Raw genomic sequence first — 57311 nt, forward strand, 5'->3', positions numbered from 1 at the left:
GCTTGTTCCGCGGCTTCTTTGGCAATCTTCTGCCAGCGTTCCGTTCGCTTCGCTTCCTTCTTGGCATCATACTGCACAATCGTACGTTCCGATAAAAAAGGAAGAAACCGGGCTGCCCCGATCTCGGTCCCTTTTTGAATAATCGTTTCCATTTTATCGCCTTTAGGCAGGCTCTGCGCAACCCACACCTGAACCGCCGCTTCGGCGTTCATGGGAAGCTCCTCCACGATTTCCGCGGTGACCAGCCCTTTATCCAGCTGTGAAATGCGTACGAGCACTTCGCGGTCTACGCCATTGCTGCAAATGACTTCGTCCCCGATGTCGGCCCGCATCACTCGCATCAAATGATGCGCGTCGTCTCCCTCAATAGTGACGGTCTGACTGCTTAAGTGAAACTGCTCTGGCGGGAGAAAATAACGCTGCATAGTCAAAGCCTCTCTATCTTCGTTCATTTCATTTTGTGGCGAATCTTTAGTGAATCTTCCACTCACCATCATACCTTTTTTGCACCAGAAAAGCTACAAAGGGATGAAGTTGGCAGTTACATGCCAAGGATGAACGCGATCGGCCTGGAAAATAGCTGGATGATGTTGTTCCCTAATCCTAAGTAAGGATCTAATGTAACCTGTCGGAGCGGTCTGACGAATACAACAAGCAGGAAAATAACCGATGCCCACTGCTCGAACTTTTGCAATGACTCCGTGTATCTCAAATCCACTAGATCTTGAATGATACGGTACCCATCGAGCGGCGGAATCGGAATGAGGTTAAACAAGAACAAAGTAAGATTCGTGTTCACCATTAATTTTAAAAAGATTAGAATCGCACTGGCGCTTCCCTTTGACATGCCTTCGAGCCAGCCGTATTTCTGAAAGAGCACAAATACAAATAAACTAATAAATGCAAGAATCAAGTTGCTTATCGGTCCTGCTGCGGTAACGATAATCCCCATTAACCGGGGACTTTTGAAATTCCCGCGGTTTACAGGTACAGGCTTTGCCCAACCAAAACCGGCAATGAGCAGCATGATGGTCCCGAACAGATCCAAATGAACCATTGGATTCAAGGAAACCCTGCCAAACTGATAAGCCGTTGAGTCTCCTAATTTATACGCGCTATACGCGTGAGCAAATTCATGAATGGTAAACGAAAGCACAAGGACCAGAATGACAAAAGGCAATGTACTCCAGTCATAAAACAATAATCCTCCCATGGATGGACACCTACAGCTTTCTAGCTACGATCACGACCCAATTCGAATCATAGTTTTTCTCTACAATTGTGAATTTGGCGGCAACCAGCGCTTTTTCTACAAGCTCTTCCTTAGCGGTAATAATACCGGACGTAATGTAATAGCCACCTTGCTGCAGCACCTCATAGACATCATCAACAAAGGTTACAATAACCTCCGCCAAAATGTTAGCGACAACTAGCTGAACAGGAATTGTGACACCTAACTTGTCAGCACTTTCTGTTTCGCTTTCTTTCAGAACGCCGAGCAAATCACTTAATTTGACAGTAATTTTATCCTCTAATCCATTCTGTTTCGTGTTATCCTCTGCACTAGTAACCGCTACAGGATCCAAATCAACAGCCAGCACATGTTTGGCTCCGAGTTTAGCAGCAGCAACGGACAAAATGCCTGATCCCGTTCCTACATCAATGACATCATCCCCCGCTTTAAGCACTTTCTCCAGTGTCTTCAAGCACAATGACGTTGTCGCATGTGTTCCCGTCCCGAACGCCATGCCAGGATCCAATTCCAAAATCAACTCATCCGGCGAAGGTGTGTACTCTTCCCATGTCGGCTTAATCGTTAGACGGTCCGTAATCCGGATCGGTTTGAAATACTGTTTCCAGGCGTGCGCCCAATCTTCATCATCCACTTCTCTTAATTCATAAGTCGGATTGCCTGTATCGATATCAAAATCGCTCAGTTGTTCAACGGAAGCCTTCAGATTAGCCATAATAGGTTCCATGTCTGTTCCATGATAGAAATAGCCTTTGATCACGGCTCTTCCTTCGGGGATATCATTAAACGGCGTTTCGTACAATTGGCCGAACGATGTATCCCGCTCTTTGTTTAATGTCCCCGATTCTTCAATGGAGACGCCCCCAGCGCCTAATTCATGAACAAAGTTCGTAATCATTTCTATTGCTTCTTCTGTCGTATGTACGGTTAATTCCTGCCAAAGCATCGGTATTGCTCCTCCTGTCGGTTATCACCTTCGCGAAAATAGCCCTTCAGGGCTATTTTCACAAGGATCATTGTACTACACTTCGCTTCTTGGGTAAAATGGCCATCTATGTAAGCGCTATATTTTTTTAAAATTCTTAACAACTTCCTAATACATTCATGGTACATTTATAGAGTGGACAGCAGCTGTCATTATAACCTTATACTATCCTAGAATGGAGTCTTCCTATGGTCAGAACACTTTTTATCTTCCTTGTTATTGTTATACTGGAATTCTCATCGCCTATTGCTGCTACCACCCTACTGGCTGACAATTACAGCCAAATTACCGCGCATCGCGGAAGCTCGAAACATACGCCCGAAAATACGTTGAGCGCGTTCAACCAAGCGATTGCCGATAAAGCCGGATACGCCGAGCTTGACGTGCAAGAAACAGCTGACGGAGTCGTTATGGTTATGCATGATGACAACGTTCAACGCACAACGGGAATTAACAAAAACATGTGGGAAGTCACTTCGTCTGAGCTCCAAGCAGTCAGCGCAGGCAGTTGGTTTAGTCCTGAATTTAAAAATGACCACGTCCCTACTCTTGATGAAGTCATAGAACTGGCGAGTAACCAAATAAAGCTGAATATCGAGTTAAAAAATAATGGGCACGTAAAGCAGTTGGCTGAGAAGACCGTTGCTATTATCGGGGCACATAAATTTGAAAAACAATGCACGGTAACCTCCTTTGATGAAGGACTTCTGCGCACGGTTAAAAAACTAAACCCGCGCATCAAAACCGGGCTTATTATAAGCAAAATTTCGGATTCAGGCACTTTGTGGGATAGTAAGGATTATGACGTCATTTCAGCCGCGTACCCTTTAGTTAATGAACAATTCTTGAAGGAAGCCGCGCTGCACAATAAAGAAGTTTATGTGTGGACCGTCAATGATAAAGGACTTATGAAGCGTATGCTCAAGCTCGGTGTCACAAGCATCATTACAGATGCTCCGGATCAGCTACTTCAATTAATAAATGGCAGGTCATAACCCCTATTATTATAAAAAAAGCATCTAATACTCGCGTCATTCGCGGGTATTAGATGCTTTTTGCAACTTATAGGGAACCGCCGGCGTCTTCAATGACACGGCAAGCTTGATCATAGACGGAATCGTCAATGACTGCAGCCAGTATAATATCTAGGCCTACTGAACTGACGTCCCCGTCTACGCTTAACATACTATCCGCCATCGCAGATTCAAAGCCGCGGCCAATATCATTGTTAAACCGATCCACCTGAACATCAGCAGCCCTAAGTGCTTTAAGCTTGGCTGCTGCGCCTTCAGCTTGCTCAGGAGCATGAAAGTAAGCAAGAATTGCTTTCTCTGCCATGTTAACTCTCTTCCTGTCTGTGATCTGCGGCTTCTGCTCGCTCTGCAGCTTCGAAGTCATCTCTATCTGCAACCTCAGCCGCAAATTCTACATCCTCGTTTTTGGAAACCGGTAATTGATTAGCCTTGTCTTGGCTTTGTTTCGGACTCATCTTAGAACCTCCTAAAAGCTATCGTAGTAAAATCCAGTTTTTAGTTTGCCAAAGTGAGCCCTTTTTATACGGAAAAATGCGCTATTCCTTTATTTTTTCAAAAGATGCATCGTAAAGACGAAACATCGTCTTATAGCCCGATTCATCCAATTTCACTCCTACATCGAGCTTCCCTTTAATGAGCAGCGGTCCGGATGTATATCGGAGCTTAACATCGTCAGGCACGAATACAATCATAATTTTATTCCAATAGGTTTCATCTCCATTATCAAATGGACATTCGGCTCCCGGTTTGGGAATGAGCAAGAACCAGTGCTTGTCAAAGGAAAGCACTTCACCCATAAAGCCTTTTATTTGAACGGTTTTGCCGCTCATATCCCAGAAGCGATCTGATGGCTTATCCTGCTTGTCATCGTCAAAAAACTGATCCCAGTTTATTTCGTTCGACAATGAAGCCGGTGGCTTCGTAGGCTTACTCGGCTCCTCTCCCTTAGTTGGTGGCTGGACGCTTGGCGTCGGAGCAGGAACTGGAGCTGTTTCAGCTTTGGTTGTACCTGCTGTTTCTGCAGTGGGAGCTGCGCTTGGCACAGCTTTAGGGGGCTCAGAGCCCTTAGCAGAAGAAGGTGCGATTGGCTGCGTTTCTTTTATTGAGGCTGCCACTGGCGCTTCGGCAACCGGATTCGGCGACGAGGACGGGACTGCGATTTCCGGCGCTGGCGTACCGGATGGTTTTGCGTTCACAGGTTCTTCAGAGGGCGCTGCAGATGCTGCATTTATTTTCGCCGTCTGTTCCGAACTGCCGAAAGTCTGGCCTGCAGTGTCCGTTTTCTTTTGACCACAGCCTGTGACGAGCAATACGACAACGAAGATCAGCATGTATACCTTTTTTCTCATCATCATTTTCACCTCAAACTTCATGACTTAAATAATTGCAAAGGGTCTACACGATAAGCTTGCAGAGCCGGACCTGCCGAAGCTATAACGCCAATGCCTAACGTTCCCGCAATAAGCAGCCATTCTCCCTGCATGAATTGCCACGATTGCAGTTGCAGACCTGTATATTCGAACACAACTTCACGGCCCAAATAACCGATCAAATGACCTGCGAGAATTCCGCATGCAAGACCAATCACTGTCAGCAATAGACCTTCTCCGATCAAGGAAGACCATATAAACCCTTTTGATTTTCCAATTAGACGCAGTAATGCGACATCTTTTTTTCTCTCATTCACTGCCGCAACAAGAGAGAGCAAGATGGAGCCAGCTGCAAGAAAAATGCAGATCACAGTTACGATGCTCAGCGCCTCGGACCCTTTATCTACAACATTTACGACATCAGCCACCGCTTTACTTGTATATATCGCCTGAACATTGCTCATTTGCCCGTATTTCGACTTAATGGATTGAGCTCCGATCAGCGTCTTAGGCTTAATTAAAATAGAAGTAACTTCCCTGTGCTCGGCATCCTGGCCCTCATGAACGGCCCAGGCATAGTCTAGCGTGGTAAATACAGCTCTATCGTCTGATGTGAAGAGCGGCGGTAAAATACCTACTACCGTATATGTAAAGCTGTGATGATGCTCCTCTTCATCCGCCTCGCCTTCCGGCTCAGCTTCATTTTGCCCTTTAACCAAACCATGTGCGCCTTGAAACTTATCCCCAACATGCAGCCCTAGTGTACTTGCGATGTGAGAACCAACAATGGTCTCCCCAAGCTTTCCATACATGTTCCCTACAGCCATCTGTTTCTCGTTTCCATAGCGGGTTGCAAAATAGCCGGGTTCAATCCCTACAATCGGAAAACCGTTATAGTTATCTCCTGTCGTCATCGCGTAAGCGCGGTCAACGCCCTCATCTTTATGCAATTCGTCCAGCAAAGCAAACGGTACATTCCCTGTTGGAGCCCCGACATGATAATACGTGTTTAAAGCAAGCTGCGAAGCACTGCCCTTGGCACCGATCGTTACTTCGAAGGGACCATAGCCCTTCTCAGCTCCCCGCTCCAACCCTTCACTGCAAAGCAGTAAAATAACAATCAGAGCCGCCGTGACCGTTACCGATAAAATGGTAAGCAGAGAAAGTGTTTTCCGATGAAGCATATTTCTCCAGATTAACCCGATTAATCTCATACGGCATTTCTCCTCGACACCTCATTAATCTCCCCGATTTGAACTCGCTTCGGGTACATTTCCGCCAAATGCAAATCATGCGTAACCGTAACTAGCGTGAGCTTCTCTGACTCGCAAATGTGCAGCAGCAAAGACATCACCTCGCCTGCCGTCTCCCAATCCAAGCTGCCTGTAGGCTCATCGGCCAGCACAAGCTGCGGCTTGGTCAGGAGGGCACGAATGATCGCAGCTCGCTGCTGCTGCCCTCTTGATAGCTCATATGGCATATGATGCTGGCGATCCTTCAATCCGACTCTTTCAAACCAGTCGTCCAACTGCTCTTTTGTCTGCTTCTTTGACCAGGTATGCGGAGCGATAAGCTCCACGTTCTGTCTAGCGGTCAATGATGAAATCAAATGAAAATCTTGAAAAATGTAACCGACATGCTCCGCCCGAAAGCGGTCTCGCTTGCTTTGCGAGAAATCGTGGAGAGGTAGACCGTTCACCCATATTTCGCCTTCGTCTGGAATCATCACACCGCTCAACAGATGCAGCAGTGTGCTTTTGCCGCTTCCGCTAGGGCCGAGCAGAGCGATTCTTTCACTTTGCTGGATCTTCCACACCGGAACGCTTAAAATCGACAGATGCTGTCCATGCATCGTGAAGGATTTTGATATATTATTCATTTCAATCATAGCAATCCTCCAAATTCATAGGTCCATGATAAGAAAAGAGGACAAGGGAAGCGTGATCCCCTGTCCTTTCCTTACCATCAGCCTCTAGTTTTTCACGATACGCTCGTTGCTTGAATCCCATGTCATCGTTTTGCCAGTCAGCTTATTGAAAGCTTCTAGCGGCAGGTATAGCTTGCCATTGTCGACATTGCCAACCAGTGTGCTAGGAGCGCCGTTTTCCGTGATAGCGCCTGTTTCAACAAGGACCGATAATTTCTGGCTGTCTTTGGACAGCGTAACTGTTTTTGTCGCTTCGTCCCAAACAACTTGAATGTCTAATGCTTCAGCAAGTGATTTCGCTGTAAACAACGTCTTATTGTCACGAGTCACTTTGAAGAGCGGGTACAAGTATTTGTCTTGCAATTCTTTCGTCACGGCAGCCAGGTCAGCGCCAATGACTTTTGCCCCGTTTTTAGCAATATCGGTATTATCAACATCGCCTTTAACCAAGGAAGCAATCGGACCGTAAGCCCATACGCCAACATCTACACCCGTATGACCATGTCCCGTCCAGCCAACAGCCAATCGTTTGGAAACGACAGCGTTGTAACCGCCAGCGCGGCCGTAAGAGGAGCCGTCACCTTTCAAAATCAACGCAACTTCTTCGTCCGACAAATCCGTGAAGCCAATGTTGTCGGCAACGATTTTGCGAACGTCCTCAGCGGTTTGCGCTGTTTTCAAAATCGCATCCAAGTACTCATACGAGTGCTTTTGTTTGTTAAACAGATCAACATTCAACTCGTACACATTGTTGATCCCCAAGGATAAACCGCCAGTTTCATGGTCAGCAGTCACAACAACGGAAGTATTGCCATCTTTTTTGGCGAAATCGACTAATGTTTTAAACGTGGCATCCAACTCTAGCATTTCTTGAATGTTGGAAGGCAGATCATTCGCATGGCCTGCGTGATCGATACGTCCTTGCTCAACCATCAGCACGAAACCATCTTTATTTTGTGACAAAATATCCAGCGCTTTTTGAGCCATTTGCGGCAAGCTAGGTGTGCTCGCATCGCGATCCAGTACGTATGGGATTTCGTTCATTGCGAAAAGTCCAAGCGCATGGTCAGCAGTAGCTGGAATTGCATCTAAGCCAGCTTTATCAAACGCTGTTTTGAAGCCTTTTGCTTCATAATCGCCAATGATATTTTTGTCAGTACGTTTCCCTTTTTCATCTTTTGTTACAAAATTTGTTTTACCGCCGCCGAAAAATACGTTAACGCCGCTATTTAGGTACTGGGATGCAATAGCGTTCTGATTGCTGCGTTGACGAACGTGGGACGCCCAAACTGCCGGTGTAGCACCAACAATGCTGTCTGTTGTGACAAGCCCGGTTGATTTGCCCTGCTTCATTGCAGCTTCAATGATTGAACCGTATGGTTTGGCGACGTCGCCGTTGGAAACGCTGATCGCGTTATTATACGTTTTATTACCTGTGGAGAAGGCTGTTGCTGCAGCCGCTGAGTCAGTGACGGCACCGGATTCCGATGTGTAAGGACCAGCTTGTGAGTATGTAGTTGCTTTACCGACATAATACCCGCCATCAAGCTCTAAGCGGTCTTTATTTAAAAACTTTTTGGAGTAGTACCTTGCTGCAGTAACTTCAGCCGGACCCATTCCATCGCCGATGAGTACAATCAAATTCTTCGATTGCGCTGGCGCCGCTGGTACGGATGTCGGAGTCGTTTCAGCTGCGGAAGCAACGCCTGCTACGTTTAAGGCCAGTAAGGAAAGCGTTAGACCGGAACCCATGATTTGTTTCAAGCTTTTTTTCAAGTTGTATTCCCTCCAAATATTAAGTATCTCACGTTATCTAGCATAACGTTCATAGATTAAGAGGGAGTTATCCGTAAGTATTCGCTATGTAAAAAAATCCATATACTGTTTGCTGAATGTAAACTAGCTAATAAAGCCTGTAGTTCCTTAAGCCCCACTCGACCAGGCATGGAAACAAAAAAAACACTCCACTTGGTCATCTTCAACAGATCAATGATCTGTGAAAATTCCAAGGGAGTGTTCCTATAGGGAAAACTCGAATTTTAGTCGCCTAAAAAGGCTCTTTTCATACGCTCGAAAATCGACTGATTCTGCTCGTGCGTATGTTCACCGCTTTGTTTACCGAACTGGCGCAGCAAATCCTTCTGATCTTCGCTCAAATTCGTAGGCGTAACCACGATCACTTTCACGTGCTGGTCACCTTGACCAAAGCCGCGCAAATGTGGTACTCCTTTACCTTTTAAGCGGAAATAAGTGTCAGTTTGTGTTCCTGCCGGAATTTTGAGCTTAACCTTCTCTGTCAACGTTGGGATTTCAATCTCATCACCCAGCGCTGCCTGCATGAATGTTAATGGCACTTCGCAGTAGACGTCGTTGCCTTCACGCTCGAAGAATTCATGAGATTTCACGCGAATAACAACGTAGAGATCCCCTGACGGGCCTCCGCGCGTTCCGCTCTCGCCCTCGCCGGATACGCGAAGTTGTGCGCCATCATCCACACCCGCTGGAATCTTAATGTGGATTGTGCGTTGTTTTTTCACTTTACCTGCGCCATGGCATGTTCCGCATTTTTCTTTGATGATTTTACCTGAGCCGTTACATTGTGTACATACGCGGCGATTCACAATACGGCCAAACGCCGTGTTCTGTACAACTTCCTGCTGACCGCTGCCGTGACAGCCGCCGCAAGTTTCCGGCTTCGTTCCCGGCTTTGCGCCAGAGCCGTTACACGTATCGCAATTTTCAGTTCGCGGAATATGAATATCGGTTTCTTTACCGAAAATCGCTTCCTTAAACTCGATCGTCATCGTGTATTGCAAATCGTTTCCGCGCTGCGGCGCATTCGGATTACGACGGTTCCCACCGCCGCCACCGCCAAAGAACATATCAAAAATATCGCCAAAGCCGCCGCTGAAGTCTTGGCCGCCCATCCCTTGGTTCGGATCAACGTGACCAAAACGGTCATATTGAGCTTTCTTCTGATCATCGCTTAACACATCATAAGCATCTTTTGCTTCTTTGAATTTATCTTCCGCATCAGCAGCTTTGTTCACGTCAGGGTGATACTGACGCGCCATTTTACGGTAAGCCTTCTTGATGTCTTCTTGCGAAGCATCTTTGCCGACCCCAAGCACCTCGTAATAATCACGTTTACTCATTGTTCCACTCCCATGTTCAAGACTACAAACGGAAAGTCAAAGCCACGGGGAACCCCCTTGGCTTTGACTCATTCGTTTCTACACATCCAGCATTACTATAGGATATGTTTATTTTTTTGGTTCGTCAACAACTTCGTAGTCCGCGTCAACAACATTTTCTCTGCCTTTAGGAGCTTCGCCAGCGCCGGCATCAGCCGCGCCATCAGTTCCTTGGGCAGCAGAAGCTTGCTCGTACAGCTTCACAGAAAGCTGTTGGATCACTTCTGTAAGCTCTGCAGTGGCTGCTTTGATTGTTTCGAGATCGTTGCCAGCTAGAGCAGCTGTTACTTTCTCTTTGGCAGCATTTGCTTTATCGATCTCGCCTTGGTCTACTTTGTCACCAAGATCTTTGATCGTTTTGTCAACGGAGTATACAAGTTGGTCCGCTTCGTTGCGAGCTTCTACAAGCTCTTTACGAGCGCGGTCTTCCTCAGCATGCGCTTCCGCGTCTTTCACCATTTGTTCAACTTCCGCATCGCTCAAACCGCTGGAAGAAGTGATTGTAATTTTTTGGCTTTTGCCAGTTCCTTTATCCAATGCGGATACGTTCACGATACCGTTGGCATCGATATCGAAGCTAACTTCGATTTGCGGTACGCCGCGTGGAGCCGGAGGAATATCACCAAGCATGAAACGGCCCAGTGTTTTGTTGCCGCTAGCCATGGAGCGCTCACCTTGAAGCACGTGAATCTCAACGCTAGTTTGATTATCTGCATAAGTGGAGTACACTTGTGATTTCGTTGTAGGGATCGTCGTATTACGGTCGATCATTTTCGTGAACACGCCGCCTGCTGTTTCGATACCAAGGGAAAGTGGCGTTACGTCAAGAAGAACAACGTCTTTTACTTCACCCGTCAAAACACCAGCTTGAACAGCTGCTCCTAGAGCAACAACTTCGTCCGGGTTAACGCCTTTGTGAGGCTCTTTACCTGTCAATTTTTTGATCGCTTCTACAACCGCAGGAATACGTGTGGATCCGCCGACAAGAACAACTTTGTCGATTTGGCTAGTGGAAAGCCCGGAATCTTGTAAAGCTTGACGAGTTGGTCCAAGCGTTCTTTCTACTAGGTGAGCGGAAAGCTCTTCGAATTTCGCGCGAGTCAAGTTAAGCTCCAAATGCTGTGGCACGCCGTCAGCTACCGTAATGAACGGAAGGGAAACCGTTGTTGTCAAAACACCGGAAAGTTCTTTTTTCGCTTTTTCAGCAGCATCTTTCAAACGTTGTACAGCTGCTTTATCTTTGCTTAGATCGATGCCTTGCTCTTTTTTGAATTCGGATACGAGGTAATCAATGATCACTTGGTCAAAGTCATCCCCACCGAGCTTGTTGTCACCGCTAGTCGCTTTAACTTCGAAGAAGCCATCGCCTAGTTCAAGGATGGATACGTCAAACGTACCGCCCCCAAGGTCATAAACAAGAATCGTTTGATCTTCTGTTTTCTCCAAACCGTAAGCAAGTGCTGCGGCTGTTGGCTCATTGACGATACGAAGTACTTCAAGACCAGCAATTTTACCAGCATCCTTTGTTGCTTGACGTTGGCTGTCGTTGAAATAAGCAGGAACTGTGATAACCGCTTGCGTTACCGTTTGGCCCAGGTAAGCTTCTGCGTCAGCTTTCAGCTTTTGAAGAATGATAGCCGAAATTTCTTGTGGTGTGTAGTCTTTGCCATCGATGTGTTCTTTGTGGTTAGTACCAATATGACGCTTGATGGAGCTGATTGTTTTGTCCGGGTTTGTGATCGCTTGACGCTTTGCTGTTTCACCAACAACGCGCTCGCCATCTTTCTTGAAACCAACAACAGACGGGGTTGTACGGTTACCTTCCGGGTTAGGAATAACGACGGCTTCTCCGCCCTCCATAACTGCTACGCAAGAATTTGTAGTACCTAAGTCAATACCAATAACTTTACTCATGTTAAAGCTTCCTCCTTTTGTCCCTAGGGAACATGTGAATAGATTGGATATTTTTAAAATAATAAGATCTACACGCTAACTTTCACCATGGCTGGTCGAATGACTTTGTCTTTAAGAATGTAGCCTTTTTGAAGCTCCTCAACCACAATGCCTTCTTCGTGCTCGTCAGATTCAACTTGCATCACAGCTTGGTGGAATTCAGGGTTGAACGGCTGCCCCACAGCTTCGATCCGCTTAAGACCTTCGGCCGTCAGCAGTTGATCTATCCCGCGGTATGTCATATCCAAGCCTTTTGCCAATGCGTCGAAATCCTTCGTCTCTTTGCTTGATGACAGCGCGCGATCGAAGTTGTCTACAATCGGTAAAAGCTGCTCAATCAATTTAAGTGAAGCATATTTAGCAAAGTCTTCCTTCTCCGCTCTAGCGCGGCGGCGGAAGTTGTCGAAGTCCGCTTGAACGCGTAATAAACGCTGATAGTTTTCTTCGGCTTGCACACGCACCTTCTCCAATTCGCTAGCTTCCTCGGAAGCATCAGCTTGGGAGTCTTGAGCTGCCGCGTCTCCTTGATTTTCAGCGGTTTGCTCGTTGTCGGCTGCGTATGTAGTGTTCACGTCTTGCTCTTCTGTTTTGTTATCAGTACTCAATTGTCCTTCACCTCCTAAACATAATACAACAATTATTCTATATCGTCAGTTTGCCCAGCTTTAACCTTCTTCAAAAGGCTGCTTCATCTTTATAACTGTATGAATACGCAGTACAGCAGCAGCAACTTCTCCTGCAGCCTGCAGCGCATGAATTTTCACATCCGCGGGATCCACAATGCCGGCTTCGACGAAGTCCGTAACCAACCCGGTATCGCAATCGATTCCGAGGCTGTCGGTTTCCAGCGCGATTTGTGCCGCTTTCAGTTCTTCTACCTTCTCTAGCGGATTATAACCCGCATTGACGACAATTTGAGCAAGCGGCTTGCGCAGTGCTCCCGCAACAGCGGCTACACCAAAGCCCTCCATGCCCTTCATTGTCTCGCGAACGCGTTCCAAATCATGAGCGACCGCCATCTCCGCGGCGCCGCCTCCTGGCAAGTACCCTCCGCGCACGGCGGCTTGGACTGCCGAGGCGGCATCCTTCGCGATACGGGAGCGCTCATGCGCCGCTTCGCGCGTTGCGGCGCCAACGATCACGGTCACGTGCTGCTCCCCGTGACCGCCAGCAACGCGCACGCGTTCGAGCCGCTCGTCGTACGCGGCGTAGCCCGCGCGGCCGAGCGCCGCGCCAAGCTCCGGCGCGCTCTTGCGCAGCGCCGTGCGCCGCACCGGCCGGGCGCCGGTGTGTTCGCTCAAGAGCTGCAAGTCCCTGCGGGACAATCGCTGCAGCACGATAATGCCATGGTCGGAGCAGAACTGCTCCGCCTCGGGGTCAACCCCGCGGTCGGAAGCGATCAGACCGACGCCAAGCTCCAGCAGCGATTCGAGTGAGCTGCGGAAGTGCTCTCTCAGCTGCATGTAGCGTCCGAAGCCTGCTTCCGTGACCAGCGACTCCTCGCTGACCGCCTCAGGCTCCAGGCCATCATGCAGCACAAGAATGCGGGCATCTCGCCTTTCTTGCTCGAGATGCAGGTTCATCGGCTTCTGATTCAGCAGAATGCCGGTCCACACCTCGCTGCTCGCCTCTTCATGGGCGAGCACACTGTCCGCGAAGCGGTAGCCGTCTTCGCGCAGCTTCGCCTCCCCGACCGCTTCGGCGGCTTGAACGATGAGCCTCGCGATATCGGTCTGCTCTCGGCCTGCCGTGATGGCAATACGCTTCAACGCGCCATCGTCTAACCCAGTGATCGCGCGGCTCCGGCGCTCCAAGCTTTCTACCGCCAGCTCGATGCCTTGCAGCATGCCGCTGACGACTTTGGCAACCGGAACACCGCGCGTCACTTGCGCCACGCCTTCTTGAACCAGTGCGCCAGCAAGTACTGTAGCCGTCGTCGTTCCGTCGCCGATTTGCCGCTGTTGGCTTCGGGCAACCTGAATCATTAGTCTGGCCGCGGGATGGGAGACGTCCATTTTTTCCAAAATGGTGACCCCGTCATTCGTGATAATCACTTCACCCTGTCCGCCTACCAGCATGGTGTCAAGTCCTTTAGGCCCCAGCGTACCTTCAACCGCAGAACAAATAGCCCTAACGGCTGATGCGTTATTAACTAATGTAGAGTAGCGCTCTTCGCCTTCACTGTGAACCGTCTTCATACCGCTCATTTGCCGTACCAACGTCCCAGCACTTCTTCCATATGCTTAGATAAATGATTCATTAAACTAATGACCCTGCCGTATTCCATCCGTGTCGGCCCCAGAATGCCTATCGTACCCAAAGGCTGACCGCCGATCGAATAAGAGGCCGTAATCAAACTGCAATTATTAATAGCTTCAATACTATTTTCAGCACCGATTTTGATCTCCATGCCTTCATTTGACGGTGTAAACAATTTGATAAGCGTAGGTGCTTCCTCCAATAGATCAAAAATGCTTTTAACCTTTTCAACATCTTTAAACTCAGGCTGTGTCAGCATATTGGTCATACCGCTAAGGAATACGCGATCCTTCTCATCACTTTGAAGCACACTTTCCACAACGGAAAGAAGCTCTTGATAGCCATCCACATATTTGCCCAACTCGCTCGCAACTTCATTGTACAGCCTGGATTTAAACTGAATTAGAGGTACATTCTTCAATTTAGCATTCAGAATGTTTACGACCTTCTCGATCTCCGACATCCGTATGCCTTCAGGAATCGTAACCGTTTTGTTTTCCACATGGCCTGTATTCATGACAATGATTGCAACAGCAGTCGTCTCTGTAAGAGGGATGATCTGCAAGTGCTTCAGCGTGGTACTGAATACCTCCGGCCCAAGCACAATCGAAGTATAATTTGTAAGAGAGGACAGCATTCCAGCGACATGCTGGATGACTCCTTCCATCTCTTGAATCCGCTGCGCAAAAGCACCCTTCATGGAATTGAGATCATTCTCTTGCAAAGTTCCATGCTGCAGCAAGTGATCGACATAGTAACGATAACCTTTGTGTGAGGGAATACGGCCTGCGGACGTATGGGGCTGCTCCAAGTAACCCATCTCTTCAAGATCGGACATTTCATTGCGGATCGTAGCCGGGCTAAAACCGACATTCCCTCGCTTCGAAATACTTCTTGAACCAATTGGCTCTGCTGAACGAACATAATCATCTATGATAGCACTTAAAATCATACGCTGGCGTTCTGTCAACATAAGTACCCCTCCTCTTCACAAATCGCTCTATCATCGCTTTCGTTAGCACTCGTATTTAGTGAGTGCTAAATCCTAATACAAAAATAACAGACCCTAAGGTCTGTTGTCAAGTCAATCCAATCGTTTAAGTACGGCGATTTCGTCGCAGCAATACTGTTTTTTGCAGTGCATACAATCTTTCCAAACCTTCTCCGGAAAAATCTCTTTTGGCACTAAGGTAAAACCGTTTTTTTGAAAAAAAGCAACCTCATACGTCAGAGCCATCACTTTCACAATCCCTTGGCTTCTTGCCTCTTCAACCAAGAAATTCACAAGCTTTCCGCCGATTCCTTGCCCCTTGAAGCCTGGAGTCATACCAAGTGAGCGGATCTCAACAAGATCTGGTCCAAGCCTTGTCAGGGAGCCGCACCCAATGAGCACGCCATCGTGCTCAGCGACGACGAAGGAGTCGATTTGCTCCTCCAGCATCTCTTTGGTGCGCGGCAGCATAATGCCCTGCTTCGCATAGCCTTGTATAATTTCATAAAGCTTCTCGATATCGATGTTCGAAGCTTTCCTAACGGACACTGTAGTTGATGAATTCACTGTCATCCCACCAATCGCAACAAAAATGCACAAAACCCACGCTAGCGCTCTTGCGGTATATCCGCTGAAACGCTTGTGGATTCATGTATAAATATACAGCATTCCGTATATTTGCACAAGGGATTTTTTGTATGATTACCGGTGAAGCCTGATTGTTCCTTTAGGTGAGGAATGAGGCAAATACTTCATTACCAAGCAGGATGCCGTGTTTAGACAATCGATATCCCTCCGGCGTTTGTTCCAGCAGTTTTTTCTGCTCCCATCCCTTTATCGTTTCTCCGAAATGCGATTCAATGCTATCCCCAAACTGTTCTTGGAAATCGGCATTTCGAACGCCTTCCAACAGACGTAAGCCAACCATCATGAAATCTTCCATCGCTTCCTGCCGTGTTACTTCAAATTGTTCCATGATCGGCAATCCTGTCTTTGTCGCATCAATGTAAGGCTGAATCCCTTTTACATTCACATGCCGCTGCCTATTCATATAGCCATGAGCACCCGCACCGAGTCCATAATAGAAACGATTTCGCCAATACATTGTATTATGCTTGCTCTCTCGGCCTGGTTTAGCAAAGTTGCTGATTTCATATTGTTTGTAACCCGCGGCCTCCAGTCGCTTCATGATGAGCTCATACATATCGACTTCTTCATCTTCGCTTGGCAGCGGCAGCTGATTTTTGTTGAAAAGCGTATGAAACAGCGTGTTTTCTTCTACTTTTAAACTATAAATGGAGTAATGCTGAAGATCCAACGACAAGGCCTCATCTAAGGTCGCTTGCATAATGTCGACGGTTTGTTTTGGCAGACCGAACATTAAGTCGATGGACAAATTGGCAAATCCCAGCTTTTTGGCATTTTCTATACTTCTGTGCACATCATCTGTATTATGAATGCGGCCAATCGCCGCCAGAAGCTCATTGTTAAAAGATTGCACGCCGAAGCTGATGCGGTTGACGCCGCCTTCTTTCATCACGGCAAGCTTATCCTCATCCGTAGTTCCCGGGTTGGCTTCCATCGAAAACTCAACTTCCGCTGAATCTGCCGGGAAATAGGTGCGTACCATCCGAAGAAACCGCTCCATCTGATCAGGAAGCAGCACAGTCGGTGTTCCCCCGCCCACGAAAATCGTTTCTACTTTGGACGGCGGATTGTTTTTCACCGTAAGCTCCATCTCCCGCTCCAGCGCATCTAAATATTCCATAACAGGCTGGCCCTTGAGCACATAGGAGTTAAAATCGCAATAATGGCATTTATTCGTACAAAACGGGATATGAATGTACACAGCAGTCGGAGCTGCACTAGCAACTAACATAAGGGTATTTCCTTTCTATCCCGGATAAACGACTTCATCGTCCTTGTGGACAAGCTCGTTTGTCAAGGTTGATGCGAAACAAAGTAATAAACATTTACTTTCATATGAACTGATAAAAAGCCAAGGGGCAGAGTACTCTGCCACCCCAGCTTCTTATTCTTCCAAACTATTCGTCTATTTTGAGAACCGCCATGAACGCCTCTTGCGGCACTTCAACGCTGCCGACCTGCTTCATGCGCTTTTTACCTTCTTTTTGCTTATCGAGCAATTTACGTTTACGCGAGATGTCCCCGCCGTAACACTTGGCAAGAACGTTTTTACGCATAGCTTTAACCGTTTCACGCGCTACGATCTTTTGTCCGATAGCCGCTTGAATCGGCACCTCGAACATTTGGCGAGGGATTAAATCCTTCAGCTTATCGCAAATGATTTTGCCGCGGTGATATGCGGTATCACGGTGAACAATGAAGGACAGTGCATCGACTTGCTCGGAATTGAGCAAAATGTCCATTTTCACGAGGCTCGACTTCTTGTATCCAGATAACTCGTAATCAAAGGACGCGTAACCTTTTGTTCTAGATTTCAACATATCGAAGAAGTCATAAACGATTTCGGACAATGGGATATCGTAAGTCAGAGTAACACGATTGGTATCCAAATACTCCATGTTCAAGTATTCGCCGCGCTTGCCTTGGCACAGCTCCATGATGGTACCTACATAATCATTCGGTACAATGACGGAAGCTTTCACATAAGGCTCCTCAACGAAATCGATACGCTGCGGATCTGGATAATTCGATGGGTTATCAATGTCCATCACATCGCCATTCGTTAACGTGATGCGGTAGATAACGCTTGGCGCTGTCGTAATCAGTGGAATGTTGAACTCACGTTCGATACGTTCCTGAATGATCTCCATGTGCAGCAGTCCCAAGAATCCACAGCGGAAGCCGAATCCTAGCGCTGTCGATGTTTCAGGCTCGAAACGGAGTGATGCGTCATTGAGCTCCAATTTCTGCAGGGCTTCACGCAAGTCATTGTAATCCGTTGTTTCAATCGGATACAGTCCGCAGAACACCATCGGGTTGATCCGTCGGTAGCCTGGCAGCGCCTCTGGCGCTTGGCGATCCGCTTCAGTTACCGTATCCCCGACGCGCGTATCTCCAACGTTTTTGATACCAGCAACGATAAATCCAACATCTCCGACCTCAAGAGACGGTACCGAGGACATTCTCGGCTTGAACGCTCCAACCTCGATAACTTCGAAGGTTTTGTTCGTTGCCATCATCTTAATTTTGGAGCCTGCTTTAATCGAACCATCCACGACACGCACATAGACGATAACACCTTTATAAGCATCGTAATGGGAGTCGAAAATCAGCGCTTTAAGCGGGTTGTCTGGATTGCCTTGCGGAGCAGGCACCTTTTGACAAACTTGCTCAATGATTTCCTTGATCCCAATGCCTGCTTTCGCAGAAGCCAGAACCGCATCGCTGGCATCAAGGCCGATTACATCCTCAATTTCCTGCTTCACCTTTTCCGGATCAGCGCTCGGCAAATCGATTTTATTAATAACAGGTAAAATTTCTAAGTTATTTTCCAAAGCCAGATACACGTTAGCCAGCGTTTGCGCTTCAATGCCTTGCGCAGCATCCACAACGAGCAAAGCTCCTTCACAAGCGGCAAGGCTGCGAGATACCTCATAGGTAAAATCGACATGCCCTGGTGTATCAATCAGATTAAGGATATAATCTACGCCGTCATCTGCGCGGTAATTCAGTCTAACCGCCTGCAGCTTGATCGTAATCCCGCGTTCCCGCTCCAGATCCATTTGGTCAAGCACTTGCTCCTGCATCTCACGTGAAGACAAGGCGCCAGTATATTCCAAAATGCGGTCGGCAAGTGTCGATTTGCCGTGATCGATATGAGCGATAATTGAAAAGTTTCGAATTCTTGATTGTCTTTCGCGAATGTCAGTCATGCTAACGTATTAACCCCCACAACATGCAAATAATTTTCATTATAGCAGTTGTGGGAAGTTGCAGCAATGTACACCCTTATCCTTTACCTAATATGGCATCAAATATGGACACAAACAGCTTGATTCCATGATGCGAAGCGATTTGCAGCAGGTCACCGAGTTTATTGCCGACATGATTCAGAGAATTGTCATGATCGGCTACGGGGTCCGCTTTCTTTTCCGATTCAGGCTTCGCTGTTGCTGTCGCATTTACTTTGGCTGCCGCGGCACCTTTTGGGGCGGATGAAGGGGATGCTTTCGTGCCAGTAGCAGACGCCGCCGCAGGCACCCCCGTTCCCACCACTTGCGCCGCTTTCCCTGAAGGCTGAGGGCCTTGTATCCGTTCCATCCCGCTGGATGCCAAGCTGACACCGAATAAGATGCAGAACAGTAGCAGCAATCCGAACAAGCTCACTTTGATATAAAACTGCCTCAGCTTCATGGGAAAGCCTCCTTCGAATGAATTAAGATTGCTTAGGGCTCGCAGCCGGAGCATCTACTTTCTTCGCATTTAAAATGACTTCAGAAATGGCATCCGCCAACCAGTCCGTTGTCCGGTAGCACTCCTCCAGCGAGTTGAAGGGACCGCCTACCTCAATCAATATATTGTTTGGCGAAATGTTCTGATTATATAATCCGTTGCCTTCGCTAGCTTCTTTCGCATGAATACCTTTGGAAATCCCAGGATGCTTGGCTTCCAGCACTTGATGAATCTTATTGGCGAATTCCTCGTTCTTTTTCCAATTCGGATTCTTCCCGCCGATAATGAAATACACCTGTGCATAATCCTTACCGTCAATCGTGGCGGTTGTTTTATTGCGCGCAGCGGAATCCCGATGGATATCGAAGTAGTACTGCAAGTCAGGATGTTGAACCATCGCTTCCTGCAAAGTCTTCAAGGAATATTTATAGGAGTATGGATATTCGAAATTTTTAACCGTGCTTGGATAAACAGTTTGTGAATGAACCGCTCCTATGCCGTCTTTTTCGAGATTTTGCGCTAAGCGCTGACCGACGGAAATGATATTCACCTTATCGCTATATGCCTTGTCCGGGTCCGTAACTCCTTTAAGCTCTGGCAAGAAGGATTCGTTGCTATGGGTTTGGTAAATGAAAGCTACATTGTCACCAGCTGTTTTTGGTGGCTGACCAGTTGTATTTACGACAGGCGTTGTGCTTGCAGGTGATGGCTCAGGCGTTAGAGAAGGATGAGGATATTTTGCCTCTGCTTCCAGATCGGAGGGATTGGGACTGTAGTCGAAGGGGTCACTGGGATTTATCGCGCTCCCGCTCCCTTTGACCAAGACGGTCGTTTTGTTAGCATCCATGCCCGGGACTTCACTGGCCACCAGACTCTTGGGATCGCTCGGATTAATGTCCGTCAAGAACTGAAATGCGAAATGAAAGACATTATGTTGAGAGAACGTGAATTTCTTCTGGTCTTTATTTAGATGAGGCACTTCCATGCCGAGCATATCGATAAAAAATTGATTCGTGACGGATGCGGCTAAACTTTTCATGGACGAAACCGGCGAAGTGGTTATGACTTTATTCTGCAGATAACCGCCTACCCCAATTAGAACGAAGATGGCTAAGGTTGCTGTGCTGAGAATAAAAAACGTTTTTCCGACGGAACTGGCGCTCTGAAACGTTTTTCGAACATGGCTGAGATTGAGTGTGGCTGAAGTCCATTTCATAGTCTGATTCCTCCTAAACTATCTTAATTCAATCTATGAAACGAGCCTCGTCGATAGAACCCGAAACGATAGATTTTTTTTGATAGAGGGAGGTCAGTTGGAGTAAAGAGAGTTTCAGCAGAATGGTTTGATTGTGTGGAAGGAATGAAGCGAAGGCGACCCGACTTCGAGACATTCACCTATAGATGACGCACGCAAAAGCTGGATACACACAAAAAAGAACCCCATCAGGGGTTCTTTGGTAATTCCTATAAAACTATGCGAGTGATTCAAAATCGAATGACCCTTTGGCTACGATCGTTACCCCGCTTGTTTTGTTTAGAACTGTGGGGCCGGTATATAATTTGAGCAAGCTCTTGTCGCTCGATTTATGTGCACTTTTGGCCGCTAGTCGGTTACGAACTTTCTTCATGTGCTTCAGCATAGAGAATCCTTCCTTTCACAATGGACTTGAGTGAAGACACGAGCTTCGCATTTCGTTCCGATAACTCCATCATGACCTGATGATGATTGCGCGGCGGAATATCCGTCCTTGTTTTGAAATGTATGGAGGAAACGATCGTTGGATGCAGCTTAACGCAATAAATATATTCGAATTCGCCATCTTCTTTATCCTTGGCTCGGCCAAGGTAAATGTTCGTGTTTTTGCCGCGGTAGCATTCCGCTAGGTAGCTGTTAGGATCGTTCACGTTAAAGCTGTGGTTATTACTCACCTGACCGGCGCGGCCAAACTGCTGTAAAGTTACACCGTCATCAAGCAGTTCGAACAGTGTAGCAGCAGTCACTTCTTGAAGCTCAATTATACCACAATTGGTATCAAATGTCTTATGGAATTTATCCAAAACGCGGTCATAATCCACGCTGGAAACGCTAAGAGAATCCAGAGCATCAAACAGGAAGCTCCGTATCGCATCATTTTTTTTCATATCCGACGGCTTAAAACGTTTCTTATGTGCTGCAATGCTGCTCTTCATGGGATATAAGTGAGGGCCTGCCAGCTCCGCGATCTCTCTATCAATTTGCCGGTCGTCGATTCGCAGCGGATTATAGCCCTCCAGATACTCGGGAAGCTCACAATGTTTGGTCATGATGATAAACGTCCTGCTATGCCCTAACTCCCCTATGCAGAGCCCGATCAGTACTAAAAGGTTGGCATAAGTCAAAGGTTGATGAACATCCTCTCGCGTCAGAATGAGAAGAGCGAAGTCCGATTCTTCGATATGCTCTTTTAGCATTTTCAATTTATGCTGGGATGCCGTCAAGACACCTTGATTAATGACTGTGACATCGGCCGTGGATGCGAGCTGTGTTTGATAGAATTCTGCCCATAGTAGACTTGCAGGCGAACTGCCTATAAAAATTCTCGGTTTCATTTGACTCTCAGTCCTAACTCCTTCAACATCCGCTTCACCGTATACGTGGCTGGCCCAAGTCCTGCCATCAATCCCGAAGGATGGTTTGCCTGATAAGTGAGCGGTGTCAAACCAAGTAAATCCGTGGCTATATGCAAATCTTCTTTTTCTGGTATGAGAAAATAAGTTCTCTCTAAACCAATCTGCCCGATGAATAGCCCAAGCTCCAAAATAACATTATCTCGGACTGTACTTACGACCGAATCTCTCAAAAGTGTTAAATCATTCGGTTGAAAAACAAAGATAGCGAAATCACTAGCTTGGGCCTGCTTAATGAGCGTAGCTAGCGTCGTATGTGAAGGCGGGAATAATAATTGGCTCCAAACCGTGACATCGCAGGAAAAATGGAGATTAGATTGCAAAGCCTCAGCAACGTCAATGCTTTCAGCAGATGACCCAATAAATAGTTTTGCCCGAGGTGAGCTGCTCACAGAACCACTTCCTTCATTTTTGGTGATCGTGAGTTACTTCGACGTCTCCCATCTTTTTCCTTCCAGATCCAGCTAAATACAGCAAAAAGAAAGAACTGTTCCCACGTATCATCGCGGTTCCAGTTCTCAATTCATCAGTGTGTATAGGCTGCCACATTTTCAACGCTTACCGCATCGTGCAAAGCGGCATTCAAACCGCTGGCAATAATATTGGCGATGTCCTCGATAAATTGGTCGATTTCTTTCGGAGTGACCAGCAAATCATGACCGACAGGGTTGAGCACTTCTTTGACGAGCTGCAGTCGCTCTTCCTCATGAATATTATCCAGCAGCCCGAGAATTTGGCCGGTATTGCTTGTCTGTTCACTAAAATGCTTTTGCATCAAATCGAAAGCATTATTCACAATCGTCGATGCATACACAACGGTAGGAACCCCAATGGCAACTACAGGTATCCCAAGATTCTCTATCGTTAGTCCTTTGCGCTTATTGCCGATACCAGAGCCCGGATGAATGCCCGTATCTGCGATTTGTATGGTTGTGTTTACCCGGTCCAATGATCTGGAGGCCAATGCATCAATGGCAATGATGAAATCAGGCTTGGATTTCTCGACAATCCCGAGCACAATATCGCTGCTTTCAATCCCTGTTGTCCCAAGCACGCCAGGCGCTACGGCACTTACCGGCCGGTAACCGGGACTCACATCCTCAGGCATTAGTTCAAAGTAATGCCGCGTAACCATGATATTGTCAACAACTAGCGGACCGAGAGCATCGGGTGTCACATTCGAATTACCCAGCCCGATAATGAGCGCTTTCGCATTTTGGGGGATCCCGATTTCCCGCAGAAACTGTTCGAATTCTTGAGCCAGCTTTGTGGCTACGCGGTCTTGAAGTTGGCTGTCTTTCTCCCGCAAAGCAGGAACTTCAATCGTTATATAATGTCCGAGAAGTTTGCCAAGCGCTCTGGAGCCTTCTTCGTTTTTCACATTGATTTTGGTCACGCGGATTCCGTTTTCACGAGTCGACTCCTGTTCAATACCAGGAATCGGTTGCCCCTGATTAGCTGCATGGGCCATATCCCTTGCATCCAGCGCAAGATCCGTATGTGTTGTAAAAGAGCTCAAGTCCATAGAAGTTCCCCTTTCTCAGGTGCATTGCATCTCTTAGTGTGCGTTGATTTTGAAGACGTTATGCAAAAACGAGAACCACTGAAAACCTATTGACAGGTCTTGCATTTTCAATAGTTGCATGGTAGAATACTTAAAGTTGTCAGCAAACATACAAATGTAACGTTGAACCGTGTTTTGTAAGTAGGAGGTGAATTTCATGCCAAACATTAAATCCGCTATTAAACGAGTAAAAGTTAGCGAAAAGCGCCGTCTTCGTAACGCTTCCCAAAAGTCCGCTCTGCGTACTGCTGTGAAAGCTTTCGAAACAGCTGTAAGCCCAGAAGCTCTAATTAACGCTTCCAAAAAGTTAGACAAAGCAGCTTCTAAAGGTTTAATCCATAAAAATGCCGCTAACCGCAAGAAGTCCCGTCTGGCTAAAAAGCTGAACGCTCTTACGGCCCAAGCGTAATACAGGACATAAAAGCGAAAGTCCAGTTCTCCTCGGAGAGTTGGGCTTTTTTCCGTTTTACAAAAAAAAGCCTTCCTAGGCAGCAAGCCTAAGAAGGAACATTTCTAATCCTAGCACTTTATCAATTTTCCCCGTTTTCATTTGAAAATCGAGGTCGGCCAACTGGGACATGATCTCGCTCAGCTTTTCAAGTTTATATCTACGCGCCTGCCCTTCGGCCACCTTCACAGCAAAAGGATGCAAACCGATTTGCGAAGCCATTTGCTGCTGCGAATAGCCCTGTTTGCTTAGCTCTTTGACCTGCAGCATGATGCGGAACTGTCTGGCAATAAGCGCTGCTATTTTAATCGGTTCTTCCCGCTGCTTCAACAGCTCCTCAAGGATAACGAAGGCGCGCTCCAGACGTACATTCACAATGTCTTCTATTAGTATAAACACATTTTGCTCCGTACTCCTGGCGACGAGCTTGTCAATGACATCTGCCGTTGCCTCGTTACCAGCCCCCACATATAAGGAAATCTTCTCTATCTCCGCAGATAAGGATTGCAGATTACCGCCTGTGTAGAGTATTAACTGGTCCGCAGCTTCCCCAGTAAATGAAAACCCGCGCTGCCGCGCCTCAGCAGCCACCCATTGCTGGAGTTCATCAGGGCTAAGGGACAGAAATGGAACTGCCGCTTCCATGTCTTTAAGTGCTTTAACTATCTTCTTACGCTCGTCCAATTTATCCGCGTCTACTGTAAAGACAACGACAGTATGCTCTGCTGGAGATTTCAGATAATCGGTCAAACGATCTAAGTGATGCTCAATTTTTGTGCTTTCCTTGGCTCCTGTAAAGAACAACGCATTTTTGGCGATGACAAGTTTCTTGGGCACCATAAAAGGAAGCGTCTCAGCATCCTCAAGCACAGCGGAGAGCGAGATCTCGCTTAAATCGAATTTGCTTACGGCAAATTCCTTATGTTCCGGTTCGATAAGCGAATCCGTTAAAACTTGAATGAATTCCCTCATTTTATATTTTTCAGGACCGTAGCACAGGTACACGGGTGCCTGCCGTCCTGCTTGTATATCTTTCAATGCTCTTTTTGCGTCCATAGCTGGCGTCCACTCCCTTGCTCTCATTTTACCAACAACAAAGGGATTACGTCAAAGTCCTAAGACCTTGCCGTAATCCCTTTGTCTGTCTATTTAAACACCGGTTAAAGGCTCTAGAAACCTTAGACCGTGTGGGCGAACCCCATAGATGCTTCAACTTCCCTGTAATGTAGCATACGCAGATGCCGTTCTATTGGTGCGTTCGTTTTTAAAATTTTATGGCGTTTCTTCCTTTTTCAGCTTCACATCCATGCGAATCGTATGGAGCGTGCCGCCGCTTTGAACTTGATAAAACAATTTGTCATCCTTGGACCATTCCAACAGTGTGATCAAATCGTCAGGCTGCCAATTTTGCTTGGACTCAAATATGATTTCCAAAGTGTCGCTATCGCGAATCACAACGTGATGATTCTCAACAGCTGCTGTCAATTTCCCTGATTCTGATTTCAGAAAATTATCAGTTGTAGGTACGGTCATCAAATACATACCAGCAGCGCCTGCCTCTCTCTCTGTCCCTTTTTTTGCAGATGGGGTAGCAGTAGGAGTAGGCTGTGTTGTTGCACTCATGTTATTCGCCGTTGCTGGCTCTGTACTTGGAGCAGGCGGACTGGTTGGCTTCGGATCAACCGCCACTTTTTGACTGCTGCCACCGGCGGCAGACGGTTCTTTCATGCGCTCCGGAGCCGAGGTTGAAGGATCCATTTGTGTTGCATCTTTTGAATCCTTTGGCGCGGACGGCTTGAGCGTATCCGGCTTTTCCAGTTGCGCATTCGTTGTCGCTTGCGGCGCGGGCTCACTTGTCCCAGATGCTTGTGCCTCTTGCTTCTGATCATTCTTTGCTTCGGCAGCGGCATCACTGTTTTGGTTTTCCGCAAACTGGTTAGCACCAGGAGTACCTGAGGTTGTGGACTTGTCGGCAGTTTCTTGACTCTTATTTGGGTCTGAGGCAGCCATGCTGCGCTTTTGCTCAGCTCCTTGCTTAGATGCTGCCATCGGCAGTAGGCCATCTGCATTCTCCATCACAGGATGCTTTAGATTAAAAGCAAAGAAACCGAGAATAAGACCTGCAGCAACAACACCACCTGCAAATTTCCAAGAGAACTGTGATCCAAATCGGCGTGTCCAAGGGAGTTTTGTAGGCTGTCCTTGTTCGCTCTGACTTACTTCCGTGCTGAAGACAGCTGCCTTATCGGTAATGGATGCCGCGGCTCCTTTATCAATCTCTGCTAGCTGCGGCAGAATGGCATCGACCAAGCTGTATGGAGGAACAACCTTGGGTAATTGGGCTAATTCACCCGACAATCTCTGTAAACGTTCAAACATTTCCATGCAGTCCAAACAATAGGCCAAATGAGCATCGAGCTCACCTTCCTCTTGCGAATTCAGATCTCCATCCAGCTGCCTTTGCATAAGTTCCATCACCTCTTGACAATTCATCCCCGAACACCTCCTTTCTGATATTCTTGGAGCAGCGATTGTAACTGCTGTCTGGCTCGAAATAAGTAAGACTTCACCGTATTCAGCGGTAAATTCAATGATTCGGCAATTTCATGATACGAAAAGTCTTGCAAATAACGGAGAACAACAACAGATCGATGGTGCTCGGGAAGCTTATCGATTGCTTCTCGAATATCTTTGGCTAGGTAGCCAGACATAATTTCGTATTCAACATTGTGCTCTGCAGTAAACGTCATATCATGCTCATCAATAGAAACCGTTGGTTTCGCCTTGCGAAATTTATCGATGCAGATGTTCGTTACAATCCGCTGTACCCACGTCTTGAATAACGCTTTTTCTTCGTATGAATTAATTTTTGTATAAATCCGAAGGAGCGCCTCTTGTGAAGCATCAAGGGCATCCTGTTCATTATTCAAAATATAATAAGCGGTTCGATAGACGTGAGACTCAATTTCTCGCAATAGGGTAATGAGTGCATCACGATCACCGGCCTGAGCTCTTTTAACCAGTTCGGGTGCTACCACTGGGATCCCTCCCTCTTGCAATCTTACAGACGCAGCAGCGTCTCATAATGTTGCAATGAATTTAGAATAAAAAATAAAAAGGCGGTTTGCAACTACCAGAATAACAAACTTTCTTGAATAAATACACTTCTTAGACGCAAAAGAACCGGAATAGTTTAATCCATAATTGGATGAATCCGTTCATCCCCTTTCTTATTTCGGTCAAATTACTCTTCATTCTAAGCCTTTTTACAAGTTCGGATAGTACTATGTTTGCGTAGTACCTTATCTAAAACCGTTTAATTCTAACTAAAGTGGTAAATATTACAGAGAAGCTATTCATAAGCGGAGGGCTTATCGTGTTCAAACAATTATTCGGAAGAAGACGTTTGTATGGCAGCAAGGCGACTAACAACCGGGAAAACACAACGACTTCTGAGCAGAATAAAATCATGCTGCCATCCTTGCAAGAAAACCTGAATACCATACAGACGCTTCTTCATCACCCAAGTGACTTAATCATCAGACGGTTCACAGTCGGCCTGGAGCAGCATCGGTGCGCGATCGTAAGCATTGACGGACTGGTCGATACAACACTAATTAATGATCAAATCATAAATCCAATGCTCCACTTCTTTGATCAACCTGCTGATTCTCCTATGGATGTATTGAAAATTTTGGCAGATCAAGTCTTGACTGCGCACGAATTGGCCTTCGACAATTTGCTGGATGACGCTTTAATGGCGATTCTGTCCGGTGACACACTGATTTTACTGGACAATCTCTCACAGTACGTCATCGTTTCCAGCAACGGTTGGAAAAGCCGTGCCGTTGAAGAGCCGCAAACGGAGTCTATTATCCGGGGGCCGCGTATAGGTTTTACTGAAGATTTGCGTACGAACACCGCGATGCTTAGAAGACGGATCAAAGAAACAAATCTTGTGTTTGACACTTATCAAATCGGACGCAGAGCGAAACGGAAAGTCATTCTGGCTTATATAGCCGATATTGTGCATCCTGATCTTGTTAAAGAAGTTGACCGGCGCATCAAGAGCATAGACATAGATGATATCGAAGGGTCTGGGTACTTGGAGCAGTGGATCGCAGATAGTTTCCTTAGTCCATTCCCTGTCATTTTAAATACGGAACGGCCCGATAAAGTGTCAGGCGCTCTGCTCCAAGGCCGTGTTGCTCTATTAGTAGACGGCGACCCTTTTGCGCTTATTTTGCCGATTACTTTTTCTACAAGCTTGCATTCGCCAGAGGACTACTATCAAAACTGGCTAATCTCTACGCTGACCCGGGTTCTTCGATTAATATCAGCCTTTATCGCCACGTTCCTACCTGCACTCTATATCGCTTTGCTGGAATTTCATCATGGCATGATCCCCTCCAAACTCGCTTTTTCCATCGCAGGGGCGCGGGAAGGCGTACCGTTCCCAGCAGTTATCGAAGCATTCGTGATGGAGTTCACGTTGGAACTGCTTAGAGAAGCAGGACTTCGTTTGCCCAAGCCTATCGGTCAGACGATTGGGATTGTCGGGGGCTTGGTAATTGGAGAATCCGCGGTGGCTGCCGGCATGGTGAGTCCTGTAATGGTTATCGTCGTTGCCGTCACAGCCATCTCATCCTTTTCACTGCCGTCTTATTCCTTTTCTATCTCTCTGCGCGTCATGCGGTTTGGTATTATGTTGTTTGCTGCTTTCCTTGGACTTTATGGGATCATTCTGGCCTATATCATGATCAACATCCATATCGTGAATCTAAAAAGTTTCGGGGTCCCGTACTCTACACCTTTTGCACCGTTGTTTATTCAGGATTGGAAAGATCTCGTGCTGCGGGCCCCTCTTCATTTTTTGAAAAAACGACCGCAAATGCTGCAAACTAGAAATGAGGACAGAATGAAAGTAAGGAGAAATAAACAATGAAATCGTTTGAATACGGAGATAAAGAAATCAGCAATTTGGATATGACCATAACGGTTTCGTCCATGATTATAGGCGTCGGAATCCTCATGCTGCCGCGGGAGCTTGCGAAAGAGGTACAGGGCTCAGACGGTTGGATGTCCATGCTTGCCGCTGGCATACTAGCCATTGGAGTTGCATGGCTGCTTGCCAAAATAGCAACACATTTCAGTACGCAAGGATATTACGCCTATGCTGCCGCAGCAGTCACGAAACCGATAGCCTTTATTGCCGTCTTCTCCCTTTCTCTTTACTTTCTCTCCTTCTGTGCTTATGAAATTAGGGCGATTGCCAATATTGCTAAGCAGTATTTATTTGAAACGACGCCAGTTGAAGTCATTGCTTTCTCATTCTTAATGGTTAACGTGTATGCTGTTTCCGGCAGCCGTGTAGGCCTAATCCGTTTAAACATCCTATTTATACCCATTGTGCTCATTATCACGGCGGCTGTCCTTTTGTTTAGTCTTGGTATGGTTGACATCAAAGATTTTAAACCATTTTTCACTACGGATTGGAAATCGTTAGCCTCGGCAATGAAAACTACCGCATTCTCACTCCTGGGATTCGAAGTCGTTTTATTTTATATCACGATGATGAATCGCCCCAAGGAAGCCCCAAAAGCAGTTATGATCGGTGTCTTAATCCCTGTCATCATTTATACGTGCATTTACCTGGTCTGCGTTGGCGTTTTTTCTCAAATGGCACTGCCGGAAATTACGTATCCTGCCGTTGAACTTGCCAAGGAAATGACGATCCCAGGCGAATTTTTCGAACGATTCGAATCGATCTTCTTTACGATTTGGATTATGGCTGTCTTTACAACAACCGTGATGGCTTATGATTGTACAATCTATGCGCTTAGCTTCTTGTTCACTAAACCCAAGCATAAAACATGGGTTTTCGTGCTAAGTCCAGTCATTTATTTAATGTGTATGTATCCTAAAAATTTATCTGATTTCGATAAGATGAGCTCCTTTATCAGTTATTTCGGTATTGTAGTAAGCATTATGATGCCAATTGTTATTCATATTGTCGCCAAGCTTCGAGGAGTGAAAAGCGATGTTTCCTAGAAGGATTTTATGTGCGATTTGTTTCAGTTGCACGTTAACTCTCCTGACAGGCTGCTGGGATCGGGTTGAAATTAACCAGCGCGGCTTCGTTGTCGGAGTCGCCATTGATAAACCGGAGGGTGAGTCGAAAAGTACATACAAGGGCACTTATCAAATGGTTGTGCCCGGAGGCTTGAAATTAAGCAGCGCTAACAGTTCGAGCACTAATAATAATCCTCATGCCGGACAAGCTTATTTCAATATATCAACGACGGAACACTCGATGCCTTCAATAGCTGCCAGAATATCTAGCCGAACAAGCCGTTCTCCTTATTTCGAACATTTGAGAATGATCATCATTTCAGGGGATGCCGCTAAGCACGAAGCGAGTCTCCCAGATATCCTTGATTATTACTTGCGGAACAGCGAAATGCGAAGAAGCGTCCAAATTTTGATCGCCGATGGGAAAGCTTCGGATATATTAGGCATATTCCCAAACAATGAATCGACGCCTGTTGACTACATATCATCGATTGCCAAAAATAATCAGAAAACCAATTACATGCTGTCAGAATCACGAATTGGCGATGTACATGAATTTTTAATTAAACATGAAAGCTTTGTCATTCAGACAATAAAAAAAGAGGATGGGGGCGTGACACTTAACGGCAGCGCCATAATTGACGGAAAAACCAAACAGTTACTAGGCTTCCTGAATGGTGAGGAAACGCAAGGGTTAAACTTTATTACCAAACGAATTAAGGGAGGAATCGTTGAATCCAAAGTAGATGGTCAAATCGTCGGCTTAAAAGTCGAACGGTCGAATCGTAAGATTTATGTACAACAGACTAGTCCCGAGCATGTGAATTTCACGATTAAAATCATTGTTGAAGGCACATTGGATAAGTCCATTACCAACATCGATCCTTCCGAAGGGAAAATCGTGGATGCACTAGAGAAAAGCCTGGAAGACACGATTTCCTCAACGACCCATAAAGTCATTAAAAAGCTTCAGCAAACCTATAAAAAAGATGCCTTAGGACTCGGTGCCTATCTTTTCCAAAATCATAATAAGATGTGGAAGCCTCTTGCGGCCAATTGGGAAGCCTGCGCCAATCTATTTTCTCAGGCGGGCATTGATGTACAAGTCGAAGTCATTGTACGGCGTGTCGGCAACATTTTCGAATCAACAAAGGAGTAGAGCTTATGTGGTCATCTTTTGTAGGCTTTATGCCCCCAGGCTTGGTCCTGCTGTGCACGGTCCTTTCTTTTATCGTCCCTCTTGGCACCTATTGGATCAATCAACTCCTTCACATGAATGGAGATCCGCCTTGGAAGCAGTTGAATGAAAAAGAGAAAGAGAAAGAGAAAGAGAAAGAGAAAGAGCGACCAACGCCTCCACAGAGCCAACCCTAGTGGATTTTCACACGCGAAAAGATGCCCTCCTTGCGGACCTCCAGCTGCACTTCCCCCATCTGGTCGGTTCGTAAAATCTGCGCGCCGCTCATCCTTAATCGTTCTACAACATCTGCCGCGGGATGTCCGTAAAGATTACCCTCTCCTACTGAAATCACAGCCGTTCGGGGCTGCCAATAGTCCAGCCATTCCTGTGAAGTAGAGTATTTGCTGCCATGGTGAGCAATTTTTAAAACATCAAGGCGATGCGAAGCATCTTCACAGGGCTGCGGCTCACATTCCGCCGCTATGTCCTTCATGCGTTCCAAGAGCGCCAACTCCGATTCTTTCCCTATATCTCCCGTGAAAAGCCACTTCGTTCCCAGCATCTCAAGAAGCAGTACGATGGAATACTCATTTTGCTCTTGAACAATCTCTGCATCTCGCACAGTTTCTTCAAAAGGATATAGCACACGCAGTCTAGTCGCAGCATCCAATTGGATCCAATCGCTTCGTTCCCCAGCGAGCAGCGGGATTTGTCGGTTGATGGCTGTACGGAATAGCTTCTCAATTCCTGCATTCGGGTTATAAGTACCGTTGAACAAAAACTGTTTTACGGGAATTTGCTCAATCACAGCTTGCAGACCTCCGCTATGATCCGTATCTTCATGAGAGAGCACGAGCAAATCCAACTGATGAATACCCCGCTTCTTAAGTAGCGGTACGAGCATTTTTCGCCCTATTTCATAAGGGTCTTTGCGTTCTTTCCATGTTTCTCCCGCCTTCCTGAATGTAATTGTCCCGCCACCATCGATAAGGAGATTGCGCCCGTAGGGTGTACGGATTAGGATAGCATCGCCCTGCCCCACATCAATAAATTGAACGAGACCGGTCCTCTCGAAACGTTCAGGAGAATACCCCATCCACAGAAGTAAAAGGAAGACTCCGAGAGCCAGGCTTAGCCACATCGGCAGATTCAGGGTCCATCTGTCTTGTACGCGCTCTAACCTAATCGGATGCTCATCTATCCTGCCTCGAGACAAACGCTGCCACAGCCCATATATGCCAACAAGGACCAAATAATAAAAAGCGATCCACGCAAAACTCGGTGACGGCCAGATCAATTTAAATTGATGCAGTTGCTGCAGCTTGTCTGTCGTCCAAAAGATGCCTTCATTTAACAATGAAATGAGCCAACCAAGCCCTCTGCCTGCCGGTAGGTAGAGTAGTCCGGCAAAGACAGCCGCAAGTCCCGCGGGAAACACAGCCAGGCTGATGACTGGAACCAAAATGGCATTAGCCAACCACGAAAGCAATGAAAACTGATTGAAATAGTAAATCGAAACCGGAAAGGAGACAAATTGAGAAACGAGTGTAATCGAAGCGGTGTTTCTTAACAGGGGAGAGCTAATCCAAGCTTCAAGCAAACCATTCACGGACTGCACACCAAGAATAAGCCCAAGTGTAACTAAAAAGGAAAGCTGAAAGCTTACGTCCAGCAGGAAATAAGGATTCCAGAGAAGCATTATCCAGGCGACGATTGCCATACTATGCAAAACATCCTTCGTTAACCCTCTCCTAGCTGCGTAAAGTGCGACCATAGCCATCAGTCCAGCCCTAACAATGGAGGGTGAGGCCCCCGTTAGTAAAATATAGAATGGCAGCAGCCAAAAACAAACGCGCATAGCCGTTTCCTTGGTCAGCTTTAGCCGGCGCAGGCTCCAGAAACAAACGCCCAGAAAAACAGCAACATTAAGGCCCGAGATGGCTAAAATGTGCGTCAGTCCCAGCTCCGAAAATTGCTGGAAACGCTCCGGATCGAGATCGTCGGTTATCCCGATCAGCATGCTTTTCATAAACCCCGCCTGCGGCGCGGGGAAGATCAGGTCCATGCGCCTGCTGAGGCCGCCCCGCAGCTCGTCGTTCCAGCGCAGCAGCTGAACGACGCCGAAGCGCGCAGCCGCAGGCTCAACCTGCGCCTGATCCACCCCTTTGGCTGACAGCAGCCAATGGGTGTGGTGAAGGCGCAAATACCGGCGGTAGTCGAAGCCGCCGAAGTTGCGCGCCGGGGACGGGCTGCGCAGCGTCCCCGAGAGTGTGACGGCGTCGCCTCGGCGCCAGGCCGACGCCACCTCCTGCTGCGCCTGCGCAAGCAAGCGCAGCGAGACCTGTACGCTTTCCCCGCCAAGCGGGAAAGCGTGGTCTTGGAAGCGGACGGATGCCGCTTCCATGGTGAAGCTGGCCCTGTCACCGTCGATGGTGACAGGGGAACTGAACCGGCCGAGCATCGTGACTTCGATGCCGTCCGGGTTTTCCTGCTGCTGCGGTGGCAGCAGCAGGGCTGTGACGTTGCGCTGGTCGGTCCATTCGAAGTAGCCGCAGGCTACGCCGACCAGCAGAAGGGCGCACAGCGGCTGTCTGCCGGGCAGCCGCAGCAGCAGGATAACAAAGATCGCTGCAAGCAGCAGCACGCTCGTTGTCAAAGTGAGCCACGGCAGATCGCTATAGAGCGCGAGTACATAGCCAGTTATCCACAGACAGCATCCTATAACAACTGGTCGTTTCATTTGAATTTGAATCTTGAATCCCCCTATACAGCAAAAAACCTCTCCCCTGTAGAGCCTTAAATAGGCTGCTCACTGGAAAGAGGTTCCTCCTCTTTGCTGATTCTATTGATTTCACATGTATGTGCATGTTTAATTCACAACGTCAGATACGGTTCCTGGCGGAGGCTCGTACCCTTCCATTCGGCGAAATACGATCCCTCTGTCTACCATGAGATGGCTTACTTTCTCATGATCCTTCGGATAGCCGCGGTGGAAAACAATCTCAATTACACCGCTGTTTGCCAACATATTGGCGCAGGTCCAGCAAGGCTGATCGGTGACATAGACGGTTGAACCTTCCCGATCCTCGCGGTCTGTAAAAAGCAGCAGGTTTTGCTCTGCGTGAATCGTGCGGATACAGCGCTGCTTGCGGATCACTTCTTCAATGTTCTCCACTACTTTCAGCTCGATTTCCTCGACAAGCATGCAGCCCGCTTCTGTGCAATCAGGAACGCCCATGGGCGCGCCGTTATAAGCAGTCCCAAGCAGCTTTTTGCCTTGGACCAGCACAGCACCCACATGACGCCGATTGCATCTGGAGCGTGTGGATGCCATATAAGCGATGTCTAAGAAATAGGTATCCCAGTCTTTGCGGTTGCTCATTGTAAGTTTCTCTCCTCCGCTGTGTCCTTTATATTCCTTTTTTCATTTCTAGTATTCTCTCATACTTCCTCTCAAAATAAAAGAAAGGACTACGAAGAAGTCACATAAAGCAAAGGCTTAAGCTTCTCCAGTATTTTATCCCCAATGCCCTTGACCTCGGTTAGCTCTTCAATACGGCTAAATCTGCCTTTTTTCATGCGGTAATCCAGAATCGCCTTTGCTTTGCTTTCTCCAATCCCCGGCAAATCGTTTAATTGCTTGAGCGTTGCCGTGTTCAGATCCAGTTGACCGGAAGATGTTACGGGAGACGTACTTGATCCTAATACATCAGGGGTGGATGCTGCAACATGGCTTGTTGTGTCCGAAGGCGTACTTTGAGCAAGATGAGCTTCAATTTGCGCATTCACGGAATTGAATTCCGTTTGTATCACAGGCGAGCGGCCCCCTGTCAGAAAAGGCCAAACAACAAAAACAACAAAACAGAACCCTACAGCAATGTACAGAAATTTTTGGAATCGAAAAGGCACGAATTCCCTCCTAACGGTTTTACAATAAAATCACATGGTAAAAAAACAAGCTGCCCCAGCATAACAGCCGAGAAGCCAGCATATACATGAAAAAGCATCCGAATGGCATCCAAAACTGACCCCGTTCTATAAATATTAACGAAAGTGACTGATTTTTTTCGGGAGGGATTACTAGATGAAAGCAGGATTCATCGGTACTGGGAGTATGGGAAGTATTCTGATTGAAGCGTTCATTCATTCTGGGGCTTTCAATCCGGAACAAATGATTGCGGGAAATCGAACAATTCGTAAAGTAGAGCTTCTTGCGGAGACATATCCTGGGCTTCTGGTAGCCCAATCGAATAGAGAAGTCGTGCTGGGGAGCGATATCATTTTTCTGTGCGTGAAGCCATCAGAATATAAGAAGGTTATTGATGAAATTAAAGAGGACGTGCTACCCTCTCAGTTTCTCGTCTCCATCACAAGCCCTGTGCTGATTACGCAGCTGGAGACACATTTACCAGCCAAAATAAGTAAAATTATTCCAAGCATTACGAACTATGTATTAAGTGGTGCGACGCTTTGTATTCATGGCAATCGGATGCAGCCTGAGGATAAAGAGTACCTGGAAAACTTGTTTGCCCATATCTCTTCACCAATCCGGGTTTCGGAAAACTACACGCGTATTTCTTCGGACCTATCCAGCTGCGGACCTGCTTTTCTTGCTAATTTCATTCAATCCTTTATCGATGCGGCCGTTGAGGTAACAGGCATCACACCTGAGGAAGCTACTCTGCTTGCCAGTGAGATGACTCTGGGTACGGGTAAATTGCTGACAACAGGCGGTTTCAACCCCCTGACCTTGCAAAAACGCGTCTCTGTTCCCGGCGGGATTACAGCTGAAGGATTGCGTATTTTGGACGAAGAGCTTTCCGGCGTTTTCTCGCGCGTTATCCGCGCTACTCACGCCAAATATCAAGAAGACCTTGAGAAGACTGAGCAGCAATTAACGATCAAGCAGCAGTCTTCCCAATAGTCTTTTTTCTTTATTAACCTACAACGATGTTAACTAATTTCCCTTTTACAACAATCAATTTGCGAACGGCCTTTCCGGCGGTCGCTTCTTTGACTTTGTCGAGATCAAAAGCAATTTTCTCCATTGCAGCTTCATCGGTATCTTTTGAGATCAGCACACGGTCCACAATTTTGCCGTTAACCTGCACCACGATCTCGATTTCATTGTCTACGGTCCATGCTTCGTCATAAGTCGGCCAAGGCGTATACGTAATCGACTCGGTGCCGCCCAGTTTCTCCCAAAGCTCTTCGGCCAGATGCGGCGCAAGCGGGGACAGCATCTGAACGAAGTTTTTCATCGCTTCAAGAGGTAAACGTTCTGTTTTATAAGCTTCATTGACGAAAATCATCATTTGGCTAATCGCCGTATTAAACCGCAGCGCTTCGAAATCCTCAGTAATTTTTTTGACGGAACGGTGCCATGTCCGTTTGAACGTATCACTGCCAAGCGTTTCATCCGCGCTGATTTTGGACTGAACTTGACCGTTCTCATCCACAAAGAGTCTCCACACACGGTTCAAATAGCGGTAAATCCCGTCTACCCCGGTCGTGTTCCAAGGCTTTGTAGCTTCAAGTGGTCCCATGAACATTTCGTAAATACGAAGTGTATCCGCACCTTGATCGCTTACGATATCATCCGGATTTACAACGTTGCCGCGTGATTTACTCATTTTCTCCATGTTTTCACCAAGAATCATCCCTTGGTTTACTAGCTTATGGAACGGCTCTTTCGTATGAACAAATCCAAGATCATAAAGCACTTTATGCCAGAAACGGGCATACAGCAAATGAAGTACCGCATGCTCCGCGCCGCCGATATAAAGATCGACTGGCAGCCATTGCTGTTGAAGCTCATGTGAGCAGAACTCTTTATCATTGCGTGGATCGATGAAACGCAGGTAGTACCAGCAGCTGCCAGCCCATTGCGGCATCGTATTCGTCTCGCGGCGGGCTTTCATCCCCGTTTCCGGATCGATGGTATTGACCCATTCCGATACGTTCGCCAGCGGTGATTCCCCTGTGCCCGAAGGTTTAATTTCATCTACTTGAGGAAGCAGAAGCGGAAGCTGGTCAACCGGTACAGGCTTCATCGTACCATCTTCCAGGTGAAGAATCGGAATCGGCTCTCCCCAATATCTTTGACGGCTGAACAGCCAGTCTCTCAAACGGTAAGTGACCTTACCTTGACCTTTGCCGTTCTCTTCAAGCCAAGCGATCATGTGACTGATCCCTTGCTCAATGTTCATGCCATCAATAGGTCCGGAATTCACATGAGCGCCATCTCCAGCGTAAGCTTCTTTCTCCACATTGCCGCCTTGCACAACTTCAATAATCGGCAGATCGAACTGTTTCGCAAACTCCCAGTCGCGTTGATCGTGCCCTGGCACTGCCATGATGGCTCCAGTCCCGTAACCGCCAAGCACATAATCGGCAATCCAGATAGGCACTTTCCCGCCGTTTACCGGGTTTATTGCATAAGCACCCGTGAAAACGCCTGTTTTGTCCTTGGCCAAATCTGTACGCTCGAGATCGCTCTTGCGGGAAGCCTTTTCTTGGTACTCCTTCACAGCGGACACTTGCCCGTCTGTTGTAATCTGCTGAACAAGCTCATGCTCAGGTGCAAGAACGCAATAAGTCGCTCCGAACAAAGTATCTGGTCTAGTCGTAAATACGGTCAGACTCTTCTCCTCATGTCCTTCGATAGCAAATTGAACCTCTGCTCCAGTTGATTTACCGATCCAGTTGCGCTGCATATCCTTGATGCTTTCCGACCAGTCAAGTTCCTCAAGATCCTCGAGCAAACGCTCCGCGTATTCTGTAATTTTCAGAATCCATTGACGCATCGGTTTACGGATAACCGGGTGGCCTCCGCGCTCACTTAGGCCGTCGATAACCTCTTCATTGGCAAGAACGGTCCCCAGTGCCGGACACCAGTTAACAGGAACTTCATCTACATAAGCAAGGCCTTTGTTGTAAAGCTGGATGAAGATCCATTGAGTCCATTTGTAATACTCCGGATCTGTCGTAGAGATTTCGCGGTCCCAATCATAGGAGAACCCGAGCGATTTAATTTGACGACGGAATGTATCGATATTTTTCTTCGTAAAATCGCGAGGATCATTCCCTGTATCCAATGCGTATTGCTCAGCCGGAAGTCCGAAAGCATCCCAGCCCATTGGGTGAAGGACGTTGTAGCCTCTCATGCGTTTAAAACGGGAGACGATATCCGTAGCCGTGTAGCCTTCTGGATGTCCTACATGCAGACCTGCTCCAGACGGGTATGGAAACATATCCAGCGCATAAAATTTCGGATTATCCGAGTTTTCCAACACTTTGAATGTTTTCTTAGCATCCCAGTAAGCTTGCCATTTGGGCTCAATCGCTTGCGGATTGTAGCCTTGTAATTCCTTTGTTTCTTTTGTTTCCTGAGTCATGTGAAATTTCCTCCCTGTTTACGGCTATAAGCGCCAAAAAACCCCTCATCGCTAGCGGATATCGCTAGGGACGAGAGGTTAGATTCCCGTGGTACCACCCTAGTTAACACTAGGCATACTTTGCCTGTGCTCACTCTGCCCCTTAACGCGGGTGAAACGATCCGGCTAGCGCCACAACGTGCGGCGATTCACCCTCTAGCTCCAAGGCGAGTTCACTAGACGGACATCTACCGGCTTCCACCCTTTAACCGGCTCTCTGAGAGATGCTGTACAAGCTACTAATCCTCTTCCAAGCTTTAAGATCATCTGATTAGCTTTGATTATATGTAAAATAATGCAGCACTGTCAAGCGGCGAGACTCCTAATGCCTTTATTTCTTCGCAATGAAGAAGGCCCGTTCTGTCTGCTTGGTTGGCTCATCCCACGTAAAGTCAGCAGCCATATGCACTTCGCGAAAGCCCGCAGCCCGCAGCATCGACTCCAGCCAGTCCAAGGCATAAGCGCGCTGCTCGTGTGTTTCATCGATGCGCCGGAATAGTTCCTTGCTGCCGCTCTCTTTTACAAATATGGTTAAATCATGCTGAATTTGTACTCTTTCCTCATCCAGCTCGCTTGTCCAAATGTACGCCACATCGTCTTCGTTTAAGAAAAAGGGCTGCGCTTCCGCATAAGCAAACAGCTGCTGGGGCGTATGCACATCGAACAGAAATAACCCGTCAGGCTTAAGACCCTCATAGGTTTGACGAAAAGCGTCAACGATGTCTTCTTCCTCTAGTAAATAGTTAAGACTATCACAGAAAGATAGCGCCACATCAACGGACTCGCCTAATTCCCATTCCCTTAAATCCTGCTGCAGCCAGCGGATCGCTCCGCCGCGAAGCAGCGAAAGCTGTTCTCCAGCTTTCTGATCAGCGACAGCCAGCATGTCTTCCGACAAATCGATCCCTGTCAACTGGTAGCCTTCCATTGCGAGAGGAATCGTCAAATTCCCGGTACCGCAGCCTAAGTCCACGATGGTCGCCGGCTTCACGCCGAATCGATCAAAGCTTTCTTTGACAAAACGAAGCCAGTCCTTATAGGGCATGGTGTTCATTAAGCGGTCATAGGTGTAGGCAAATTCTTCATAGCTCATATCAGCTGGGATTCTCCTCTTTTTTCAAATAGGTCCAATCATCCTCCTGATAGATGAGTCCGTCTTTCATCAACTTGCCTAGAGCACGCTTGAACGCCGCTTTGCTAAGGCCAAACCTGTCCTTAATAATATCGGCAGACGTTTTATCTGAAAATGGCATAGCATTCCCAGGGCGCTCCTCAAGGACACTGAGAATTTTCTCTGCGTCTTCATCCCGACCTTTTTCCTTCGGCTGCCGCATTGACAGATTCACACGTCCATCTTCTTCGCGAACAAAGGCGACTCTCACCTCAACCAGCTCACCTACACGCAATAATCGTGTCCGTTCTGTAGGGGCAATGAGTCCGATTACGCCATAACCGAGAACACCAGCCTCGCAAATCACAAAAGTTCCCATTTGCAGAGGTCTGTACACGCGAGCTTTCACCCAGCGGTTGCTCCAGCTTGAAGGCGCACGCACACAAAGTGGAGCCAAGTCCTCTTCCAGAGCCAACTTCGCAATTAAGCGCCCTTGACGATCGTGAGCTAACGTCGCAAACACCTTGTCCCCCACCTGAGGCCGCAATTCCTCTAATTCCGGCACATGACGGTAAGGAAGAAGCAGGTTGCGCCCAAGCCCCATTTCAAGGAAATAGCCAAATCTCGGATGAATATCGACAACTTCAAGCAATCCGACTTCACCCATTTGGATAAGCGGACGTTTCATCGTTGCCATTAGCCTGTCCTGCGTATCATGGAACAAAAAAGCTTCCACGTGATCACCGGCTTTGATTTTGCCCACGATTTCCGCATAAGGTAACAGGACATCCTGATAACCATCGCTTAAGAAAAATCCATTAGGCGGAACTTCCCTCGCTACCTCAAGGGTAACGAGGGATCCTGCTTCCAGTCTCATACGCGCTCCACAACTTTGGCATCGGACCAAAGTCTTTCGATATTATAGTATTCGCGGTCATCGCGGTGGAAAACGTGCAGAACTACATCTCCTAAATCAAGCAGAACCCATCTCGCTGTATCAATACCTTCGTAACCTCTAATCGTGACGCCATACTCATGCGCTTTCTTTCTGGCTTCGCTGGCAATCGCTTGGACTTGTGTTTCCGAATTACCATGGCAAATGACGAAATAATCGGCAATCAGGGAGACCCCTTGCAAATTAAGCGTTACGACATCCGCCGCTTTTTTGTCCTCAGCAGCCTCTACGACAAATGCTAAAATTTCCTCTGGGCTTTTACTCATTCAATCAACCTCCATAGGTTAGTTGTTTATTTGTAATTGTTCAATCAAATCATTCCGTGTCAAAATGGTAAGCGGATAAATTCGTTTTCCTTTTTCAATTAAAAACCGAATGGTAGAGTCAAAACCGGCAACTAACGCCTTCTCCAAACTGAACTTGGCTTCTTCGCGGATGAGCTCGACTCCGGGAAATTCACGGCCAGGCTCCATATAATCCGCTAAGCAGACGATTTTGTCCAGCAAACTCATTCGCTCACGACCTGAGGTATGATACCGGATTGCGTCCAATATCTCCTCATCATGAATGCCAAATTGCGACTTAGCAATAAACGCCCCCGCATGCGAATGCCATAGCTCTTTGTCAAAATCTAATAAATCCTGCGGCAGCCCATTCTCGCGAATAATCTTAGCTTGCTCCTGCACAGGCCAATACTTGCAATAATCATGTAAAATAGCTGCAAGATCAGCTTTGACAGGATCTCCGCCGAACCGTTCTGCGAGCATTACGCTTGTTTCCATGACACCAAGCGTATGGAGCCAGCGTCGCTCAGGCATCTGTTCCTTCACCGCTGCGATAAGCTCCTCACGCTTCATACAATCGGTTCACCTCCATGTAACCGTTCACGGCTTCTGGAACGAGGTACCGGACCGATCGCTTCTGTCCACGTTCCTCACGTATCGCCGTTGACGATATTTCAACAAGCGGCATCGGGACGATCGTTACTCGGTTACGAATATTTTCCGACATATGCGCCATATCCAGTTCATAGCCAGGTCTGGCTAAACCGATAAAACGAATATGCCGCACGATGTCATCGATGCGATGCCACTGCGGCAAATATTGAACCATATCTGCACCAATAATATAAGCAAATTCAGTAGTGGGATATTCTTTGCGCAGCAGTTCAATCGTATCGATACTATAAGATACGCCGCCTTTGCTGATTTCGATATCAATCGGACGAAAAAAAGGATTCCCTTCTGCAGCAAGGCAAACCATTTCCCAGCGCTGCTGCATCGTGGCCTTCGGCGCATTAACCTTATGCGGCGGTACTCCCGCCGGCATGAGCCACACCTCGTCAAGCCCTGCTTCCACCCTCGCCCGTTCCGCAGCGATCAAATGACCGGTATGAATCGGGTCGAAGGTGCCTCCCATAATTCCGACAAGCATACTTCCACCTCGTTAGCGCGGCAGTTCAATCTTCTTCTTGTCACGCGATTCTTTGTAAAGCACGACGATTTTGCCAATTACCTGTACGAGCTCTGCGCCGGATTTCTCGGACAATTCAGTACCTACCTCATCACGATCTTCGCCGCTGTTGTTCAATACTGTAATTTTGATCAATTCCCGCACTTCTAGAGCTTCTTGAATATGACGGATTAAATGTTCGTTCACGCCGCCTTTTCCTACTTGAAAAATCGGATCTACATGGTGCGCAAGTGAGCGCAAATAACGTTTCTGTTTGCCTGATAACATGGATGTCCCTCTATTCATTCTTATTCAGCTAACGACTGTTCTACCACCTGTCTCATCACCGCAACGGGCGCAGGAGTACCAGTCCAATATTCAAAGGCAAAAGCCCCTTGATAAATAAACATACCGAGTCCGCCATGAATGCGGGCTCCTTTGGCTTCAGCTTCGCGAAGAAACCTGGTAATCCGCGGATTATAGATTAAATCGCTCACGAGATGATGCTCTCTCAGAAGTTCAACCGGCATCGGCAGCTCCTCCGTGTTAGGATGCATCCCCGCTGAGGTCGTATTCAGTACGAACTGGGCCTCATCCACGACATTCGCAATCTCATCAAGTCCAAGACCGATTGTCTTCGTGTAAGCACTGATTGTATCAGCAAGCTCTAATGCGCGCTCTTTCGTCCGATTCGCGATGTAAATGCAGCCTGCTCCTTCTTTGGCGAGTGCATAAGCAACCCCTCTTGCAGCTCCGCCGGCTCCAAGGACAAGAACGCTTTTCCCCTTCAAATCGATGCCGGTTTCTTCTTTGAGAGAACGAACATAACCAATACCGTCCGTATTGTAGCCGATAAGCTTGCCGGCTTCATTCACGATGGTATTCACCGCGCCAACAACCCGGGCGCCCTCGTCAATTTCGTCGAGGTACTGCATGACCTCAACTTTATGTGGAATCGTTACATTAACTCCCCTGTAGCCTAATGCCCGTATCCCGCGAACGGCATCGCCGAGCTCCTCAGGACGAACATGAAAAGCAGCATAAACCGCGTTAATCTCTGATTCCTGAAAAGCGCGATTCAGCATAATGGGAGAACGGGAATGCCGAATCGGATCTCCGAAAACCCCATATAGAATCGTATGACTGTCAATCGCCCGGCTCTTCTCCATGGTTTGCTCTGGTCCCCCTATATCAATGACTCACGTGTGATAACCTTGATCCCCCTTGGCGCATGAACGGCAAGCTGTGCTCCGGAAACGCTGTTCACTTTGATCCATCCTAAACCTGAGATAAGCACATCCATTTGTTTCCCCTTTGGAATGTTAAGCCCATGCTTCACAAGTGGAGGCAGCTCGTCCAAATCTGCTTCGTTCGGAGGGGCCAGCATGACGCCCTTGTGGTTTTCGTACAGATCATCAGCCCGCTCCAGCTTGGTGCGATGAATTTGAATCGCATTGGACGTGTAACATGTGAACGACTGATGCTCGCCTTTAATGAAATCAAACCGAGCTAGCGCACCGAAGAACAACGTTTGTTCTTCATTCAGCTGAAAGACAATCGGTTTGAGCGGCTTATCCGGCATGATGCGCGCCAGATCACGCTTTTTGACAACCTCGGTTAAACGGTGCAGGTGTACAATTCCCGGTGTATCTACGATAAACCGGCCATCATCGAGCGGGATTTTGACCAAATCCAGCGTCGTGCCCGGGTACTGGGAAGTCGTCAACTCCGCTTCCAAATCGCTGTAATCGCTGATTAAACGGTTAATAAGCGTCGATTTGCCGACATTTGTAGCACCAACCACATACACATCCATGTTGCCGCGGTATTCCTGAACAGCCGTAATCACTCGGTCAAAGCCGATGTTTTTCTTGGCGCTGCAGAGGACAATGTCCACAACCTTAAGGTTCGCCTCTTTGGCTCTGCGCTGCACCCAATTTATAATCTTGTTGGCATTGGTCACTTTCGGCAGCAAATCAATTTTGTTAACGACGAGCAGTACCGGATTCGTACCGACAAACCGGCCTAAACTGCTGATCATACTGCCTTCAAAATCAAAAATGTCCACAATTTTCACGACTAGCGCTTTGGTTTGACCGACATGCCCGAGCAACTTAAGGAAGTCGTCCTGCTGCAGTGTAATGCTTGAAGATTCGTTGTAATGCTTGATCCGATAGCAGCGTTGACAAATAACCGGTTCCTTTTGCAGCGCTTCTGCCGGAATAAATCCGAGCTTGCTTTTGTCTTCTGTTTGCAGCAAAACGCCGCATCCCGCACAATGATTAATCGTTTCTGTACTCATGAAACCTCCTAATTCTTCATCCTGGCATTTGCCCATTTCTCAATCCGCCGGTTAATTCGCGTGAAAAAACCTTCGTCATTGATAGAAATCGGATTTACCAGAATCGTGTAAAGCCCCATTCGATTGCCGCCAAGCACATCTGTCAACATTTGATCGCCTATGACCGCTGTTTGTCTCGCATTCGTACCAAGCAGCTTCATGGCTCTGTTAAATGAAACGTTCGATGGTTTCCTGGCACGGTGGATGAATGGTATGCCTAGCGGCTCAGCAAAGGCAGATACGCGCCCATGATTGTTGTTGGACACAATGACGACCTTGAAACCCATCTTCTGCAAACGGTTCAACCACTCTATTAACTCAGGAGTCGCATGCGGATCGCGCGCACCCACGAGCGTGTTATCGAGATCAGTAATGATACCTCGAACGCCAAAATCCCACAAATGATTGGCATCAATATCATAGATTGTATGTACGGACTGTCTGGGTACAAGCTTTTTCAACAAACCATTTCCCTCCAACTGCTTCCTCGACATATACGAGAAACTATACCATAGTGACCCGTTTGTTGCAAAAAGAAAAGAACATATTTTCCCACTATGCACGGGCTGGAAGCGGCAGCCAGTTCAGAACATTTTGAATTTTGTTGTCCCAATAGCCCCACTCATGTTCACCAGGCTCCTCCTCATAGGTTAAACCGAGCCCCAATTCCCGGCAATGATTGCGGAACCGAATATTATCTTCATATAAGAAATCCTCCGTTCCGCAGCACTGGTAGAGACTAGGTTTCGGCCCTTTGCTTAAGGTCAATTGTTCCGCCAGGTAAAACAAATCATTCCCGCTTCCTTGGATCTTCGTCACATCGCCATAAATCAACTTGAAATCATCCGGGAAGTTTAACGCTCTATGTGAGATATCAACGGCTCCCGATAAACTGGCTGCAGCAGCGAACCGGTCTGGATGTGTAAGCGCCAGTTTCATGGCGCCATATCCGCCCATCGACAAGCCCGCCACATAATTCAATTCTCTCTCTTCTGCCAGCGGAAAAAAGGATCTTGCTAAGGCCGGAAGTTCTTCGCTTATAAATTCCCAATATTTCGGACCTGCTGCCATATCCGTATAAAAGCTGCGATTAACGGCCGGCATCACGACAGCAATCCCTAATTTGGCTGCATAGCGCTCAATGGAGGTTCTCCGCATCCATATCGTATGATCGTCCGACAAACCGTGTAATAAGTACAGTGTCGGATACTTTTTGCCATAGCTTGCCGAGGACATCCCGATCTGATTTTGAGCTGCTTGCGGCAAAATAACATACATGGAAGCTGAAACACCAAGGGAATCTGAATAAAAGTGACAATCCATAAATGCCATGTAAAAACGCTCCTCTCATTATGAAAGCCACCCTCCCTTGAGGGTGAGTGGCTTTCAGTACCTATTTCATTTGTTCTTTCAATTTGGTAATAGATTGACTCACGGTTTGATAGTCAGCTTCAGATGATACGGTCTGGCTGTATTTCGCTCTTTCGAACAACTCAAGCACCGTTTCCAGATCATTTTTCATCCACTTGCTCTGTTTTGACCATCGGGCTGTTGCTTCACGCATCGTTTCATGCTCTAGTCTTGTATAACCTTTGCGTCGGCTCATGCGCAGCAGTTTCTCGAATTCAACGATAATTTTCTGATTAAAATTAACGGCTTTGAGCTGTTTCCTGCGCATACGCCATGCTCGAGGATAAGCGCCTTTGAAGAAGAATACGACCCCAGCAGCTAGCACAGCAGCGATTCCGATACCGCTCAGCGTCAACCAAAGCCATGTAAAACTTGGAGCTTGCTCCGTTTCTGCAGGCGCTGTAACAGGTTCGCTCTCCGTGGAAGGTTCAACTGGCGGTGGCGTTTGCTCCGGAAAAACATTCGGAAGCGCGAAACCTGCAGTAGGTTCAAAGGCGATCCAGCCGAAGCCTTCAAAATACACTTCAACCCAGGAATGGGCGTCCGAGTTCCGGATCGTGTAGGTGCCGGCAGCATCTTTATCCACGTCTTCTCCCAATTGTCCCAAAATACCGAAATCCCTCCCCTGATCAGGGACGGGTGAAACTCCTGAAGAGTAGCCTTTCACCCAGCGGGTCGGCAGTCCGATCGAACGGGCAAGCACGGCCATTGACGTTGAATAGTAATCGCAGTATCCCTGTTTGATCTCGAACAAGAACCGGTCTACAAAATCCTTGCTCTTGCCTTTACTTTCGTCCGGCGTGTTCGTATAAGGGAAATGCGTTGATAAATAAGCCTCGATCAGTTTGGCTTTATCATAAGAATTTGTACCTGTTTTGGTAATGTCGAGGGCAAGCTGCTTGACGCGCTCCGGGAGATCCGCAGGCACTTGCAGATACTCAGCCCATTCGGGCTTATTCGTATAATCAATATTGACTTCACGCAATTGCGCTACATCCAGAATTGGCTCCTGTGTAATAATGGCATACTCTTTGGGATAATTCGTTTTGCCTACATAGCGCAGTTCGGATTGCCTTGGCGACCATAGAATGCGCTGGAACGGATTCTCGCCTTCGTTCACTTCCACTAGACGTTGGATAGCGTAGCCCCCGAAGAGAACCGGAAAGACGTCTTCTCTTTGCATCACAACGGTTTGCGTGACCTCTTGCGTTTTCAAGAGAGACAGGTCAAACCTTGGATCAAGCGGCAGGGGATTTAAGTTGACCCGATTCATCGGCAGCTTCTTCTCTGTCGAACTAGGCTCCCACCCTTTTCCATTATATTGCGCTCTCGTTTCCCCACGGAAATAGGTTCGTTTACTTGTTTCAACTGTCATGACCGGTGTGTAGTCAAATTGAAATCCGCCGCCAAGATGGCTATCATCCCTGCTGTAGCCAGAGGAGGAATCGGCCGTAGAAGCCGTCACACTGACTCCTTTTCCTAATAAAGGAACGGATTCACCACGACTCACCTTATAGGCCGTATATGGATCGGTTAGTACCGGATCAACCGTAGGTGCCAATAGCCCAACAAGGGTAATAAGGCCCACTATCAACCCGATTGGAACCAGAATAGAAGAAGGATAGTCGGTAATTGTCTCCCAAATTACAGGAGCCCGCTTCTTCAGTTTGACGAAGTGGCGAACCATCAGCAGCGAAAAACAGCAGAAGATGACCATCGCTACTTGCGGCCACAAAAAGATCGTACTGAAGGAATCTCGAATAGCAAAAAATAAAATACTGACTGCCATGAGAACAAACACACGCAGCCTGGAATTCACCGACCACATGGCAAACAGATAAGTGAGCCACGCAATAAGGCTAAACCAAATATATGGTTCTAACTGGCCCGCATTCAACGCGACCCATCTTAGAGCACTTTTCCAAGTCGTCACCTGCACAGCGACATAATGATAACCCATGCCCAGCAGGTGAAGGCCGATAATCAGCACAAATTGAATCGAGACGCGCCACACACGGCGAAGGTGAGGAATCAGATAGGTGGCAGCCACAAGGCTAAGCGTCCCAGTGACAAAGGCCACCGTTTCGGGAAGCCATAAGCCATCTTCCTTCATGATCCAAATAACAAACTGATACAGGTAAATCCCTGTAAGAATCGCATTAATGCGTTGTTCCCAATCGGTTAAAAGCATTCCTTTCCAGAACGAGCTACGCATACCGTTTCGCCCCTCCCAACAGGTTAGGCAAGTTCGATAATTGACTGACCTCATACCCCATATAGCCTTGTGAGCGAATTGCTTTCACCCAGTCGTCCTTTGCGCTTTCATGCTCCATACCTTGCAGCTTGAGCGCATGGGATGAATCGGCATGAACCCATATATGGCAAGGATTCATTTGGAGATGCTCCAATTGTGTCAGCACCTGCATCATCACGGAGCCCTTTTGAGGTGAAATTAGGACAAAAAAGCATCCCGCAGGCAAATCCCGTGAATGTTCCTTTAATATTTGCTGCAGCGAGTGAAAGCCATCCGCCTCTACGCCGACCAAATGTTTTAAAATATGCTTGTGATGATTCTGGCTTTGCTTTGGTTCAAAATAGGTAGATTCTTTGCCGATCGAAAGTAGTCCCAGCGCTAAATCGCGGCCCGCTCCATAGCGGAACAAAGATGCCGCTACAGATACGGCTAGCTCAAATTCAGCAGCGTCACCATAGGCACGAGCCGTCCTGTCTAATAAGACAATCGTTTTGGGCAATGACTCCCGCTCGAACTCTTTCGACTTCCAAGTACCTGTCTTCGCCGTTGCATTCCAGTGAATACGGGATAAGCGGTCACCATAAATATACTCGCGGACACCGTTAATTTGCGTCGTCTCCCGGTGTGCCCTTGTCGTCGTTGAATGATGCTGCATGCCTTTGAGCATTTGGTGGAACTGTGCCCATTCCCGGATCGCTACCGTTTGCGGATAAACCGTAATCGACTGCTGCAGCTCCAAACGTCCTTTGTGCTGGAAGAAGCCGAAAATATCCTCGGTCAAGCACTCCGTTTCGCCGAACCGGTAATAGCCCCTTCGCAGTGGAGGCGTGGTGTACAGCAGCTCCCCTCTCCGCTTCCAGTCTGGGATCAGCGAGCCTTCAAAGACGGTTTCTTCGCCGCTTTGACGAATGAATTGATCCTTAATGATCAGATAAGGAATCGGCCAGAAGCCTGGAATTTGTACGCCGATACCGATTTGCAGCGATTGCCCCGCCTCAAGTTGGGCGTCCTGCGCTGTAACGGACAGCTTGCGCGTTCCTTGAGCGCGCTTGATACCGCTCCAATTGCCGGAGAGCAAGTAAACCGACAAAAGGGTGATGATGATAAAAAGCATGGAGGCCAGCTTCCCTCCTTGAAACAGCAGGAAGAATAAGCTAGCCGTGAAGCATGCAATCAGAAGCCATAAAGGTGCCGGAAACCGGGGACGTTCCCCGAATCGCTTGAATACCGGTCGATTCATAGGCTCACTTCTCCAATCGAACCGGCACGCGAACCTGCTCGAAAATCGCGCCGAGAACGGATGTAACTGTTGCCCCATCCATGCGCGCTTCGGAATGAAGAATCATCCGGTGACCGAGTACGTATGGCGCAAGGTACTTAATGTCATCAGGGATGACATAGTCTCTGCCCTTCAGGAAGGCAAACGCTTTGGAAGCAAGCACAAGCGATAGCGTAGCCCGCGGGCTTGCCCCCAGAAATACAGCCTGATGTTCGCGCGTTTTTCTGGTAATGTTGACTAAATATTCCACTACAGCGTCATCCATATGAACTTTCCGAGCCTGCTCCTGCGCCTCCAATACTTCGGAAGTATCCATCACGGCATGTAAGGCTTCCATCGGATGAGATTTGCTTTGGGAGACAATCATTTGCTTCTCGGCCGCTTCACTTGGGTAGCCTAAGCTAAGTTTGATCATAAACCGGTCGAGCTGCGCCTCCGGCAGTATGTAGGTGCCTTCGAAATCAATCGGATTTTGAGTGGCCAGCATGAGGAAAGGAGAAGGCAGTTCATGAATATCGCCGTCCACCGTAATATGCTGCTCTTCCATAGCTTCCAGCAAAGCCGACTGTGTTTTGGTCGTTGCGCGATTGATTTCATCTACAAGTAATATATTCGTCATAATAGGACCGGAACGAAACAGAAATTTTTCTTCTTTGGGATGATATATGGAAACACCTGTAATATCGGAAGGTAACAAATCGGGATTGCACTGAATACGGCGGAATTGGCCATCTATTGAACGAGCGAGGGCTTTGATCAGCACCGTCTTGCCTGTACCAGGTACATCTTCAAGCAAAACATGTCCGCCGGCCAGCATTGCAGTAACCAGTAATTCAATTTCAGCGCTCTTGCCGAGAATGCATGATTCTAAATTCGTTTTCAGCCTAGTTAAAACTTCAACATGATGTTGGGTGGCAGTTTCCATGTCTTAATCCTCCTTAGAGTTTTCGTAAGCAACTGCTGAGTTTCGTAAACGTTGGTGAGCTGGAAAGCCTCATCTTATCGCTGCCATTAGGCAAAAAAGCGCCCAATATGACCATAATCTTTAAAATAGAGAGAAAAAGTGCGTAAATCCAGTTTACAGTAAAGTTTTTCTTCCGTATACTTGTAATTCCTCTAAATTTATTTGTTAAAATTAACCATGTAAATTTATTGGTGTTGAAGGGATTTCGAGGGAAGTAGGAATGATCGATGAGGGCGGCAGATTGCCGCAAGTGCCGCACAAATAAGGGGATGCTTCTGCCTCCGAACGAGAATATCGCCTCCTGGAGGGAACTCTGATCCGTTATTTTGCTGGTTTTGTTCATGCGGATCGCCGGCCGTCAGCACCAAAAACAAAGGAGTTAAGCACATACAAGCTGCTTAACTCCTTTGTTATTTTTCACTTATGGGACAGCCCCATGTGCTGAGCTATAATTCAGCCTTTCGGTTTAACAAAAACAGCGGCGATAAACGAGAATATAATCGCTGCCGATATACCTGCGCTGGTCACTTTAAAAATCCCGGTGATGATGCCGATATAACCATCCTTGTGCAGTTCTTCAAGAGCGCCATGCACTAAGGCATTACCGAAGCTGGTGATCGGAACGGTCGCTCCCGCCCCGGCAAATTCAATGAATGGATCGTACAAGTTGCAGCCATCTGCGATAGCCCCAAGGACGACAAGCGTGCTCATTGTATGTGCCGGAGTCAATTTGCCAACATCCATGAGGAGCTGCCCAAAGACGCAAATAGCGCCGCCAATGACAAAAGCCCAAAAAAAGTTCATGCGTACAATCCTCCAGACTCTATAGAAACTGCATGCGCAATACAAGGAATGCTTTCACCCTGCTGAAAGGAAAGCGGAGACAGCAAAGCGCCTGTAGCAACAACCAGGATACGTTTCAGCTCACCCTTCTTGATCCGTTTTAGAAGATGACCGTAAGTAACGGTCGCCGAACAGCCGCAGCCGCTGCCTCCCGCCTGTACGTTCTGCTTGTCCCGCTGATAGATCATTAAGCCGCAATCGTCATACGTCGTTTGGTCAATTGGAAAGTTGTGCTTATGAAACAGCTCACGCGCAATGTCGGAACCGACCGCAGCAAGATCCCCTGTCACAATAAGATCATAATATCCCGGCTCAATCCCCAGGTCGCGGAAATGAGCCTGAATTGTGTCGACGGCCGCCGGAGCCATTGCAGCGCCCATGTTAAACGGGTCGGTGATGCCCATATCTACGACACGGCCAATGGTTGCCGAGGTGATGACGGGACCGTCCCCCGTCTTGCCGAGCACCGCGACCCCCGCACCCGTTACGGTATACTGCGCTGTCGGCGGCTTTTGAGATCCGTATTCCGTCGGATAACGGAACTGCTTCTCCACCGTGCAGTTGTGGCTGCAGGTGCCTGCCATCGTATAGTTGGCGGCGCCTGAATCCAGCAGCTGCGCGGCTAGTGCCAGCCCTTCCATCGACGTGGAGCAAGCGCCAAAGATGCCTAAATACGGCATACCCAACGTGCGCGCCGCAAAGGTGTTGGAGATGATCTGGTTCATCAGATCACCTCCGATATAGAACTGAATCTGACCGCCAGTGAGCCCGGCGTTATCAAGCGCGTGCTGCGCGGCTTCCTCCAGCAACGCTTTTTCAGCTTTTTCCCATGTTTTCTGTCCGACGGTCAGATCGCCATGAACGATGTCAAAATCTTCTGCAAGAGGACCCTCGCCTTCATCAGGTCCAACGACAGTCCCTGTGGAGAGGATGACCGGGCGATTCTCGAAGACCCAACTTTGATGCCCTTTCAGCATACGCTCAGCCTCCACCCATTATGATTAGATGCAAAAGACCTACAACAAAGGCAGCTACGGTACCAAACACAATCACAGAGCCGGCTAATTTGAACATATTCCCGCCAACCCCAAGCACGAGTCCTTCTGCCCGATGCTCAATCGCCGCAGAGCATAGAGAGTTCGCAAAGCCTGTAACCGGGACGGCACTCCCTGCCCCAGCCCACTGAGCAATTTTGTCGTAGACGCCGAAGCTCGTCAAAATGACTGAAATAATAATCAATACAGCAACGGTCGGGTTGCCTGCTGTTTTTTCCGTAAAACCAAACCAATTTATAAACATTTGCATAAAACATTCACCGATCAAACAAATGATGCCTCCAACTAAAAAGGCTCTTAGGCAATTTTTCAAAACGGGTCTCTTGGGCTCGTTCCGCTTAGCTAATTCCTGATATTCCTGCTGAGTCATTGTGAGGTTCTTCTTCTTATTGTTGGCCATACGTTCCCTCCTGCATGGTTAGGATCTTAACAGGGTATGAAGATCTTGAATGACCTTCGTCAGCTTATCAGAGCAATCTTGATACATCTTTTTGGCCTCCGGCTTGTCCGTCGATAATGAAAAAAGCTCAAAATCCGCTTCACATTTCTTCAGAGTTGCTAATAGCGCAGGTCGTTCGGCTGGTTGAGGTACTTGCAGCTTGTCGTCGTAGAGATCGACGGTTAATTCCCCGTGGGTATCCACTTGCCCAAGAAATACATTTTCCTTCGTTACTCCTAGCTTATCCAGTTCCGTTTGCAGCCATCCCACACCTTTGCCTGCCGCTGCCAGCGGTTCCTCTTGAATCACGCCATCCATAATGACCGTCTGGATCGGTTTTTCCGTCACTAGTTTCATCCCAAGATGTTTAGGTGTCAGGGGCTGCAGCTCACTTTTGAGCAAGACGCTTAAGTCACCGCTCGATTCGAGCATCGCAAATTCCACGTCCGCCAACCGGAAAACACTTTTTGTGCGCAGCTGCTCAAGAAGCTCGTCCCCTGTATATCTTTCTTTTTTCAAATTATCTTCCAAAACTTTTCCGTCTTTGATGAGCACCCTGCCTTTTCCTTCGAACCAATTACGTAAAGTTTTGCTTTTAAGTGTCAGAAGTTCCAGTATAAAAGGTACAAGACACCAAACTAATATGGCAATAACCCCATGTAAGAAATTACTCTCAACATCCGTTGAAATGACACCGGCTAAGTCACCCAGCGTAATTCCAATGACATATTCAAAAAAAGTCAGCTGCGATATTTGTTTCTTACCAAGGATTCGTGTCATAACAAACAGAATGACTAGTGCACTAAACGCTCTAATAACGATATGTATCCAATCTGCCACAATCCGTTCCCCCTCTCCTTCCTAAAGCTTCAAACAATGACATTATGCGCAAAATAAGAGCCCGCTATCATTGAATTGGTTTGTATTTATTTGTCAATTATGAGGAGTGAAAGTCAGGGTATATTAATGAGCGCAAGCAATTGAAATCGTTCTGTTCAGTTTGATTGCAAAATCCATAATGATGAAGAGGTGTCTGAACATGACTGTAGCTTCTCAAGTAAAGACAACATTAGCTTCCCTCAAAAGCGCACAAGCCAGCTTAGAGACCTTTGCGTTAAGTACGCAGAATCAAGAAGCCAAACAGCTCTATGAAGCTGCCGCACTATCCGCGCAAGACATTGTTAACCAAGTCTCATCCAGAGTGCAGCAATTGGAAAACGAAGAACCGCAATACAAAGGTTTTTAGTTCAAAACAAAAACAGCCGGTCATAACGAGTCTATTCTCGCTAGCCGGCTTGTTTTGCTTTTAATGCACAATAAGGAGGATTAGCGTAAGTAAAACAAAAAGCACCAATATGAGCAGTATGAGCTTATCATCTTTTGGCATGGAGCCGCCCCTCGTTTCAGATGAAATCCTGTTATTGCAATGGCTGACCGGATGCTTTCCGCAGCTCGTTGGCTAATCGGTGAAACTCTTCTCTTGCCTGCGGATCGTCCGTTGCCATGTAGGCCGCAGACAAAAAGGCAATGATTTTATCGGCATCTTCCACACTCATCACAGCTTCATTACCTCCTAGTTAGCGAGTTATTTACCAGTCCAATAATCAAATGTCAGCACGTTGTTTTTAAAAAAGGAATAGGGCAGATAGCAGTAGCCTTGATCACCCCAGTTTTTTCCCCATGAGTTTCGGGCGATGACTACTCCCTGTCCTTTTTTCTTACCATCCCTGTAACCGACGGCAAGCAGCGCATGCCCGCCAAGCAGCATCTCTTTTTTCCGGTTGGGATAAGGGATTCGTCCTGTTTTGTTAGCAGCAAGGCTCTCGAAGGAAGCATATACCCATATTCCAAAAACGACTGGTTGACCATCGGCCAAAGCCGCTTTTATTCCCGCCAAATCATGGATGCGATGATAGCCGTCAATGCGGTAAGTACCAGCCTTTTGCTCCGCTTCTTCATCTGGCTTTTCTTTAAATTTGGCTATTTGGTACGGCCATTCGCTTTCGGGGCAAACACCGATTTTGTGCAGCACTTTCATACCGTCGCGAACTGTTGCGCCAGCGTCCCGATTGACTGTATTTTCTAATTTACGCTCGTGCCAGTAATGAAAAAGCCGCGATAGCCGAATCGCCGGATCGCCTTCTTGACGCAGCCAATATTCGCGCAGCCCGCTTACGATGGCATTCGACGTGCAAGAACCTAAATTCCCTTGATTCACAACGGGAGAAAGCTTACTTCGCAAATCAACTTTGCGAGGCAGCTGAGACTCACGGACATAATTAACGCTTCGGTAAAAAAGATCGCGAAAGTCACGTGGGTCGCGTTTTACCGTTAACTTTCTTCTCATCTGTGTTCCTCCCCCATTTGCTGATTGCATTGTGGAATTGTACTCTAGTGTATTCACCCATAGGCTAGTGCGTGCATCATACAAAGGGGCTGCGCGGTGTCAACTGGACTAGTTATAACGGGTCGTGAGCACTAGTGTCGGTGCCGGGTGCGGCGTGAGAGTGCTAGATGAGGTGCTAAGTGAAAAGTGATTGGACGTGACACGTGCGGGTAAAACCGACTATGTAAATGCTGAGTGTTGGTGTGGTGTGAAGAGTGCTTTGCGAGGTTCTAAAAAGTTCTACGTGAAGAGAGCTAGTTGGACACATGCTTTGCGAGGGTGCTGGTTGGTATGATGTGATTAATGAAATAGTAGTAGAGATCAATCTGATATGTTAACGACACGTCTATAGGATTGATTGAGTAATTTCCCCCAGCTCTATGTTGCACATTGTACAACCATTTCTGCCTAACTCATCGTATCCCAAACCTATTAGATATCAAGTACGATCATATGACTAAAGAACCAGGCAATACCATGTCTGTCATAGACTGGTCCCGCCCGGTTCCCTTAGGAAAAGCTCATCCCATGCTTATCGAAGATAGCGCTGAAGTGGCTGAATATGCTGTTTTCGAATACACGCTACTACTAATTCCGCGATAGCGATACCGCCTTTTTCTTGGAAATGTGTATTATCTTCTGCGCCCTTCGGAAAGTTCGGAAATTCTCCCGGCCATGCCCACATGAACAAAGATTTGGTTTCCTCAACACCCATTGATTCGAACAATTGCTTGCTCTCTTCCGCCAAATCGATAAGGATAACATCCTCTTCTTCCGCCAATTGCTTCATAGCCGTGGTATAGTCACCGTGCGTGTCAACAATTTTACCATCATGATCAAAAAATCTACGCTGAACAGGCGTAACAAGAATCGGAACAGCTCCACGCGCCCTAGCTTCTTGTATATAAATAGTCAAATGTTCTTTATAGGTTGTAAAAGGTGATGTCGCCCGCTCTGCATCCAGCTTCTGATCGTTATGCCCAAATTGGATGAACAAATAATCATTGGCATTAATTTTATCAAGAATGGGGGCAAACCGCCCTTCATTCAGGAAGCTTTTGGAGCTGCGGCCTGAGACCGCATAGTTCGCTACCGCAGCGTCCGCTTTGATGAAAAGCGGGAGCATTTGCCCCCAACCCGTGTAAGGGTACCCATCATGCGGCTGATCCGTTACGGTGGAGTCACCGACCAGATATAAGGTAGCCGCCAGCGGAGCCGAAACGATCTCCAACGCGTTAATTCGCGGTGCTGCGCCTGAGAACGCCAGTCTCAACTGGCCATCCTCCACATGAACGCTAAAGCTGTTTGATACAAACTCTCCGGCAGCGGTACGGCATTCCGAAAGCAGCAGTCTTCCCTGCCCCGCCTTAAGACCTGTCGAAGTAGCCGTAATGAGATCGCCCATTAGCGTATGAATGGTATAGTTGCCATTGGGCAAATCTACAGCGAACACCGCACCGACCGGAATGCAAAAGTCTTGACGAAGCGGTTCAGGCCGCCCGCGATCTCGTTCATACACCTCAGACCCTTTTAGAAAGCCATAGCCATTTTTCTCATTATAAAACGCGCCATGGCTAACTTTGGTATAGCCTTCCTTCAATGCGCTTTGTTCCGGTCCAAAGTCAAATCGCAAATGTATGCTCATCCCACGAACGCCTACCAGTCTCTGCGATTGAGCAAGGAGGATAAGAATGTGAGACCCAATCCTTGACCCCAGCCTTGGATCCGTTTGTAAGGCACACCTTTGTAACCTTCAATATCCCGCATTACCGCTGTGCCAGCAGAAACACCAGTGATCGTTCCGTCTTCGGTGATGCGTGATAGAATGCCTTGGATCGATTTATTCGTATATTTGTTATACAGCGGTCCCGCACTGATTAATGCTGCCGCGATGCCCGCCGAGCCTGATGTTTCCAAATAAGAATCCTTGTCCGTTAAGACCGTATGCCATAACCCGCTCTCGTCTTGCAAGCGAACTAGTGCGCTTAACTGATCGCGCAGCGAGCCTTCAATAATCATGAAGGACGGATGCGTCACATGCACGAGTCTCAGAGCGCGCGCCATCGTAATGGCCGCCCATGAATTGCCGCGGCCCCAATAGATGCCGGAC

At 47.5% G+C, this 57311-nt stretch carries 59 protein-coding genes and 1 other annotated feature (2 of these 60 cut by a window edge); of the genes, 8 read left to right on the forward strand and 51 right to left on the reverse strand.

Features of this window, described 5'->3' with window-relative positions; all coding sequences use genetic code 11:
* The 3 genes from J2Z65_RS03320 to prmA form a co-directional block, all read right to left on the reverse strand.
* Positions 1–425 carry the 5' portion of a 16S rRNA (uracil(1498)-N(3))-methyltransferase gene (locus J2Z65_RS03320; protein WP_167063520.1) on the reverse strand. Its footprint begins 343 nt before the window's first position, so the window shows 425 of its 768 coding nt (coding positions 1–425); the start codon lies at positions 423–425; its stop codon lies beyond the left edge, outside the window.
* Between the two features lie 116 nt (positions 426–541).
* Positions 542–1213, reverse strand: coding sequence for a site-2 protease family protein (locus tag J2Z65_RS03325; RefSeq protein WP_167063517.1), 672 nt, complete (start codon positions 1211–1213; stop codon positions 542–544).
* Positions 1214–1223: 10 nt separating this feature from the next.
* The gene (gene prmA / locus J2Z65_RS03330) at positions 1224–2198 is read right to left on the reverse strand and encodes a 50S ribosomal protein L11 methyltransferase (RefSeq protein ID WP_167063514.1); all 975 of its coding nucleotides are present in this window, start codon (positions 2196–2198) and stop codon (positions 1224–1226) included.
* A 227-nt stretch (positions 2199–2425) separates the two neighbouring features.
* Between prmA and J2Z65_RS03335 the strand changes: the two genes are divergently transcribed.
* A complete protein-coding gene (locus J2Z65_RS03335) occupies positions 2426–3232 on the forward strand; it encodes a glycerophosphodiester phosphodiesterase (RefSeq protein ID WP_167063511.1) in 807 nt (268 codons plus the stop codon).
* 67 nt (positions 3233–3299) lie between these two features.
* Here the strand turns inward: J2Z65_RS03335 and J2Z65_RS03340 are convergent, their stop codons facing one another.
* The 20 genes from J2Z65_RS03340 to gpr all read right to left on the reverse strand — a co-directional run bounded on the left by J2Z65_RS03340 (position 3300) and on the right by gpr (position 23537).
* Complete coding sequence (locus J2Z65_RS03340; RefSeq protein WP_167063508.1) at positions 3300–3575, reverse strand: hypothetical protein; 276 nt, start codon at positions 3573–3575, stop codon at positions 3300–3302.
* A gap of 1 nt (position 3576) precedes the next feature.
* A complete protein-coding gene (locus J2Z65_RS03345) occupies positions 3577–3726 on the reverse strand; it encodes a YfhD family protein (protein ID WP_167063504.1) in 150 nt (49 codons plus the stop codon).
* 81 nt (positions 3727–3807) lie between these two features.
* Positions 3808–4626: a hypothetical protein gene (locus tag J2Z65_RS03350; protein WP_244999133.1), complete on the reverse strand. Its 819-nt coding sequence runs from the start codon at positions 4624–4626 to the stop codon at positions 3808–3810.
* Positions 4627–4640: 14 nt separating this feature from the next.
* Positions 4641–5855: an ABC transporter permease gene (locus tag J2Z65_RS03355; protein WP_167063501.1), complete on the reverse strand. Its 1215-nt coding sequence runs from the start codon at positions 5853–5855 to the stop codon at positions 4641–4643.
* Positions 5852–6529, reverse strand: a complete 678-nt coding sequence (locus J2Z65_RS03360; RefSeq protein ID WP_167063498.1) for an ABC transporter ATP-binding protein — start codon at positions 6527–6529, stop codon at positions 5852–5854. Before J2Z65_RS03360 ends, J2Z65_RS03355 begins: the two co-directional genes overlap by 4 nt.
* An 84-nt stretch (positions 6530–6613) precedes the next feature.
* Positions 6614–8344, reverse strand: coding sequence for an alkaline phosphatase (locus J2Z65_RS03365; RefSeq protein WP_167063496.1), 1731 nt, complete (start codon positions 8342–8344; stop codon positions 6614–6616).
* A gap of 263 nt (positions 8345–8607) precedes the next feature.
* Positions 8608–9723, reverse strand: coding sequence for a molecular chaperone DnaJ (dnaJ, locus tag J2Z65_RS03370; protein WP_167063494.1), 1116 nt, complete (start codon positions 9721–9723; stop codon positions 8608–8610).
* 108 nt (positions 9724–9831) lie between these two features.
* A complete protein-coding gene (dnaK, locus tag J2Z65_RS03375) occupies positions 9832–11676 on the reverse strand; it encodes a molecular chaperone DnaK (RefSeq protein ID WP_167063491.1) in 1845 nt (614 codons plus the stop codon).
* 68 nt (positions 11677–11744) lie between these two features.
* Positions 11745–12320 (reverse strand): nucleotide exchange factor GrpE, encoded by a 576-nt coding sequence (gene grpE / locus J2Z65_RS03380; protein ID WP_209855723.1) that lies wholly within the window; start codon positions 12318–12320, stop codon positions 11745–11747.
* Between the two features lie 60 nt (positions 12321–12380).
* Positions 12381–13922 carry a TCP-1/cpn60 chaperonin family protein gene (locus J2Z65_RS03385; protein ID WP_167064307.1) on the reverse strand — a complete coding sequence of 514 codons (1542 nt, stop codon included), beginning with the start codon at positions 13920–13922 and terminating at the stop codon, positions 12381–12383.
* Complete coding sequence (gene hrcA, locus J2Z65_RS03390) at positions 13919–14947, reverse strand: heat-inducible transcriptional repressor HrcA (protein WP_167063489.1); 1029 nt, start codon at positions 14945–14947, stop codon at positions 13919–13921. The genes J2Z65_RS03385 and hrcA overlap by 4 nt, the downstream gene beginning before the upstream one ends.
* 111 nt (positions 14948–15058) lie before the next feature.
* On the reverse strand, positions 15059–15532 hold the full coding sequence (locus tag J2Z65_RS03395; RefSeq protein ID WP_338111757.1) for an N-acetyltransferase: 474 nt from the start codon (positions 15530–15532) through the stop codon (positions 15059–15061).
* 160 nt (positions 15533–15692) lie between these two features.
* Positions 15693–16844: a radical SAM family heme chaperone HemW gene (gene hemW, locus J2Z65_RS03400; RefSeq protein ID WP_167063483.1), complete on the reverse strand. Its 1152-nt coding sequence runs from the start codon at positions 16842–16844 to the stop codon at positions 15693–15695.
* 166 nt (positions 16845–17010) lie between these two features.
* The gene (gene lepA / locus J2Z65_RS03405; RefSeq protein WP_167063481.1) at positions 17011–18825 is read right to left on the reverse strand and encodes a translation elongation factor 4; all 1815 of its coding nucleotides are present in this window, start codon (positions 18823–18825) and stop codon (positions 17011–17013) included.
* A 76-nt stretch (positions 18826–18901) separates the two neighbouring features.
* Positions 18902–19306 carry a DUF3679 domain-containing protein gene (locus J2Z65_RS03410; protein ID WP_167063478.1) on the reverse strand — a complete coding sequence of 135 codons (405 nt, stop codon included), beginning with the start codon at positions 19304–19306 and terminating at the stop codon, positions 18902–18904.
* A 22-nt stretch (positions 19307–19328) separates the two neighbouring features.
* Complete coding sequence (gene spoIIP, locus J2Z65_RS03415) at positions 19329–20561, reverse strand: stage II sporulation protein P (protein WP_167063476.1); 1233 nt, start codon at positions 20559–20561, stop codon at positions 19329–19331.
* 256 nt (positions 20562–20817) lie between these two features.
* A complete protein-coding gene (locus tag J2Z65_RS03420; protein WP_167063474.1) occupies positions 20818–20985 on the reverse strand; it encodes a hypothetical protein in 168 nt (55 codons plus the stop codon).
* On the reverse strand, positions 20957–21934 hold the full coding sequence (locus J2Z65_RS03425; RefSeq protein WP_167063471.1) for a TIR domain-containing protein: 978 nt from the start codon (positions 21932–21934) through the stop codon (positions 20957–20959). Before J2Z65_RS03425 ends, J2Z65_RS03420 begins: the two co-directional genes overlap by 29 nt.
* Entirely contained in the window at positions 21931–22404 is a 474-nt protein-coding gene (locus J2Z65_RS03430; RefSeq protein WP_167063469.1) for a TIR domain-containing protein, read from the reverse strand. Before J2Z65_RS03430 ends, J2Z65_RS03425 begins: the two co-directional genes overlap by 4 nt.
* 134 nt (positions 22405–22538) lie before the next feature.
* On the reverse strand, positions 22539–23537 hold the full coding sequence (gene gpr, locus J2Z65_RS03435) for a GPR endopeptidase (protein WP_167063468.1): 999 nt from the start codon (positions 23535–23537) through the stop codon (positions 22539–22541).
* Between the two features lie 196 nt (positions 23538–23733).
* On the opposite strand from gpr, the gene rpsT reads away from it, so the two are divergent.
* Positions 23734–23985, forward strand: a complete 252-nt coding sequence (rpsT, locus tag J2Z65_RS03440; protein WP_028557986.1) for a 30S ribosomal protein S20 — start codon at positions 23734–23736, stop codon at positions 23983–23985.
* A gap of 75 nt (positions 23986–24060) precedes the next feature.
* Here the strand turns inward: rpsT and holA are convergent, their stop codons facing one another.
* From holA to J2Z65_RS03455, 3 genes are all read right to left on the reverse strand, one after another.
* Positions 24061–25080, reverse strand: coding sequence for a DNA polymerase III subunit delta (gene holA, locus J2Z65_RS03445; protein ID WP_167063466.1), 1020 nt, complete (start codon positions 25078–25080; stop codon positions 24061–24063).
* 216 nt (positions 25081–25296) lie between these two features.
* On the reverse strand, positions 25297–26517 hold the full coding sequence (locus tag J2Z65_RS03450; protein WP_167063464.1) for a zf-HC2 domain-containing protein: 1221 nt from the start codon (positions 26515–26517) through the stop codon (positions 25297–25299).
* Entirely contained in the window at positions 26514–27062 is a 549-nt protein-coding gene (locus J2Z65_RS03455; protein WP_167063462.1) for a sigma-70 family RNA polymerase sigma factor, read from the reverse strand. Before J2Z65_RS03455 ends, J2Z65_RS03450 begins: the two co-directional genes overlap by 4 nt.
* A gap of 431 nt (positions 27063–27493) precedes the next feature.
* Here J2Z65_RS03455 and J2Z65_RS03460 point away from each other — a divergent pair, with 431 nt between their 5' ends.
* The 4 genes from J2Z65_RS03460 to J2Z65_RS03475 are packed head-to-tail and all read left to right on the forward strand — an operon-like array spanning position 27494 to position 31470.
* The gene (locus tag J2Z65_RS03460) at positions 27494–28969 is read left to right on the forward strand and encodes a spore germination protein (RefSeq protein ID WP_167064303.1); all 1476 of its coding nucleotides are present in this window, start codon (positions 27494–27496) and stop codon (positions 28967–28969) included.
* Positions 28966–30075 (forward strand): GerAB/ArcD/ProY family transporter, encoded by a 1110-nt coding sequence (locus J2Z65_RS03465; protein WP_167063459.1) that lies wholly within the window; start codon positions 28966–28968, stop codon positions 30073–30075. Before J2Z65_RS03460 ends, J2Z65_RS03465 begins: the two co-directional genes overlap by 4 nt.
* Positions 30065–31255 carry a Ger(x)C family spore germination protein gene (locus J2Z65_RS03470; RefSeq protein WP_167063458.1) on the forward strand — a complete coding sequence of 397 codons (1191 nt, stop codon included), beginning with the start codon at positions 30065–30067 and terminating at the stop codon, positions 31253–31255. Before J2Z65_RS03465 ends, J2Z65_RS03470 begins: the two co-directional genes overlap by 11 nt.
* A gap of 5 nt (positions 31256–31260) precedes the next feature.
* Positions 31261–31470: a hypothetical protein gene (locus J2Z65_RS03475; RefSeq protein WP_167063455.1), complete on the forward strand. Its 210-nt coding sequence runs from the start codon at positions 31261–31263 to the stop codon at positions 31468–31470.
* Here the strand turns inward: J2Z65_RS03475 and J2Z65_RS03480 are convergent.
* The 3 genes from J2Z65_RS03480 to J2Z65_RS35840 all read right to left on the reverse strand — a co-directional run bounded on the left by J2Z65_RS03480 (position 31467) and on the right by J2Z65_RS35840 (position 35185).
* Positions 31467–34016, reverse strand: a complete 2550-nt coding sequence (locus tag J2Z65_RS03480; protein WP_167063453.1) for a DNA internalization-related competence protein ComEC/Rec2 — start codon at positions 34014–34016, stop codon at positions 31467–31469. The two genes, J2Z65_RS03475 and J2Z65_RS03480, sit on opposite strands and share 4 nt — an antisense overlap.
* A 129-nt stretch (positions 34017–34145) precedes the next feature.
* Positions 34146–34658 (reverse strand): deoxycytidylate deaminase, encoded by a 513-nt coding sequence (locus J2Z65_RS03485; protein ID WP_167063451.1) that lies wholly within the window; start codon positions 34656–34658, stop codon positions 34146–34148.
* Positions 34659–34747: 89 nt separating this feature from the next.
* Positions 34748–35185, reverse strand: coding sequence for a helix-hairpin-helix domain-containing protein (locus tag J2Z65_RS35840; protein ID WP_167063448.1), 438 nt, complete (start codon positions 35183–35185; stop codon positions 34748–34750).
* 175 nt (positions 35186–35360) lie between these two features.
* On the opposite strand from J2Z65_RS35840, the gene comER reads away from it, so the two are divergent.
* A complete protein-coding gene (gene comER / locus J2Z65_RS03495; protein ID WP_167063445.1) occupies positions 35361–36200 on the forward strand; it encodes a late competence protein ComER in 840 nt (279 codons plus the stop codon).
* A 13-nt stretch (positions 36201–36213) separates the two neighbouring features.
* On the opposite strand, the gene leuS is transcribed toward comER, so the two are convergent.
* The 18 genes from leuS to J2Z65_RS03585 form a co-directional block, all read right to left on the reverse strand.
* On the reverse strand, positions 36214–38673 hold the full coding sequence (gene leuS / locus J2Z65_RS03500; protein ID WP_167063441.1) for a leucine--tRNA ligase: 2460 nt from the start codon (positions 38671–38673) through the stop codon (positions 36214–36216).
* A 63-nt stretch (positions 38674–38736) separates the two neighbouring features.
* Positions 38737–38974: a binding site (T-box leader), on the reverse strand.
* A 69-nt stretch (positions 38975–39043) separates the two neighbouring features.
* Positions 39044–39805 (reverse strand): class I SAM-dependent DNA methyltransferase, encoded by a 762-nt coding sequence (locus J2Z65_RS03505; protein WP_167063438.1) that lies wholly within the window; start codon positions 39803–39805, stop codon positions 39044–39046.
* Position 39806: 1 nt separating this feature from the next.
* Entirely contained in the window at positions 39807–40700 is an 894-nt protein-coding gene (locus J2Z65_RS03510; protein ID WP_209855725.1) for a CvfB family protein, read from the reverse strand.
* Positions 40697–41044 (reverse strand): ribosome silencing factor, encoded by a 348-nt coding sequence (gene rsfS, locus J2Z65_RS03515; RefSeq protein ID WP_167063435.1) that lies wholly within the window; start codon positions 41042–41044, stop codon positions 40697–40699. The genes J2Z65_RS03510 and rsfS overlap by 4 nt, the downstream gene beginning before the upstream one ends.
* An 18-nt stretch (positions 41045–41062) precedes the next feature.
* The gene (yqeK, locus tag J2Z65_RS03520) at positions 41063–41635 is read right to left on the reverse strand and encodes a bis(5'-nucleosyl)-tetraphosphatase (symmetrical) YqeK (protein WP_167063432.1); all 573 of its coding nucleotides are present in this window, start codon (positions 41633–41635) and stop codon (positions 41063–41065) included.
* Positions 41625–42212: a nicotinate-nucleotide adenylyltransferase gene (locus J2Z65_RS03525; protein ID WP_167063429.1), complete on the reverse strand. Its 588-nt coding sequence runs from the start codon at positions 42210–42212 to the stop codon at positions 41625–41627. The genes yqeK and J2Z65_RS03525 overlap by 11 nt, the downstream gene beginning before the upstream one ends.
* Before the next feature lie 12 nt (positions 42213–42224).
* Positions 42225–42518 carry a ribosome assembly RNA-binding protein YhbY gene (yhbY, locus tag J2Z65_RS03530; RefSeq protein ID WP_167063426.1) on the reverse strand — a complete coding sequence of 98 codons (294 nt, stop codon included), beginning with the start codon at positions 42516–42518 and terminating at the stop codon, positions 42225–42227.
* A gap of 20 nt (positions 42519–42538) precedes the next feature.
* Positions 42539–43399, reverse strand: coding sequence for a shikimate dehydrogenase (gene aroE / locus J2Z65_RS03535; RefSeq protein WP_167063423.1), 861 nt, complete (start codon positions 43397–43399; stop codon positions 42539–42541).
* Between the two features lie 17 nt (positions 43400–43416).
* Positions 43417–44532 carry a ribosome biogenesis GTPase YqeH gene (gene yqeH, locus J2Z65_RS03540; RefSeq protein WP_167063421.1) on the reverse strand — a complete coding sequence of 372 codons (1116 nt, stop codon included), beginning with the start codon at positions 44530–44532 and terminating at the stop codon, positions 43417–43419.
* A gap of 8 nt (positions 44533–44540) precedes the next feature.
* A complete protein-coding gene (locus tag J2Z65_RS03545) occupies positions 44541–45035 on the reverse strand; it encodes a YqeG family HAD IIIA-type phosphatase (protein ID WP_193581049.1) in 495 nt (164 codons plus the stop codon).
* A 91-nt stretch (positions 45036–45126) separates the two neighbouring features.
* Entirely contained in the window at positions 45127–45903 is a 777-nt protein-coding gene (locus J2Z65_RS03550) for an alpha/beta hydrolase (RefSeq protein WP_167063418.1), read from the reverse strand.
* 61 nt (positions 45904–45964) lie between these two features.
* On the reverse strand, positions 45965–48196 hold the full coding sequence (locus J2Z65_RS03555; RefSeq protein WP_167063414.1) for a transglutaminase TgpA family protein: 2232 nt from the start codon (positions 48194–48196) through the stop codon (positions 45965–45967).
* Positions 48189–49475, reverse strand: coding sequence for a DUF58 domain-containing protein (locus J2Z65_RS03560; RefSeq protein WP_167063411.1), 1287 nt, complete (start codon positions 49473–49475; stop codon positions 48189–48191). The genes J2Z65_RS03555 and J2Z65_RS03560 overlap by 8 nt, the downstream gene beginning before the upstream one ends.
* Positions 49476–49479: 4 nt before the next feature.
* Positions 49480–50439, reverse strand: a complete 960-nt coding sequence (locus J2Z65_RS03565) for an AAA family ATPase (protein WP_167063408.1) — start codon at positions 50437–50439, stop codon at positions 49480–49482.
* Positions 50440–50931: 492 nt separating this feature from the next.
* Entirely contained in the window at positions 50932–51282 is a 351-nt protein-coding gene (gene spoVAE / locus J2Z65_RS03570; protein WP_127449933.1) for a stage V sporulation protein AE, read from the reverse strand.
* Positions 51279–52298 carry a stage V sporulation protein AD gene (gene spoVAD / locus J2Z65_RS03575; protein WP_167063405.1) on the reverse strand — a complete coding sequence of 340 codons (1020 nt, stop codon included), beginning with the start codon at positions 52296–52298 and terminating at the stop codon, positions 51279–51281. Before spoVAD ends, spoVAE begins: the two co-directional genes overlap by 4 nt.
* 4 nt (positions 52299–52302) lie before the next feature.
* Positions 52303–52776 (reverse strand): stage V sporulation protein AC, encoded by a 474-nt coding sequence (gene spoVAC, locus J2Z65_RS03580; protein WP_167063402.1) that lies wholly within the window; start codon positions 52774–52776, stop codon positions 52303–52305.
* An 18-nt stretch (positions 52777–52794) separates the two neighbouring features.
* Positions 52795–53655 carry a DUF421 domain-containing protein gene (locus J2Z65_RS03585; RefSeq protein ID WP_338111756.1) on the reverse strand — a complete coding sequence of 287 codons (861 nt, stop codon included), beginning with the start codon at positions 53653–53655 and terminating at the stop codon, positions 52795–52797.
* 199 nt (positions 53656–53854) lie between these two features.
* Between J2Z65_RS03585 and J2Z65_RS03590 the strand changes: the two genes are divergently transcribed.
* Positions 53855–54061, forward strand: coding sequence for a DUF1657 domain-containing protein (locus tag J2Z65_RS03590; RefSeq protein WP_167063399.1), 207 nt, complete (start codon positions 53855–53857; stop codon positions 54059–54061).
* Positions 54062–54233: 172 nt separating this feature from the next.
* On the opposite strand, the gene J2Z65_RS03595 is transcribed toward J2Z65_RS03590, so the two are convergent.
* The 4 genes from J2Z65_RS03595 to J2Z65_RS03610 form a co-directional block, all read right to left on the reverse strand.
* Positions 54234–54371 (reverse strand): N-acetylmuramoyl-L-alanine amidase, encoded by a 138-nt coding sequence (locus J2Z65_RS03595; RefSeq protein WP_193581063.1) that lies wholly within the window; start codon positions 54369–54371, stop codon positions 54234–54236.
* 29 nt (positions 54372–54400) lie between these two features.
* Positions 54401–55162 (reverse strand): C1 family peptidase, encoded by a 762-nt coding sequence (locus J2Z65_RS03600; RefSeq protein WP_167063393.1) that lies wholly within the window; start codon positions 55160–55162, stop codon positions 54401–54403.
* Positions 55163–55733: 571 nt separating this feature from the next.
* Positions 55734–56846 carry a rhamnogalacturonan acetylesterase gene (locus J2Z65_RS03605; protein WP_167063390.1) on the reverse strand — a complete coding sequence of 371 codons (1113 nt, stop codon included), beginning with the start codon at positions 56844–56846 and terminating at the stop codon, positions 55734–55736.
* Between the two features lie 11 nt (positions 56847–56857).
* Positions 56858–57311, reverse strand: partial view of a glycoside hydrolase family 88/105 protein gene (locus J2Z65_RS03610; protein ID WP_167063387.1) — the 3' end only. It continues 572 nt past the right edge of the window; the window shows 454 of its 1026 coding nt (coding positions 573–1026); its start codon lies off the right edge, out of view; it ends in the stop codon at positions 56858–56860.

The sequence above is a fragment of the Paenibacillus aceris genome (assembly GCF_017874035.1).
In the GTDB taxonomy this organism is placed as follows: Bacteria; Bacillota; Bacilli; order Paenibacillales; family NBRC-103111; genus Paenibacillus_E; species Paenibacillus_E aceris.

What these genes read in the sequence shown, in the direction of transcription:
- J2Z65_RS03325 (WP_167063517.1), bottom strand. Translation starts at nt 1,213, where the DNA reads ATGGGAGGATTATTGTTTTATGACTGGAGTACATTGCCTTTTGTCATT.
- prmA (WP_167063514.1), bottom strand. Translation starts at nt 2,198, where the DNA reads ATGCTTTGGCAGGAATTAACCGTACATACGACAGAAGAAGCAATAGAA.
- J2Z65_RS03335 (WP_167063511.1), top strand. Translation starts at nt 2,426, where the DNA reads ATGGTCAGAACACTTTTTATCTTCCTTGTTATTGTTATACTGGAATTC.
- J2Z65_RS03340 (WP_167063508.1), bottom strand. Translation starts at nt 3,575, where the DNA reads ATGGCAGAGAAAGCAATTCTTGCTTACTTTCATGCTCCTGAGCAAGCT.
- J2Z65_RS03345 (WP_167063504.1), bottom strand. Translation starts at nt 3,726, where the DNA reads ATGAGTCCGAAACAAAGCCAAGACAAGGCTAATCAATTACCGGTTTCC.
- J2Z65_RS03350 (WP_244999133.1), bottom strand. Translation starts at nt 4,626, where the DNA reads ATGATGATGAGAAAAAAGGTATACATGCTGATCTTCGTTGTCGTATTG.
- J2Z65_RS03355 (WP_167063501.1), bottom strand. Translation starts at nt 5,855, where the DNA reads ATGAGATTAATCGGGTTAATCTGGAGAAATATGCTTCATCGGAAAACA.
- J2Z65_RS03360 (WP_167063498.1), bottom strand. Translation starts at nt 6,529, where the DNA reads ATGATTGAAATGAATAATATATCAAAATCCTTCACGATGCATGGACAG.
- dnaJ (WP_167063494.1), bottom strand. Translation starts at nt 9,723, where the DNA reads ATGAGTAAACGTGATTATTACGAGGTGCTTGGGGTCGGCAAAGATGCT.
- dnaK (WP_167063491.1), bottom strand. Translation starts at nt 11,676, where the DNA reads ATGAGTAAAGTTATTGGTATTGACTTAGGTACTACAAATTCTTGCGTA.
- J2Z65_RS03385 (WP_167064307.1), bottom strand. Translation starts at nt 13,922, where the DNA reads ATGAGCGGTATGAAGACGGTTCACAGTGAAGGCGAAGAGCGCTACTCT.
- hrcA (WP_167063489.1), bottom strand. Translation starts at nt 14,947, where the DNA reads ATGTTGACAGAACGCCAGCGTATGATTTTAAGTGCTATCATAGATGAT.
- hemW (WP_167063483.1), bottom strand. Translation starts at nt 16,844, where the DNA reads ATGTTAGTTGCTAGTGCAGCTCCGACTGCTGTGTACATTCATATCCCG.
- lepA (WP_167063481.1), bottom strand. Translation starts at nt 18,825, where the DNA reads ATGACTGACATTCGCGAAAGACAATCAAGAATTCGAAACTTTTCAATT.
- J2Z65_RS03410 (WP_167063478.1), bottom strand. Translation starts at nt 19,306, where the DNA reads ATGAAGCTGAGGCAGTTTTATATCAAAGTGAGCTTGTTCGGATTGCTG.
- spoIIP (WP_167063476.1), bottom strand. Translation starts at nt 20,561, where the DNA reads ATGAAATGGACTTCAGCCACACTCAATCTCAGCCATGTTCGAAAAACG.
- J2Z65_RS03420 (WP_167063474.1), bottom strand. Translation starts at nt 20,985, where the DNA reads ATGCTGAAGCACATGAAGAAAGTTCGTAACCGACTAGCGGCCAAAAGT.
- J2Z65_RS03425 (WP_167063471.1), bottom strand. Translation starts at nt 21,934, where the DNA reads ATGAAACCGAGAATTTTTATAGGCAGTTCGCCTGCAAGTCTACTATGG.
- gpr (WP_167063468.1), bottom strand. Translation starts at nt 23,537, where the DNA reads ATGGACTTGAGCTCTTTTACAACACATACGGATCTTGCGCTGGATGCA.
- rpsT (WP_028557986.1), top strand. Translation starts at nt 23,734, where the DNA reads ATGCCAAACATTAAATCCGCTATTAAACGAGTAAAAGTTAGCGAAAAG.
- holA (WP_167063466.1), bottom strand. Translation starts at nt 25,080, where the DNA reads ATGGACGCAAAAAGAGCATTGAAAGATATACAAGCAGGACGGCAGGCA.
- J2Z65_RS03450 (WP_167063464.1), bottom strand. Translation starts at nt 26,517, where the DNA reads ATGAATTGTCAAGAGGTGATGGAACTTATGCAAAGGCAGCTGGATGGA.
- J2Z65_RS03460 (WP_167064303.1), top strand. Translation starts at nt 27,494, where the DNA reads ATGCTGCCATCCTTGCAAGAAAACCTGAATACCATACAGACGCTTCTT.
- J2Z65_RS03465 (WP_167063459.1), top strand. Translation starts at nt 28,966, where the DNA reads ATGAAATCGTTTGAATACGGAGATAAAGAAATCAGCAATTTGGATATG.
- J2Z65_RS03470 (WP_167063458.1), top strand. Translation starts at nt 30,065, where the DNA reads ATGTTTCCTAGAAGGATTTTATGTGCGATTTGTTTCAGTTGCACGTTA.
- J2Z65_RS03475 (WP_167063455.1), top strand. Translation starts at nt 31,261, where the DNA reads ATGTGGTCATCTTTTGTAGGCTTTATGCCCCCAGGCTTGGTCCTGCTG.
- J2Z65_RS03480 (WP_167063453.1), bottom strand. Translation starts at nt 34,016, where the DNA reads ATGAAACGACCAGTTGTTATAGGATGCTGTCTGTGGATAACTGGCTAT.
- J2Z65_RS03485 (WP_167063451.1), bottom strand. Translation starts at nt 34,658, where the DNA reads ATGAGCAACCGCAAAGACTGGGATACCTATTTCTTAGACATCGCTTAT.
- comER (WP_167063445.1), top strand. Translation starts at nt 35,361, where the DNA reads ATGAAAGCAGGATTCATCGGTACTGGGAGTATGGGAAGTATTCTGATT.
- leuS (WP_167063441.1), bottom strand. Translation starts at nt 38,673, where the DNA reads ATGACTCAGGAAACAAAAGAAACAAAGGAATTACAAGGCTACAATCCG.
- J2Z65_RS03505 (WP_167063438.1), bottom strand. Translation starts at nt 39,805, where the DNA reads ATGAGCTATGAAGAATTTGCCTACACCTATGACCGCTTAATGAACACC.
- J2Z65_RS03510 (WP_209855725.1), bottom strand. Translation starts at nt 40,700, where the DNA reads ATGAGACTGGAAGCAGGATCCCTCGTTACCCTTGAGGTAGCGAGGGAA.
- rsfS (WP_167063435.1), bottom strand. Translation starts at nt 41,044, where the DNA reads ATGAGTAAAAGCCCAGAGGAAATTTTAGCATTTGTCGTAGAGGCTGCT.
- yqeK (WP_167063432.1), bottom strand. Translation starts at nt 41,635, where the DNA reads ATGAAGCGTGAGGAGCTTATCGCAGCGGTGAAGGAACAGATGCCTGAG.
- J2Z65_RS03525 (WP_167063429.1), bottom strand. Translation starts at nt 42,212, where the DNA reads ATGCTTGTCGGAATTATGGGAGGCACCTTCGACCCGATTCATACCGGT.
- yhbY (WP_167063426.1), bottom strand. Translation starts at nt 42,518, where the DNA reads ATGTTATCAGGCAAACAGAAACGTTATTTGCGCTCACTTGCGCACCAT.
- aroE (WP_167063423.1), bottom strand. Translation starts at nt 43,399, where the DNA reads ATGGAGAAGAGCCGGGCGATTGACAGTCATACGATTCTATATGGGGTT.
- yqeH (WP_167063421.1), bottom strand. Translation starts at nt 44,532, where the DNA reads ATGAGTACAGAAACGATTAATCATTGTGCGGGATGCGGCGTTTTGCTG.
- J2Z65_RS03550 (WP_167063418.1), bottom strand. Translation starts at nt 45,903, where the DNA reads ATGGCATTTATGGATTGTCACTTTTATTCAGATTCCCTTGGTGTTTCA.
- J2Z65_RS03555 (WP_167063414.1), bottom strand. Translation starts at nt 48,196, where the DNA reads ATGCGTAGCTCGTTCTGGAAAGGAATGCTTTTAACCGATTGGGAACAA.
- J2Z65_RS03560 (WP_167063411.1), bottom strand. Translation starts at nt 49,475, where the DNA reads ATGAATCGACCGGTATTCAAGCGATTCGGGGAACGTCCCCGGTTTCCG.
- J2Z65_RS03565 (WP_167063408.1), bottom strand. Translation starts at nt 50,439, where the DNA reads ATGGAAACTGCCACCCAACATCATGTTGAAGTTTTAACTAGGCTGAAA.
- spoVAE (WP_127449933.1), bottom strand. Translation starts at nt 51,282, where the DNA reads ATGAACTTTTTTTGGGCTTTTGTCATTGGCGGCGCTATTTGCGTCTTT.
- spoVAD (WP_167063405.1), bottom strand. Translation starts at nt 52,298, where the DNA reads ATGCTGAAAGGGCATCAAAGTTGGGTCTTCGAGAATCGCCCGGTCATC.
- spoVAC (WP_167063402.1), bottom strand. Translation starts at nt 52,776, where the DNA reads ATGGCCAACAATAAGAAGAAGAACCTCACAATGACTCAGCAGGAATAT.
- J2Z65_RS03590 (WP_167063399.1), top strand. Translation starts at nt 53,855, where the DNA reads ATGACTGTAGCTTCTCAAGTAAAGACAACATTAGCTTCCCTCAAAAGC.
- J2Z65_RS03595 (WP_193581063.1), bottom strand. Translation starts at nt 54,371, where the DNA reads ATGAGTGTGGAAGATGCCGATAAAATCATTGCCTTTTTGTCTGCGGCC.
- J2Z65_RS03600 (WP_167063393.1), bottom strand. Translation starts at nt 55,162, where the DNA reads ATGAGAAGAAAGTTAACGGTAAAACGCGACCCACGTGACTTTCGCGAT.
- J2Z65_RS03605 (WP_167063390.1), bottom strand. Translation starts at nt 56,846, where the DNA reads ATGAGCATACATTTGCGATTTGACTTTGGACCGGAACAAAGCGCATTG.